Below are 57135 nucleotides of genomic sequence, written 5' to 3' on the forward strand. Positions count from 1 at the left end.
AGGACGCCCGCCAGGATCACGAAACGCCCGCCAAGCCCCCTCACACAACCCCGGCAAGACCAAGAAAACGGACACCAAAGGTTAAAACTTAAGCTGAGACCTCGCCGGGAGCGAGGCACCGGAAGGCCGCGCGGCAGACAAGGCTGGCCGCTCGTCAGCGTTGGTGCCGGTTAGAACCGGCACAAACACGCATGAGCCAGAACTCGAAGCCGCCCGGACCGGCCGAGTCGCGCCCGTCGGCGTGCGCCGGAAGCTGAGGAGTCTGGGCCACAGTTCGTCCGTGCCCGGCGGCAGGCTGCACCTGGCCGAGGCGATCGTGGGCCGGAACCGGACGGCGCCTCCGAAGCGGGCCGGGGCGGAAGCGAGGCTGGCCCGGCTGACCCGGCGTGGCTGAGCTGGCGTGGCTGAGCTGGCGTGGCTGAGCTGGCGTGGCTGAGCTGGCCTGGCTGACCCGGCGTGGCTGAGCTGGCGTGGCTGACCCGGCCCGGCTGACCCGGCGTGGCTGAGCTGGCGTGGCTGACCCGGCCCGGCTGACCCGGCCCGGCTGACCCGGCCCGGCCGTCCCGGTTCAGCCGGACAGCGGAACGGGTCGGGACCGGACGCCGGAACGAGTCGGGGCCGGAGAGTCCGGCGAGCCCAGGCAGTCGGCCGCGGTCCGGGCCAGAGCCGGTGCCCGCGTCGGATCCCGCCGGCGAGGTCCAGCCCCGCGCTCGACTCTTCACCGCTTCCGCACGGCGAGGTCGGCAACTCGCGAGCGACCCGAGCGCTTGACTCCGCGGTGAGCTGAACCGTGATGCGGGCCCGACGACCCGGCCATACCCGTTCGCCATGGACCGTCCGCAAGACCGATTCAGCCGCGCCGCGGATCCTTCCCGCATCCGGCAACCCGCCGCCGGAACCAAGCAAGCGTTTGTCAGTTGCATCCAACGGGTGAATCCAGCCGCCCGCACTCGAAAGCCGCTCGCTCGCCGGAACTCCGCGATCGCGAGCGACACCCGCACCACACTGGGCCCGCGAGCCGGACCAGGCGGAAATCCGTCTGCCACCACGGCTTTCCCCGAACGCTCCCCGTCCGAAGACGGCGAACCCGCGCCCTGTACCGGAAATGTCCCGCCCGCCGCGCCCAGGGTCCCTCCCCGCCGCGCGAACCCCACCAGTTACGGTGGCGCGCGTGTCCTCGTTCCGTCCGGTGAGCGCGTCTTCGGGGAACCGGCGGATCAGCTGGGACCTCGTGCGCGGTGGGTGCGTCGTGCTGGTGCTGCTGTACCACGCGACCTTCATGAGCGTCGTCGTGCATCCTGAACTGGGGCCGCGGCGGTTCGTGTTCCCGCATCAGATCGGGGCGAGCCTGCTGCTCGTGATTTCCGCGTACTTCGCCGCCGTGACGATCGGGCGCGGGTCGCTCGGCCGGTACTGGTGGGGGCGGATCGCGCGGTTGCTGCCGGCGTTTCTCGCCGCCGTCGTGGTGATCTACTTCGCGCTGCGGTACCTGTCGCCGCCCGGCTGGTTCAGCCCGCGGTTCGGCGACCTCGTCGGCAACCTCCTCATGCTCTGGAACTGGAAACCCGCCGACTACCCCTTCCTCGACGGTTCCCACTGGACGATTCCCCTCCAGCTCATGGCGTTCACCGTCGCCGCGCTGCTCTACCGCGGCAGCTGGGGGCACGGCCGCAAGTTCCGCGTCCTGATGTGGACCGTCCTGCTCGTCCCGCTCGCGCAGTGGCCGCTACGCGTCGCCGGGCCGCCCGAATGGTACCGCGTCATCGTCGACGGCTTCGGATTCCACCGCTGGCACCTGTTCGTCGCCGGCATCGCGGTCTGGCTCTGGACGAACAAACGCGTGCGCACGATCGAATTCGTGCTGCTGGAAGTCCTCTGCGTCACCGCGCACGCCCTGCACGGCGCAGCCGTCACCCCGGCCGGGATCGACGTCGAATGGGGCTCGACGCTCGGTATCGCGACCGGGATCGCGGTGCTCTCGCTGGCCGCGGCCGGTCCGGACTGGAACCGGTTCCTCCCGTCGTTCGCCCAGCGCGCGATCACCTGGTTCGCCGGCGTGTCCTACGGGGTCTTCCTGATCCACCAGGCCATCGGCTACCTCGTGCTGCACTGGCTGTCCGGCCTCGGCGTCGACCCGCTGCTGCAGACCGCGGGCATGATCGCCACCGGCATCGTCCTCGGCTGGGCCCTCACCCGCCTGGTCGAACGCCCCGCCCACCGCTTCCTCATGCGCGGCTACGACGCCTGGACCGCCCGCGGCCGCCCCGACGACGAACCGGCCCCGGTCTCGGCGGGCAAGCCCGGCTGATCCGGACGCTCTCAAGGAAGCCCGGTATCGCGCCGCTGTGGGCGCCAGCACACCTCGAGGTCCGGTGCCGGATAGCCGCGCGCGGCCATAGCGTGGCAGTCCGGCTTGCGGAGACGAGCGGCGAGCCAAGTGCGATGGGTCGATTGGTCGCGGGCGGTGTCGCGGCGGCCAGCGTCTCCGCGTGTCAGCTCCCACTGATTCGGGACGGCGGGAATCGCCCGACAGCGCCTCCGCCGCGGGCTGGCCGGGCACCGCCAAGGACACCTCGACGATCGCCGGTTCGCCGAAGACCGTCAAGATCGACAGATCCGCAGGCTACGTGCGGCGGCGCGCCCGGCTCGATCGCCGTCGAGCGCGAGATCCGCTACCAGGGGCGAAGCCGAAGGGGACCTGGCACCAGCTGGCCGGATCGACGCTGGAACTCAACGGGACGTGCGGAAACCAGTGCATAGTCTCCTACACGGTCACCGTGCCGGAGCGGACGGAGGACGTGACCGGGAAGATGGGGTAGGCGAGTTCGAGGCCGACAAGATCAGTTCGCTGGACCTGACGATGTCCGCGGGCGGGTTGCCGTCCAAGACTGCGCCGGGCCGGTCAAAGCCGTGACGTCCGTCGGCGAAGTCGACGTCACCATGAGCGCGCCGGCCGACGCCACCGTCAAGACCCAAGTGGGCGCCGTTTCCCTCAACGTTCCCGGCGCGGATTACTCGGTGTCGGCGCACACCTCGATCGGCGACCGGAGCGGCACGCGGCCGGACCGGCCGAGCGGCGCCCACCGCATCGACGTCCGTTCCCAGGCCGGGGAAATCCGGCGCGGCTCCCCTTGATCCGCTAGGACCGCCGGACGCCGCGCGTGTTCCGCTTCGCTCCACTGTGGACACTCCGGCGGGCCCGGGTGTGCGCAGGGCATTCGTGCCCGCTCGGCAGGAAGGCCCGGCAAACGCGGATCGGACTGGCCCGGTTGCGTTGCCTGCGAAGGGGTGAGCCCGGCCGCCTGCCCGCGCGATCTTTCCCGGATGCCAGCGGCCCGCTCAGGTGCACCCCGCACAAGAGGCCACTCGCTGTCGAGCCGTCGTTGGCGGGAGGTCGCTTGCCGCTGCCGAGTCGTCGCTTACGAGAGGTCGTTCGTGGTCGCCGAGTCGTCGTTCGCGGGAGGTCGCTTGCCGCTGTCGAGCCGCCGTTCACGGGAGGTCGCTTGCTGCCGCCGAGCCGCCGCTCGTGACAAGGCCGTTCATCACCCGCCGAGCCGTGCCTCACAACGCGAACGCGACACCTCGCACCACCAACGCCGCGAAGAACACCACCGTGAACGCCAGGTCGAACCCGACCCCGCCGGCCCGGATCGGCGGCAGCACCCGCCGCACCGGGGCGATCACCGGCTCGGTGGCCCGGTGGCTGATCCGGCGCGCCTGGCCGAGCCACGCGGGCCCGGTCGCGACCAGGCGCGTCCAGTCCAGGACCATCCGCACCACCAGCACCACGATGAACACGGTCAGGACGTACCCGACCAGGGTCCCGATCAGGCTCATCGCACACCTCGCGTCTCCGGCAACGTTCTCCCCCTCCAACGTCCGGAAGTCCCGCGAAGTGTCCGGTTCACCGGAATTCTCTTCCCGATTGCCAGGATTCGCCCGATCGGGTATCGAGGAGGCTCCGGAGAAGGGAGCGGCGGGTGCGCAGTGCGGCGTGGTTCGGGGCGTCCGGCCGGGCGGGGATGATCCACCGGTCGTGGATGCGGTCCCAGGGCTTCGGCCCGGAGATGTTCGACGGCCGACCGGTGATCGGGATCGCGGTCAGCGCTTCCGAGCTGGCCCCGTGCAACGTCCACCTCGACCGGGTCGCCGAGGCGGTCAAGCGCGGGGTCTGGCAGGCGGGCGGCTTCCCGCTCGCGTTTCCCACGATGGCGACCGGCGAGACGCTCATGCGCCCCACCGCGATGCTCTACCGCAACCTGATGGCGATGGAGGTCGAGGAGCTGATCCGCGCCAACCCGCTCGACGGCGTCGTCCTCCTTTCCGGCTGCGACAAGACGACCCCGGCGATGCTGATGGGCGCGGCGAGCGTCGACCTTCCCGCGGTGATGGTCACCGGCGGCCCGATGCTCAACGGCAAGTTCCGCGGCGGCGACGTCGGTTCGGGCACGCACGTCTGGAAGTTCGAGGAAGAGCGCAAAGCCGGCCGGATGAGCGAGGAGGAGTGCTTCTTCGCCGAAGGCTGCATGGCCCGCTCGAACGGCCACTGCATGACGATGGGCACCGCCTCGACGATGGCCTGTCTCGCCGAAGCGCTCGGCATGCAGCTGCCCGGTTCGGCGACCTGGCCCGCGGTCGACGCGCGACGCTTCGAGACCGCGCAGGCAGCCGGTCAGCGGATTGTCGCGATGGTGAAGGAAGACCTGCGCCCGTCTGAGATCCTGACCCGCGCGGCGTTCGAGAACGCGATCCGCGTCAACGCGGCGATCGGCGGGTCCACCAACGCGATCGTGCACCTTCTCGCGCTGGCCGGGCGCGTCGGCGTCCCGCTCGCCATGGGCGACTTCGACGAGTTGGGCCGAGCCGTCCCCACGCTGGTGAACCTGATGCCCTCAGGCCGGTTCCTGATGGAGGATTTCTGCTACGCCGGAGGAATTCCCGTGGTGCTGACGAGGCTCGCCGAAGCCGGGCTCCTGCACGCCGGGGTCCGCACGGTCGCCGGCAGCGCAAGGGAACCCGCGGAGTGCTGGAACGACGAGGTGATCACGACCGTCGACGCGCCGTTCCAGCCGCCCGGCACCGGAACCGCTGTGCTCACCGGGAATCTCGCCCCGGAAGGCGCGGTGCTGAAGCAGTCGGCCGCGTCGCCGGAGCTGCTCGCGCACACCGGCCCGGCGCTGGCCTTCGACACCGCGGAGGACTACCACCGCGTCGCCGACGATCCGGACCTGCCCGTCGCCCCCGACACGATCCTCGTGATCCGCGGCGCGGGCCCGAAGGGCTACCCGGGCATGCCGGAGGTGGCGAACGTCCCGGTGCCGAAGAAGCTGATCGAGCAGGGGATCACCGACGTGGTGCGGATCTGCGACGGCCGGATGTCCGGCACCGGCTACGGCACGGTCGTGCTGCACGTGAGCCCGGAATCGGCGGTCGGCGGCCCGCTCGCGCTCGTCCGCACCGGCGACCGGATCACGCTCGACACCCCTGCGCGCCGGCTGACCCTGCACGTGCCCGACGACGAACTCGCCGCCCGCCGTGCGGAGTGGACGCCGCCGGAAAGCCCGTACCGCAGCGGCTACACCTGGCTCTATCGCGAGCATGTCACCCAGGCCCACCTCGGCGCGGACTTCGATTTCCTGCACGGCACCCGGGGTTCCGCCGTGCCGAGGGATTCGCACTGACGCGCCGCCTCGTGAAGACCGCCGCGGCCCGGCAGGTCGCCGGCGGCGCGCTCCCGCCCGGAACCACGCGGCTCCCGGCTGGCTCTGTCCGACGACGACGCGCGGGTCTGCGAAGCGGAACGTCCGGAGCTGTTCTTCAAGAGCGTCGGGCACCGCGTGCGGGCCGGGGGAGCCGATCGGCGTGCGCGAAGATTCCGTTTGGAACGTTCCGGAACGCGAATTGGCCTTGGTGTGCAACGCGAACGCGGAAATCGTCGGCTGCCCGATCGTCAACGACGTGAGTTCGCGCAGTATCGAAGGCGAGAACCCGCTGTACCTGCCGCAGGCGAAGCTGTACCGCAGCTCGTGCACGGCTGTACCGCAGGTTCGCGTGGCTCTATCGCGGCGACGTTTTCGCGCGCGGCGCCGTCCTGGCCACCGGTACATCCGCCGTTCCCCGCCCGGACGTCACTCTTGAGGAAGACGACGAGGTCACCATCGTGATCGAGGCATCGGCACCCTCGGGAAACCGGTCCGGCGCGGCTGTTCCGCCTGACCTCCTCTTGACGCGGTCACGCGCGTTCGGCTATTCAATCCCAGTTCACATATCTGTGGAGTATTCATATACTTGAACGGAGTTGCGGTGCTGCCTCCTTCCCGCTCTTCCCGTCCGCGTCGTCTCGCGGCGGTACTCGCGACGGTCGCGGGGCTGCTCGCGTCCACTGCCGGAGCGGCGACCGCCGCGCCCGCGCCGAGGTCGTGTTCGTTCGCCTGCGTGCCGGACACTGTGGTGCTTGACGGCCTGCACCTGGCAGGCAACAAGATCGGCCTGATGGCCGGGAACCCGGCACTGCGCACGTCGCTGTCCAACCTGCTGAAGCAGGCGGACGACGCGCTGACCAAGGGCCCGTGGACGGTCGTCGACAAGGAACGCGTCCCGCCGAGCGGCGACAAGCACGACTACCTCAGCCTCGCCCCGTACTACTGGCCCAGTCAGCCGAAAACGCCGGAAAACCCGCAGGGCTGCCCGTACGTCGACCGCGACGGCCAGGTCAACCCCGAGATGAAGAACGTGCCGGACAAGGCCGACCGGCTCGTCGCGTTCACCTCGATCTACCAGCTTTCGCTCGCCTGGTACTACACCGGCAAGGCCGAGTACGCCCAGCGCGCCGCGCTCGACCTGCGCACCTGGTTCCTCGACGCGGCAACGAAAATGAACCCGAACCTGAACTTCGCGCAGGGCATCCCGTGCAAGACCGACGGGCGGGGGATCGGGATCATCGAGTTCTCCTACACCTTCACCCAGGTCCTCGACGCCGCGCGGATCCTCGAAGCGGGCGCGCCCGGCTGGACGAAGGCCGAGGGCAAGGCGTTCCGCGGCTGGTCGGCGGACTTCCTGACCTGGTTGCGCACCAGCAAAAACGGCACCGACGAGGCGAAGGCGACCAACAACCACGGCACTTTCTACGACCTGCTCACCGCGGCGACCGCGAGCTATGTCGGCCAGCGCGACCTGGCGCGCACGATCGTCCGCGACTCCGGCAAGACCAGGATCGACCACCAGATCGCCGCGGACGGCGGCCAGCCCGAGGAATCCACTCGCACGCGGACGTACCACTACCACACGTTCAACCTGGTCGCCCTGACTCGCCTCGCGCAGCTGGGCAAGCACCTGGGCGTCGACCTGTGGTCGTACCGGAACCCGCAGGGCGGCAGCATTTTCGCCGCCGTCGACCATCTGCTCCCTGCGGCCACTGGTGCTGCGCCGTGGCCGTTGCCGGACATCCATTTCATCCAGTACGCCGCCCTCGACAGCGTGCACGCCGCCGCCGACGCGGGGGACTGGAAGGCCTGGGCCGCGGCCGGCCGCATCCCGGCCCCGCCCGGCGGCGACCTGTTCCCGGTACGCCCGGCGGCCGAGCAGCTGGACGACGTTTCCACCACCTGAGCCCGTTTTCACCCGGACGCGGCACCCGCCGCGTCCGGGTGTCCGGCACCGGCCGTGAAACGATTCAGAAAGACCGATGCGCCGGAACGGGAAAGGGAAACGCCGTGATCAAGACCAGCCGGAGCAACGGCTCCGGGGCCCGGCGGGTGACGTTCGTCCTGCCGCTCGACACCCCGCCCGGCCCGGTGAGCGTGGTCGGCGACTTCAACGACTGGCAGCCCGGACGCCACGAACTCCGCAAACGCTCGAACGGCACGCGCTCGGCCGCGGTGGAAGTCCCGCCGGGCGCCCGGCTGCGCTTCCGCTACCTGGCCGACGGCGGCCGCTGGCTGGACGACCCGGACGCCACCGCCCGCGACGGGCGGGACTGCCTGTACATCGCGGACTGACCCCGCCCCGCCCGGCGAGACGCGGGCGGCGGCGGAGGCGGCTGGGTTCGTGTGGGCGGCGGAGGCGGAGGCGGCCTGGCTCGTGTGGGCGGAGGCGGCTTGGCTTGTGCGGGCGGTGGCGGAGGCGGAGGCGGCTGGGTTCGTGCGGGTGGTGGTGGAGCCGGCTGGGTTCGTGCGGGTGGTGGTGGAGCCGGCTGGGTTCGTGCGGGTGGTGGTGGAGCCGGCTGGGTTCGTGCGGGCGGTGGCGGAAGCGGCTGGGTTCGTGCGGGCGGCAGCGGCGGAAGCGGCTCGGCTCCCGCGAACGGGGCGAGGAATCGCACCCGATGGCGAACACTTGCCCGGAGCGACGCCTGGCCGGCGAGCGGCTGGTGCGGCCGAGGACAGGCGAGCCGCAGGGTGGATCGGTCGGCCCTCGTGAGTGTTCATCCCGCTTCTAACCGGAATGAACGCTCACGACCCCCGACCAGCGCTCCGGCGAGGCGGGTCCTGCGGCACCGGTGGCGGAAGTGCGGCGATCCTGGCTGGCGTCTCGTGCGCGGTCATGCCGGTTAGAACCGGCACCAGCGCGCACGAGTCCTGAGCCGCACCCCGCCCTAGTTTTGGAGCATGCGCTCCACTGCTATCCCATCCGTGCCCCGTCCCCGGATCCACGACCCCGAGCTGATCCTCGACACAGCCGAGCGCCTCATCGCCGACTCCGGCCCCGAGGCGCTCACCGTCCGGCGGCTCGCGCGGGAGGCGGGCGTCCCGAACAGCACGATCTACCACGCCTTCGCCAACCTCCCCGCCCTGATCGGCCAAACCTGGCTGCGCGCCGCCACCTTCTTCCTCGACGAACAAGAGCGGCTGGTCGACGAAGCCGCCGACCCGGTCGAAGCGGTGGTCGCCGCCGCCGACACCCCGGCGGTGGTAGCCGACGCCCGCCCCGACGCGGCGCGGATGATGATCGCCGTCCCGGCGAAGCGCGTACTGGGTCCGCAGCTCCCCGACGACGTAGCAGAAGCCTTGCACGCCTTGGACAAACGCCTCGTCCGCCTCCTGGTCCGCCTCGCCCGTCAGCTCTGGAACCGCGGCGACGGGCAGGCCGTCGAGGTCGTCACCGCCTGCGTCGTGGACCTCCCGACCGCCCTGCTCCGCCGCGAACTGGCCACCGGACCCGCCAGCGCGGAAAGCCGGGAACGGCTGGCGGCGGCGGTCCGCGCGATCCTCGCCCTGGAACCCCCGGAAAAGTCCAGAAAGGACTGAAATGCCCACCCTCGCCACCACCGGCGCCGTCCACGTACTCGACTTCGGCGCCGACGAAAACCGTTTCGCCCCAACGTGGCTGGAGGAAGTCCACGCACACCTCGACACGGTCACCGCGGGCAAGGAACCCGCCGCGCTCGTCACGATCGGCGGCGGCAAGTACTACTCCAACGGCCTCGACCTCGACTGGCTCACCAGTCACCCCGGCGACGCGAGCGAATACGTCAGCAGCGTCCACGACCTCCTCGCCCGCGTGCTGGCGCTCCCGGTCCCGACCGTCGCCGCGGTCAACGGGCACGCTTTCGGCGGCGGCGCGATGCTCGCGATGGCCCACGATTTCCGCGTCATGCGCGAGGACCGCGGCTATTTCTGCTTCCCCGAGGCCGACCTCGACCTCCCGTTCACCCCGGGCATGGCCGCGCTCGTCCAGGCGAAGCTCGCCCCGGCCGCCGCGATCGCGTCGATGACCACCGGGAGCCGGTTCGGCGGTCCGCAAGCGAAAGCGCTCGGCCTGGTCGACGCGACCGCCGCGCTGGAAGACCTGCGGACGGCGGCGATCGACCGCGTCGCGCCGCTGGCGGGGAAGGACCGCGGCACGCTCGGCGCGATCAAGTCCACTATGTTCGGTCCGGCGCTGACCGCGTTGCGGGAGGCAGGGAACTGATCAGGTAAGCTCGCGTACGCGCGGCGGTGGGGCTCGCCGCTCCGGGAATCGCCCGGACAACCGCGGCCGAGGCCGCCAACAGTCCCTGCTCGAACGGTGACGCGGATCCGTGGAGTGGGAGAAGACTGTGCCTGAAGAACCTCTCGACCCGGACGTCGACCTCCGGGATCCCGTGCAGCAGCGCGAACTCGTCCGGCACCGCGTGTCGGTGCTCGGGGTGATCGCGCTCGGCGGCGGGCTCGGCGCACTGGCCCGCTACGGTCTCGCGCAGGCCTTTCCCACCGAGAACGGCGGCTTCCCGTGGGCGACGTTCTGGACGAATGTCGCCGGCTGCTTCCTCATCGGCGTGCTGATGGTGCTGGTCACCGAGGCGTGGTCGGCGCACCGGCTGGTGCGGCCGTTCCTCGGGGTCGGCGTCCTCGGCGGCTTCACCACTTTCTCCACCTACGCGGTCGAAGCGCGCAACCTGCTCCAGCCGGACACCGTGCCGCTCGCCTTCGGCTACCTCGGCGGAACGCTCGCCGCCGCGCTGCTCGCCGTCCTGCTGGGACACGCGATCACCCGCAAGCTGGTCCCGGTGGAGGCGGCCGTCTGATGACCGTTCTCCTCGTCTTCCTCGGCGCCGCGGTCGGTGCACCGATGCGGTACCTCACTGACCGGGCCGTCCAGTCCCGGCACCAGAGCCTGTTCCCGTGGGGCACCTTCACCGTCAATCTGATCGGCTGTGTCCTGCTCGGCGGGCTCGCCGGTGCGGGGACGGCGCTGCCCGCGGCGGTCTATTCGCTGCTCGGCACCGGATTCTGCGGCGCGCTGACGACCTACAGCACGTTCAGCTACGAAACCATCCGGCTGGTCGAGCGCCAGTCGTACTTCGCCGCGGCGGCGAACGTGGTCGTCAGCGTCGCGGCGGGCGTCGGCGCGGCGGCGTTCGCGTACGAGGCTGCCCACGCCTTGGTCGGGTAAGGGTGCGATTCGCACAGCCCGGCTCTTCTGGCTGTGCGGATCGCACGGTGACCTCGCCGGAGCCGCTGTTTACCGTGCGGGGAACCGTTCCCCTCCCGGATGAGGAGCCGCCATGGCCTCGGCCGCCGGTGTCGACGACTACGCGCTGACCAGGGTGCCCGGCTCCGCCCGTTACTCGTGGTGGTCGGTCGCTGTGCAGCGGTTCGGCCAGGTTTCCGCGTTGTCGCAGTTCCTGCTCGGCGCGACGATCGGGTTCGGGATGAGCTTCGGGAACGCCGTGCTGGCGTTCACGCTCGGCTCGGTCATCCTCGAACTGATCACCGTGCTCGTCGGCGTGATCGGCGTCCGCGAGGGCCTCACCACCTCGATGATCGCGCGCTGGACCGGCTTCGGCCGCGGCGGCTCCGCGCTGATCGGGCTGGCCATCGGGATCAGCCTGATCGGGTGGTTCGGCATCCAGTCCGCGGTGTCCGCCCAAGGCCTCGCCGCGCTGGTCGGCGGCCTGCCGGAATGGGGCTGGGCGCTCGTGTTCGGCCTGGTGGTGACCGCGATCGTGGTGCGCGGCTTCCACTCGATGGCGTGGACGGCCTACCTGATGGTGCCCGCGTTCCTGATCCTGGTCGGCTGGTCGGTGGTGTCCGAACTGACCCGGCACGACCTCGGCGCGCTCGTGGCCTCCGCGCCGCCGGGCCCGCCGTTGTCCCTGCTGCAGGGCACGACGCTGGTCGCGGGCGGATTCATCGTCGGCGCGGTGATCACGCCGGACATGACCCGGTTCAACCGCACCACCGGCGACGTCGTCAAGCAGACGCTCGTCGGCGTCACCCTCGGCGAGTACGTGATCGGCCTGGCCGGCGTGCTGCTCGCGCACGCGGTCGGCACGGCGCAGATCACCACGATCGTCACGTCGTCGGTCGGCTGGGTCGGGCTGCTGATCGTCATCGCGGGCACGATGAAGATCAATGACTGGAACCTGTACTCGTCCGGGCTCGGCGTCGTGAACTTCATCGGCACCGTGTCCGGGAAGCGGGCGCACCGCGGCCTGGTCACCGCCGTGCTCGGCGTGGTGGGCAGCGTGCTCGCCGCGGCCGGGATCCTCTCGAAGTTCACCGATTTCCTGACCGTGCTCGGGGTCGCGTTCCCGCCCGTGGCCGGGATCATGGTCGCGGAGTACTTCGTGGTCAAGCAGTGGCGCGGCGACCTGGCGGAGGCCAGGGCGCGGGGCGCGGTGCCCGCCGACGCCCCGCTGTGGGTGCCCGCGACGATCGTCGCCTGGCTCGCCGCCGCGCTGTTCGGCGAGTTCGTGGACTGGGGCCTGCCCAGCATCAACTCGCTCGTCGTCGCTTTCGTCCTGTACGTGGCCGCCGGGAAGCTCGGGCTGGTCCGCGGGGTCGGCAAGAGCCGCACCGCGGACGCCGAACCGGCTCCGGCCCCCTGATTCCCTCCCCGAAAGGAGCTTTCGTGCGCATCGGCATCGACGTCGGCGGCACCAACACCGACGCGGCCCTGCTGGACGGCCGCGAGGTGCTCGCCTCGATCAAGACCAGCACCACCGAGGACGTCACCTCGGGCATCGTCGCCGCGATCGACGGGCTGCAGCGGCAGCGGGCGTTCGACCCGGCCGCGGTGCGGGCGGTCATGATCGGCACCACGCACTTCATCAACGCGCTGGTCGAGGCGCACCGGCTGGCCCCGACCGCGGCGGTGCGGCTCAGCCTGCCCGCGGGCGCGTCGCTGCCGCCGATGGTGGACTGGCCGCAGCGGCTGGTCGACGCGGTGTCCGGGCGCAGCTACCTGGTGCACGGCGGCCACGAGTTCGACGGGCGGCACATCGCCGAGCTGGACGAGAGCGAACTGCGCAAGGCCGCTGACGACATGGGCGCGGCCGGCGTGCGCAGCGTCGCGATCACGTCGGTGTTCTCGCCGGTGAACGCGGAATTCGAGGCACGGGCGGCGGAGATCATCGCCGCGCAGCTGCCGGACGTCGCGCTCTCGCTGTCCCACGAAATCGGCCGGATCGGCTTGCTGGAGCGGGAAAACGCGACTGTCGTCAACGCCGCGCTGCGCGAGCTGGCGGCGCACATTGTGGACGGTCTGGCCGCCTCGGTGACCGGTGCGGGCATCACTGCGCCGCTGTATCTGAGCCAGAACGACGGCACGCTGATGGACGTCGGCTTCGCCCGCCGCTACCCGGTGGCGACCTTCGCGTCCGGCCCGACCAACTCGATGCGCGGCGCGGCGGTGCTGTCCGGTTTGGACACGTGCGCGGTGGTCGACGTCGGCGGCACCACGAGCGACGTCGGCGTGCTGCGCCAGGGCTTCCCGCGAGAGGCGACCACGGACGTGAGCGTGGCCGGGATCCGCACCAACTTCCGGATGCCGGACGTCCTTTCGATCGGCATCGGCGGCGGCAGCCGGGTCCGCGGCGACGCGTCCGGCGTGACCGTCGGACCGGATTCCGTCGGCTACGAGCTGACCTCGAAGGCGCTCGTGTTCGGCGGGGACACCTTGACCGCCACGGACCTCGCGGTCGCCGCCGAGCGGGCCGAGATCGGCGACCCAGCGCTGGTCGCGCACCTCGGCCGGGACTTCGTGCGAGCGGCGCTGGACCGGGTCGCGGCGGACGTCTCCGACGTCGTGGACCGGATGCGCACGTCGTCCGAGCCGCTTCCGGTGGTCGCCGTCGGCGGCGGTTCGGTGCTGCTGCCGGACGAACTCGCCGGGTCCGGCGAGGTGCGCCGGCCGGAGCACTACGCGGTGGCCAACGCGATCGGCGCGGCGATCGCGCAGATCGGCGGCGAGGTCGACCGGGTGTACGTGATCGAGCCCGGCCGTCGCGAGGCCGTGGTGGACGAGGCGAAGCAGGAAGCGGTCGACCGCGCGGTGGCCGCGGGCGCGAGCCCGGCGTCGGTCGGCATCGTCGACTTCGACGAGGTGCCGATCCCGTACCTGCCCGGCAACGCCACCCGGATCCGGGTCAAGGCGGTCGGCGACCTGCAGCTGGGGGCGTGAACGATGGCTGAGATCACCGAGCACGATCTGGACGACATCGCGCGCGGCGCGGCCATCCTCGGCACCGGCGGCGGGGGAGACCCCTACATCGGCCGGTTGCTGGCGCATTCCGCGGTCCGCGAGCACGGTCCGGTGCCGTTGGCGCCGCTGTCGGAACTGGACGACGACGCGGTGGTGCTGCCGGTCGCGATGATGGGCGCGCCGACGGTGATGGTGGAGAAACTGCCGTCCGCCGAGCAGGTCGGGCTCGCGGCCCGGACGCTGGCCACCTACCTGGGCAAGGAACTCACCCACATCGCCTGCGCCGAAGCGGGCGGCGTGAACTCGCTGATCCCGGTCGTCGCGGCGGCGCAGCTGGGTCTGCCCTTGGTGGACGCGGACGGCATGGGCCGCGCGTTCCCGGAACTGCAGATGGTTTTGCCGACCCTGTACGGAATCCGCGCGACGCCGATGTCCATCGCGGACGAGAAGGGCAACCGCGGCGTACTGGACACAGTGGACAATCACTGGGCGGAGCGGCTGGCCCGGTCGGCGACCATCGACATGGGTTGCTCGGCGATGATCAGCAACTACGCGATGTCCGGCGCGCAGGCCCGCGAGTCGATGGTGCCCGGCACGCTGACCCTGTGCGCGGAACTCGGCGCCCTCGTGCGGCAGGCTCGCGAGGAGCACGAGAACCCGGTGGATCGCGTGGTGGAGCGGCTGCGCGGGCGGACGCTGTTCAGCGGCAAGGTCGTCGACGTCGCCCGTCGCACCGTCACCGGGTTCGCCCGCGGCGAGGCCCGGCTGTCCGGAATGGACGGTGACACCGGCACGGAAATGCTGCTGCGGTTCCAGAACGAGCACCTGGTGGCCGAGGCGGACGGCGATGCGTGCGCTTCGGTGCCGGACCTGATCTGCACGCTCGATCGCGAATCCGGCGAGGCCGTCACCACCGAGGGCCTGCGCTACGGCCAGCGGCTCACGGTGATCGCGGCCCCGGCGGACCCGCGCTGGCACACCCCGGAGGGCATCGCGCTGGCCGGGCCGCGGTACTTCGGTTACGACCTGGACCCGATCGGGGTCGCTGGATGAGCGACGCTTGCGAGCGAATCATGGACGCCGATGGCCGCCCCGCCGCGAATGTCGTCGGCGTAGCTCGTTTTTCGGCGGTGCGGACATGAGCTGGACCCTGACCGAGGACCACCTCGAAGACCTCGCCCGCGGCGCGGCCGTCCTCGGCACCGGCGGCGGTGGCGACCCGTACGTAGGGCGGCTGCTGGTGCGGGAGGCGATCCGCGAGCACGGACCGGTCACCGTGCTCGATCCGGACGACCTGGACGACGACGCGCTCGTCGTCCCGACCGCGCAGATGGGCGCGCCGACCGTCGTGCACGAGAAGCTCCCGAACGGCTCCGAACCCGAGCTTGCCTTGCGGGCGCTGGAAAAACACCTCGGCGCGAAGGCCGACGCGACGATGCCGATCGAATGCGGCGGGATCAACTCGATGATCCCGCTGGTCGTCGGCGCGCGGCTGCGCCTTCCGGTGGTCGACGCCGACGGCATGGGGCGGGCGTTCCCGGAGCTGCAGATGGAGACGTTCGGCGTGTACGGCGTCCCCGGTTCGCCGATGGGCATCGCCGGGGAACGCGGCGAAACCACGCTGATCGACACCGGCGCCGACAACCGGCGGATGGAATGGCTCGCGCGCGGGGTCACCATCCGGCTCGGCGGCGTCGCGCACATCGCCGAGTACTCGATGCGCGGCGCGGACGTAAAACGCACCGCCGTGCCGCGGACGCTCTCGCTCGCGTTGAGCGTCGGCCGGGCGATTCGCCTTGCCCGCGAAGAGAATGCCGACCCCGTGGCCGCGCTGGCGACCGCGCTCGGCGACACGTTGTACTCGCATCTGCGCGTGTTGTTCCGCGGCAAAGTGTCCGATGTGGAACGCCGGACCGAGGAAGGGTTCGCCAGGGGACGCGCCGCGGCGGTGTCCTTCGACGGCGAGCACAAGCTGGAAATCCTTTTCCAGAACGAAAACCTGGTCGCGCTCGTCGACGGCGACGTGCGTTGCCTGGTGCCCGACCTGATCTGCGTGCTGGAGGCGGATTCCGCCGAGCCGATCACCACCGAGACGCTGCGCTACGGCCAGCGGGTCATTGTGGTGGGCATCTCGACGCCGCCGCTCATGCGCACCCCGGAAGCACTGGCCACGTTCGGCCCGGCGGCGTTCGGGCTGGCGCACGATTTCGTCCCCGTGGAGGTGGTTTCGTGAGTTCGCTCGACGGCCGGGCGGTCGTGGTGCTCGGCGGCGGTTCCGGGATCGGGCTGGAGGTCGCCCGGCGCGCGACGGCGGCGGGCGCGCTCGTCCACCTCGGCGGCCGGACCGGCGACAAACTCCGGGCCGCCGCGGCGGAGCTGGGCCCGACCGCGACCTGGCAGGCCGTGGACACCACCGGCCAGGCGTCGCTGGCCGAGTTCTTCGGCGCGCTGGACCGGGTCGACCACCTGTTCACGCCCGCCGCGTCCTACACCGTCGGCCCGATGCGGGACCTGAGCGACGAGGAGGCGGAAAGCCCGTTCGTCACGAAGTTCTGGGGCCAGTACCACGCGGTGAAACACGCCGCGCCGAAGCTGTCGGACGACGCTTCGGTGGTGCTGATGTCCGGCGTCGCGAGCGTGCGCCCGCCCGCCGCGGCTCCGGCCTACATCGCGTGCAACGCGGCGATCGAGGGGCTCGGCCGCGGACTCGCGGTGGAGCTGGCCCCGGTACGGGTGAACGTCGTGTCGCCGGGCACGATCGACGGGAACCTGTGGGCCGGGCGTCCGGCGGGCGCGCGGGAGGCGAGTTTCGCGCAGTACCGCGCGGACACCCTGCTGCACCGCGTCGGCCGGGAGTCCGAAGTGGCCGATGCCGTGCTGTACCTGTTCACCAGCACTTACACCACTGGTTCGACGCTGTATCCGGACGGCGGTTACAGCTTCCGCTGATACGCTGACCAGCCATGCGCATCACCGCCGCGGACGTGCCGGCACTCGAACGCGGCGTCGCGCTGCTCGGGTCCGGCGGGGGCGGGGACACCGTCACCGCGGCGGTGCTGCTGCGGCGGCTGACCGAATCCGGCCGCGAACCCGTCGTGCACCCGATCGCGGACGTGGCGCCGGACACCCTCGTGGTTCCGGCCGGGATCGTCGGCGCGACCGCCGCCTTCGCCGAGAAACTGCCGAGCGGCGACGAATTCGTCTCGGCGATCGCGGCGATCGAACGCTGGACCGGGCAGCGCGCGCAGGCGTTGATGACCATCGAGATCGGCGGTCTCAACGGCCTGCTTCCGCTGGTGATCGCCCAGGAACTGGGTCTGCCCTGCGTGGACGCGGACCTGTCCGGACGCGGCCTGCCGCGGCTCGACCAGCTCTCGGTCGCCGCGACCGGCCGAGGCGTCGCTCCGGCCGCGATGGCCGAGCCCGGCGGCCGGGTGGTGGTGCTCGCCGCCGCGCCGGCCGCGGTGGTCGAGAGCGGGATCCGCGCGTTCCTGGCCAGCTCCGGCGGCTGGGCGGCGATCGCGCTGGCCCCGATCCCGGCCGGCGAACTGGCCGAACACACCGTGCCCGGCACGACGAGCGCGGCGCTCGCCCTCGGCGCCCGCGTGCTCGCGGCGGGGGAGAGCCCGGACCTCGCCGCGCTGGAAACGGCCCTCGACGGCCAGGTTCTCGCCCGCGGCCGGGTGCTGGAGGTGTCCCGGCACATCGGCCCGGGCCAGCACGGGCACCCAGGCTTCGGCCGCGGCTCGGCGACGCTGACCGATCACCGCGACGGCGCGCTGCTGCGGCTGGAAATGGAGAACGAGTACCTGCTGGCGCTGCGGGACGGGCGGCCGGTGGCCTCCACTCCGGACGTTCTGTCGGTGCTCGACCGCCGCACCGGCGTCCCGCTGCAATGCGACGCGATCCGCGCCGGGGTGGAGGTGGACGTCGTGTGCCTGGCCGCGTCGCCGTTCTGGACCGACCCGCGACACCGTCCGCTGCTGGAACCGCGTGCCTACGGAATCGACTGCGATCCGGTGGCGGCCCAGTGATTCTCCGTCAGCTGCTCGCACTGCCTTCGTGGGCGGGCCCGGTCCGGGTGTGCGCCGGCGAGTCCGGTTTGGACCGTCCGCTCAAGACAGTCAGGGCCGCGCTCGACGCGTCCGGCGCGCCCGCTTCCGGCGAACTGGTGGCGGTCGTCCGCCCGCTGGGTTCCGATTGGCAGATCGACGCTCTCCTGCGCCGGTGCGCCGACGCCCGGGCCGCCGGAGTCCTGCTGCCCGGAGCCGAACCGCTTGCCGCGTCGCGACTTCTGGCCGAACGGCTGTCGGTGCCGTTGCTGGTCGCGTCCGCCGATCCGCTCGATCTGCTCGTGGCCGCCCGCCTCGCGCTGGCCGCTCCGGACATCGACCGCGCCGACGCGGTGCTCGCCGCGCACCGGGCGCTGGGGGAGCGGCTGCGACCGCCGGAAGAAATCGTGACCGTGCTGCGGCGGCTGCTGGACGCTCCGGTCGCCGTCCTCGACGACCGCGGCGAGGTGCTCGCCGGGGAACTCGCCGAGGCCGCCCGCGTGCGGGTGCACGAGCCAGTCCCGCAACGCGTCGCCCTCGCGGACGGTGTTCTGCTGGCGCATCCTGCGGTGCTGCCGCAGCCGTCGGTCTGGCTGGCCGCTGAGCTGACCGGCGCGAAGGCACCACGCGCGGACGTCGTCGCCGCGACGCTGGCCGTCGCCGCCGGTGCCGTGCAGCGCTGGCTGCTGGCCCACCGCCTGGAACTGGAACGCGATGCCCGCTCCCGGTCCGCACTGCTGGGCGACCTGCTGCGCCAAGACACCGAACCCGGTGCCGACCTGCGCCGACGCGCGGCAGACGCGGGCTGGCGACTCGGCGGCTGGCACGTCGGCCTGCGGATCGGCGTGCCCGCAGACGTCGACACGGTTTCGCGCACGCAGGAGGTCGTGCGCGCGCTCCGGGCCGAGTCGATCGATGCGGTAACCGTCGAACACGGTGAGGGCTGGACCGGCTGGGTCACCTTCGACCAAGAACCGACCGCGGAACGGGTGCGGGCGCTGTCCGCGCGGCTGCGCGCCGTGCACCACAGCCTGCGCCGCACCCTCGACGCGCACCTGGGCGTCGGCCGCCCGCACGCCGACGGTCTCACCGCGACAGTCGCCGAAGCCACCGACGCCGCCCGCCTCGCCGCGACCCGTCCGGAGACCGGGCATTTCCTGCACGTAGACCAGCTCGGCATGGCGCAGCTGCTGCTGGAGTGGACCCGCACGGACACCTTCGAGCCTGCCGCGCGTGCGTTGCTCGCTCCGCTGGTCCCGGTGCCCGGCGACCTGATCCGCACCCTCGCGGCTTACCTCGACGTCGAGTCTTCCCTCGCCGAAACCGCGACGATGCTGGGGATCCACCGGAATACGGTCGCCGCGCGGGTCAGCCGGATCGAGCAGCTGCTGCACGTCGACCTGTCGCGTCCGGACGAACGGCTCGCCCTGCACCTGGCCGCCCGCGCGGTGATCCTGGCCCGGTCCGGTGAGTAGTACTGGCAGGGCCAGTCACAGCCTTGGGGATCGGCTGCGCGGAAGGCAGACTCGGGGCATGGGCAAGAACGACCTTGGCGATTTCCTGCGGGCCCGCCGCGGCGGGCTGAAGCCGGACGAGATCGGTCTTCCGGACGGATTCGACGGCGGACGGCGGGTTTCCGGCCTGCGCCGCAGCGAGGTGGCGCAGCTGGCCGGGGTGAGCACCGAGTACTACACCCGGCTGGAACAAGGCCGTGCCCGGCAGCCGTCCGAGCAGGTGCTGCACGCCCTGTGCGACGCGCTGCGGTTCGACGACATCGAGCGGCGGCATCTGTTCGCGCTCGCGGGAGCCACGGCCGAACGCCTGGACCAGGCCGAGCCTTCGTCCCGGCTGCGTCCGGCGCTGCGGCAGGTGCTGGACTCGATGGAGCTGGCGTCGGCTTTCGTCAGCGACCGGAACCTGACCGTCGTCGGCGGGAACGCGTTGTGGGCCTTGCTGTTTCCCGGCGTGGCCGAGCTGCCGCGGCGGGAACGCAGCATGGCGCGCTGGACGCTGCTGGATCCGCGGGCCCGCCTGGTGTGGCGGGACTGGGCACGCGTCGCCCGCGACTACGTGCACGGGTTGCGGCTGGCCGCGGCCGCGCAGCCGCGGAATCAGCACATCGCCAGCCTGATCGGCGAGCTGATGATGCGGTCGCCCGAGTTCCCGGCGTGGTGGTCGGAACACCGCGTCCGGGAACGCAGCACCGGTCTCAAACGGCTGCGCCATCCGGTCGCCGGCGATCTGGAACTGCAGTACGAGATCTTCGCCTCGGTCGCCGACCCCGGCCAGTCGATGGTCGTCTACAGCGCGCCGGCCGGTTCGCCTTCGCAGGAACGGCTGCGGCTGCTGGCCAGCTGGGGCCGCGAACCGGCCGCTCCTGCCGAATCCTGACCTTCGCCCACCATCAGACCCTGCTGTACCCGCGGGGTCCATACCGTCATGCCCGCTTCACGAAAGGATATCTCGCAGTGCGCAAAACCTTCCTGATCACCGGCGTCAGCACCGGCCTCGGACGGGCCGTCGCCCGGCGCGCCCTCGCCGCCGGGCACCAGGTCGCGGGCACCGTGCGCACCGAAGCGCACGCGGCCGATTTCCGGGCACTGGACCCCGAACGCGCCCGCGCCTTCGTCCTCGACCTGACCGACGCGGACCGGATCGAACCCACGGTGCGCGCCGCCGAAGCGGAACTGGGCCCGGTCGACGTGCTCGTGGCCAACGCCGGATACGGGCTCGAAGGCACCTTCGAGGAATCGTCGATGGCGGATCTGCGCCGCCAGTTCGAGGTCAACGTCTTCGGCACGGTCGCGACGATCAAGGCGGTCCTGCCCGGCATGCGCGAACGGCGCGACGGCCAGATCTTCGTCATCACCTCGATGGGCGGGCACACCACCTTCCCCGGCCTGGCGTTCTACGAGGGCAGCAAACACGCGCTGGAAGGCATCACCGGCACTCTCGCCCAGGAGGTCGCGCAGTTCGGCGTGCGGGTCACCGCGGTGGCCCCCGGCGCGTTCAAGACCGACTGGGCGGGCCGGTCGCTGGTCCGCGCCCCGCGCGGCATCGCCGACTACGACGCCCTGTTCGACCCGATCCGGACCCGCCGCCAGGCCCTCGCCGGGCAGGGGATCGGCGATCCCGATCGCGCGGGCGACGCGATTCTGCGGCTGCTGGACGCGGAAAACCCGCCGGTGCACCTGCTGCTGGGCTCGGACGCGCTGCGCCTGGTCGCGGCCGGACGTCAGCGCGTGCAGGAGGAATTCGACGCCTGGCAGGACCTGACCCTCTCGACCGACTCTGCCGAAGGCGGCGTGACGGTCGCCTGACCTCATCGGTGCGGGGACCCGGACCGGGTCCCCGCACGGCAGGTCAAACGCGTCCGCGCACGAGGTCGATCAACCGTCCGAGCACGTGATCGCCCGACGCGCGGAGGCCGTTGTGCTCGTACTCGTTGGTGATCCACGGCCGCAGCGCCGGGATCAGCCGCGCGGTCTCCTCGGAGAACACCCGCTCGACGTACATGTCGTCGGCGTAGATCGCGGCCGCCGCCGGGACCGTGCACTCGCGCAGCACGTCGGCGTCGTACAGCCGCGGCCACTCGTGCGCGGCGAGCAACTCGGCGGTCTCCTTCATCGGCCGGAGGCTGTGGAAGTCGTCGAAGAGCCAGGGGAACACGTGCTCGCCGGTGAACAGCGTCCGGTCGGTGCGGAACTCGTCCGGCAGCACGCGCTCGGCGGACCAGCGGGTGGCGAACCCGTCGGCGTAGGACGACTCGTGGATGACCGAATACAGCGGATTGCGCGCGGTGAACGGCAGCGAGCTCGCGACGTCGTGGGCGAAGGCGGGGGACTTCGGGTCGCGTTCGAGCAGGTAATGCAGCGTCTCCTCGCCGCCGCTGGCGCCGAAGAGGTAACCGAGCTGCTGGAACAACCGCGCGGTGAGCGGACTGCCGTCGGGCAGGACCACGGCCCCGTCGTCGAGCAACGGCAGCAGCGCCTCGACGCGCTCGCGATCGCCGGGGTAGCGGAGGTAGTACTGGCGGTTGCGCTCGACGAGGTTCGCGAACGTCGCGGTGTAGACGTCGTCCGGATGCCGCGCGATCGGCGGCAGTCCGCCGGTGAAGAAGGCCTCGGCCAGCCCCTCGGGGTACTGGGAAAGGTAAGCGAGCGTGCAGAACCCGCCGAACGACTGCCCCAGCACGCTCCACTTTTCGACACCCAGCTGCTGCCGGATGAACTCAGCGTCGCGCACGATCGCGTCGGCGCGGAAATGGGTGAGATAGCCGGCCTGCTCGGCCGGCGTGCCCGGCAGCGCGCCGACCGGCGTGGAGCGCCCGGTGCCGCGCTGGTCGAGCATCAGAACCCGGTACTCCCGCAACGCCCGCGGCAACCAGCTCGGCACGCCCCGCGACGGCCGCGGCGCTTCGTGCCCCGGACCGCCTTGGAGATACACGAGAAACGGCCGTTCCAGCCCGTCCGGATCAGCGACCTCCCGCGCGAAGACGGTGATCTTCGCGCCGCCGGGACGGGAATGGTCGAGGGGGACGGAGAACTCGTGCTCGGTGAGCACCAGGCCGGAAATGCGCACGGTGGTTGCCATAGGGGCGATTCAATCAGAACCGACGTCCGGGAAGCCACGGAAATCGGCGGGTTTGGTCTACTGTGGACGGTCACGCCCGGGGTGCCGGAACCGGGGCGCTGACCCGCAGCTGGCTTGGCCGGGTCCCTCGGCAGGCGGTCACCTCCCGCTGGAGCTTCTCACCCCGACCGGCTTCGCGTCGCTGTGTGCCTGGTCCGAGCCCCGGCAGGGAAACGGCGTTACTCCTTGCCCATCGACCGGCGGATCTCGGCCAGCTTGTCTTTAGCCGCTTCTTTGCGGTCGGCGATCTTCTTGTCCAGCGACTGCAGATCCTCCGGGCCGCCGATCCCGGCGAGCTCCTGCGCGCCGACCGAGGTGGTGTAGCGCTTCTCGATCCGGTCCCGCACGAAGTCGAACGACGGGGCGCCGTTGTCGCTGTAGTCGGGTTCGGGGAGATCGGCGGGCGGCGGCGTGCCGGGACTCTCCACGATCTCCGCGTCGAGCGGCTGCTGTTCGCCGGGCTTGTCCGCGCTCATCGTCTCGCCTCTTCTCGGTCGTCGGCTCCGTCTCCGACCCTAGCCGACCTCGCGCGGGCGGGTGGATGTTTCGCCGCCGCCGATGTGCGGTAGCCCACCGGGGAGAGAAAGGAGCCCACGATGCTTCGCCCCCGCTCGACCGCGCCGCCCGCCCCGCCTGAGCCCGTTCCGCCGGGCCCGGTGGAGCCCGACCCGGTGACGCCGGGACCGGACCGTCCGCTTCCCGACCCCGAGCCCCTCCCGCCCGAGTCGGAACCCGGCCCCGAGCTGGCGGCGGCCCGTCCCCGCCCGCTCGCGCGGCTCTCCGTCCCCGCGACGGTCGGTGCAGGACTCTTTGCGGGAATCTGACTCCCGCAAAGAGTCCTGCACCGACCGTCGCGGGGACGGACCGGGTCCCGACGATCCGGGCAAGTCCGAAGCCCTTCGCAGCTGAGTTCTCCGGCGGCCTGGCCCGCACGCGCCGCCGCTGTTTTCGATGCGCGAGCCTCCGGCCGCGAAGGCCGCTGGCCGCGTCTCGGCTGAATCCCGGAGCCGAGCCGCCCGCTCAGCTGACCGCCGGCCGTTCCGCGCGAACCTCAGCGAAGCACCCGGAACTCCCGGCTCAGCCGCGAAACCCGCCGGCCGCCAGTGCCGCGTCCACCTTCGCCCGGTGCGCCTCCGCCCACTCGTCGAGCGTCTGCGCCTCCTCCTTCGCCAGTTTCGCCCGCGCGTCCACCAGCACCCGCGGAGCGTCCGCCCCCGGCACCACGACCACGCCTTCCTCGTCCGCGACGACGATGTCCCCGGCGTGCACCGTCACCCCGCCGCACCGAGCGGGCTCGCCGAGCGGCGTCACCGCGGCTTTCGTCCCGGGAATCGGGAGCACGCCCCGCGCGAAAACCGGAAAACGCGCCTCACGGACCTCCGAGAGGTCGCGGATCACGCCGTCCAGGACGAAGCCCGCGACGCCCCGGCGCTGAGCGGTCGCGCAGACGTTGCCGCCGGCCAGTGCGTAGTCGACGTCGCCGGATTCCGCGACGATCACCGCTCCGGCGGGCGCGCGATGGATGGCCGCGTGCAGCATGAGGTTGTCGCCCGGCGGGCAGCGCACCGGGTACGCGGGCCCGGCGATCCGCGGCACGGGACCCCACAGGGGCCGCACGCCGTAGTCGAGCACCTGGCCGCGGCCGAGCAGGTCGGCCAGCGTCGTGGTCGGGATGTCGGCGAAACCGTCGTCCATGGACGGCGATGCTCTCACGCGCGGCCCGGCCGGATACCGTTCCGTGGCACCGATCACGGAGGAGAAGATGGCTTTCCGGCACACCGTCGCCCAGTCGCCGGTCGGCGACCTCACCCTGGTCGCCGACGGCAGCGCGCTGGTCGCCGTCTACTTCGACGGGCACAGCCGGACCCCGCGTTTCCCGGACTTCGGCCCGCGCGCCGACGACGGTTTCGCCGACGCGGCTGAGCAGCTCGACGAGTACTTCACCGGCCAGCGCCGGACCTTCGAACTCGAAGTGGACCTGCGCGGCTCCGAGTTCGAACGCCGCGTGTGGCAGCTGCTGACCCGCATCCCCTACGGCGAGACGCGCACCTACCGCGACCTGGCCCTCGAACTGGGCGAACCCGGCGCGGCCCAGGCGGTCGGCAACGCGAACGGCTGGAACCCGCTGAGCATCGTCGTGCCCTGCCACCGGGTGGTCGGCAGCAGCGGCGGCCTCACCGGATACGCGGGCGGCGTCGACCGGAAACGATTCCTGCTGCAGCTGGAAGAACCGCCCGCCGACGACGCCGGACGCCTTTTCTGACGGATCACCCGAGCGAGGCGCGACCGTGCTTCCAATACCCCTGGAACGCGATCGCTTGCTTCGGCACCCCGCGCTCCCGCGTGAGGAACCGCCGCGCGCCGGTGGCCAGCCCGCTTTCTCCGGCGACCCAGGTGTAGCCCGGCGGATCGGAAAGATCGAGCTGGCCGAGGACGTCGAGCGCGAGCCGCCCGGGCAGCCGGTCGTCCTCGCGGACCAGCCACTGGACCTGGGTGCCGAGCGGCACGTCGACCGCCTGGATGTCGTCGCGCGCCCCGACTTCCAGCAAGACGGTGGCCCGCAGACCAGGCGAGGACTCCAGGATCGCCAGCGCCGCCGGGATCGCGCTCTCGTCGGCGAGAAGAAGCTGCGTGACGCCCGCTGGCGGCAGGTAAGCGATCCCCTCGTCGAGGATCCCGACCTCGTCGCCCGGCCGCGCGTTCTCGGCGAACTTCGAGGCCGGACCGCCGTCGCCGTGCACCGCGAACTCGATGTCGACCTCGCCGGGCCGCGTCGCCCGGATCGTGTAGTTCCGCACCCATGGCCGGGACGCGGCGCTCATGAGCATGTGCTGCGCGAGCCAGCGGGTGCTCGAAGCGGTGGGGAGACGCAGCCCGCGCTGACCCTCGCGCGGGAAGAACAACCGGCACCACTGGTCGAACCCGAGCGGCGTGAAGTCCACGAGATCCTCCCCGCCGGCGGTGAGGGTCACGAAATGCGTGGACGTCCGCTCGGCGCGCAGCACGGACGCCCGGAGCAGCCGCCTGCTGTCGGGCGTGCGGCGCTGGGGGAGGGTCGGCATGATGGATCCCGATGTCATTTAGGTAAGGCTTACCTTAAGAACGTTAGCCGGTGCTGCGCTGGGACGGCAAGGGCCGAAACCACCCTGGTCGCAGCTGTGCATACGCCTTGCCTAGGCGGGCGCGTCCGTTCGAGCGGGCCTTGCCGAGCGCCGCGTTCCTGGGGCGATCACTCTCTGTGTCACTCATGTGGGTGACAGTTGATCGCTCAATAATCCGGCTCGACGTGACACTCTGTGGAGTACTGCGCCTCGGCCCCGGGTGCCGGGGCCGAGGTTTCTCCGTGTGGCGACTGTGCGAATGAACGTGCATCTTCCCGTGTCAGAGCCGGTTCTTAGCAGTTCGCGGACGCGTCAAGAGGTCTGGACAAGTCACGGCCGGAGTGCCCGTCTGGGGTCGAATCGGTGACCGCGAAGAGTAGCGAAAACCGTCACTCGAACCGTTAGGCGACGCTGAGGGACCGTTCACCGCGACACTGCCAGTAGAGCTGGCTGGTGACGCACCGTCTTCGCCAGGATGAGCGCATCCGGGGCCCGCGCCGCACGACAGGCGGGACCCGGACAGCCGTCGGAACCGGTCCGCCGGCCGGAAGGGAAAGGGATGACGACCTCATGACGGTGGTTCCCTGCCTCGCCGACCAGCCGCGCCGAACCGGGCAGCCGCGCCGGACCGGCGAGCCGCCCGCGCCGGAGGAAAGCGCGGTGCTGGTCCTGGAGCCTCAGCCGGAGCCCGCTGGGGAAACGGAGCTGCCCCGCGACCCGCTGGAGAGGCTGGCGCGGCCTGCCGACGCGGCGGCCGAGGATGCCAGCAACGCGGCGAAGGCCAGCGCAGCCGCGGGCGATGCGGCCGAGCCAGGCAACGCGGCGAAACCCGAGATGGTTGCAGGCAGTTCGGCTGAGCCCGCCCAGTCCGGCGACGCGGCGGCCAGCGGCTCGGCGAACGCCCACCTGCCTGCGAGCAGTTCAGCCGAGCCCGCCCGGCGAGGTGGTGTGGCGGCGGGCGACGGGGCGAATCCTGGCGCGGCCGCGAACATCCCGGTGCGGCCGGCCGGGCCGGTCCGCCCCGATCGCGAGCATCCCGCCCGGCGAGGTGGTGTGGTGGCCGGCGACGGGGCCGAACCCGCCCCGGTCGCGAACCCTCCGGTGCGACCGGCCGGACCGCTCCGCCCCGATCCCGAACATCCCGCCCGAGTCCGCGTCGTCGTCGACTGGGATGTCTGCTCCCGCCCGCCCCGCCGGGTAGCGACCCGGGACGAGATGGTCGCCTCCGCGCACCGCGTTCTGGCTCGGCGCAAGCCCGGACGGCACCGCAAGCCCGACACTCGCGATCCCTGGCTGTCGCGCGCCGCGGATTTCGTCGTCGCCTGGGCGTCCACGCTCCGGATGGCGTTGCTTCTCCTCGCCGGGACCGCGTTCCTCACCGGCCTTGTGCTGATGAACAGCCCGATCACGGGCGTCGCGGTGACCTCCGCGACTCTCGCCGCGGGCGTCGCGGCGTGGGCGGCCCGGCCGCGAAAGTCGCCGACGCATCGTTGCTGACCGATGTCGATCCCGCGCCAGGCCGTTCGACGAGAATGTGCCGGCTGGACGAAACCAGCCCCGACCCGAGGAGCGGTCAATGCGTTTCCTGATGATGCACCGGCTCGACGAAAGCGCCCCCGAGGCCTGGAACCCCAGCCCCGAGTTCATGGAGAAAATGGGCGCGTTCATCCAGGACTGGACCGAACGCGGCATCCTGATCACCGCCGAGGGCGTGCACCCGTCGGACAAGGGCGCGATCGTCCGCAAACCCCGCGGCGCGACGCCGGCCGCGACGGACGGGCCGTTCACCGAGGCCAAGGAGGTCATCGGCGGGTTCGCCCTGGTCAACGCCGCGGACCGGGCGCAGGCGGTCGAGTACGCGAGCCAGTACGCGGACCTGTTCGACGAGATCGAGGTCGAGGTCCGGCAGGTCGTGGAGTTCGACGACCTCCCGGACCTGACCGCGAACTAGCCCAGCGCGCCGGGCATCCGGCCGCATTCGCGAGCCAGGTCCTTGTCATTGGTTGACCCGCACCGCGTCTCGGGCGGATCTTCGTTCCGGGGAACGGGGGTCCGGGGAGGCAGCGGTGCGGGTCATGCTCACGGCGACCTTGACAACGATGTCGGCGCTGCTGCCGGTCCAAGCGAAAGCGCCCCAGCCGGCGGCGAACATCGTGATGTGCGACAAATACTGCGACGACCGAGCCGCCGACCAGGCGTCCAGCGACCGGATCGCGGTCACGACAGCGCTCGACGACCGGATCCTCCAGCTCCACTTCGCCGACGGCGACCCGATGGGCTGGGCCGTCGTCGACCACTCGCGCCCCGGCGACCAGGTGCGGCTCGACCGGTCCTTCGACGGCGGCGCGACCTGGGACGGCGGCGCGCGGCTCGGGCTCACCACCGCGCCGTCCGGGGTCGGTGGCTGGCGCACCCGGATGGACAACAACGACGACTGGAACAACCGCGGCGTCGGCGCCCTGCGCGCGTGCGGCAGCGCGGTCGACACCGGCCGGATCGCTTGCACGCCTTGGGCACGCACCCGCTGGAACGCGGCGAACCGCGCGCAAGCGGTGGCGACCGCGATGATGGCGCTCTACGACAACGGCACCGGCTACTTCCGCGACGGCGGCGGCTGGGGCACCGCGGTTTCGCTGGCCGCGGTGATCCGCAACGCCTCGGTCAGCCGGATGGCCAGCTACGACTACGCGATGGCCGCGACGTACGACAAGAACGTCAACGCCGGCCGCGGCCAGTTCCGCGACGAGTTCTCCGACGACACCGGCTGGTGGGCGATGGCGTGGCTCGACGCCTGCGACCGCACCGGCCAGCAGCGCTACCTCGCCACCGCGAAGGCCGGCGCCGACCACATGCAGACCTTCTGGACCGGCGACTGCGGCGGCGGCATCCAGTGGAAAGAAGGCCTGACGTACCAGGCGGCCATCTCCAACAGCCGGTACATCCAGGTCAACGCCGCCCTCGCGGACCGCACCGGCGACGCGACCTGCCGGACCCGGGCGCGGCAGGGCTGGGAGTGGTTCCGCGGCAAGGGGCTCGTCGGGTCCGACGGCCTGGTGGCGGACGGCATCGACGGCACCAGCTGCGCCGCGGTCGGCCAGCGCTACACCTGCAACCAGGGCGTGTTCGTCTCCGGCATCACTGCGCTGGCCAAGGTGACCGGCGACCAGAACCTGATCAGCACGGCCCGTTCGGTGGCCGACTCGACGACACGCACCGGTTCGTTCTTCACCGGCTCAGACGGCATCGTCCACGACCCGGGCGAGGGCGGCAGGTGCACCGACGACGGGTCGTACTTCAAGGCCGGACTCGTCCGCGGTCTGTCCGAACTGGACGCCGCGACACCCGACGCGCCCTACCGGGATTTCCCGACCAGGCAAGCGGATTCCGCGTACGCCCGCTCCCGCAACGACTTCGACCAGTACTCGCGCTCATGTCCTCCAGCGCGAACAAGGGCGCGGGCTGCCAGGCTGCGGGCTCGCCCTGATGAACGCGACGCACTAGCCCGGTTGGTGACCGGCAGCACACCCGTCTCCGCGAGGCCTGTCCGGGTACGGTTGACGGTGCCACGGAATCCTGCGTGGTTCATGCGGACGGGGAAGGGCGATCGTGGAGCTGAAGGTCGGGTACAAGGCGTCGGCGGAACAGTTCGGGCCTCGCGAGCTGGTGGAGTTCGCGGTGCGGGCCGAGGAGCTGGGGCTGGACTCGGTGTGGGTGTCAGACCATTTCCTGCCGTGGCGGCACGAGGGCGGGCACGCGCCGTGGGCGCTGGCGTGGATGCCCGCGGTGGCGGAGCGGACCAGCCGGGTGCTGATCGGGACCAGCGTCTTGACGCCGACGTTCCGGTACAACCCGGCGGTGATCGCGCAGGCGTTCGCGACGATGGCGCTGCTGTCGGGCGACCGGGTGATCCTGGGCGCGGGCACCGGCGAGGCGTTGAACGAGATCGCGGTGTCGGGCCGGGAGTGGCCGGAGTTCAAGGAGCGGTTCGCGCGGCTGCGCGAGTCGGTGCGGCTGATGCGCGAGCTGTGGAGCAAGGACAACGTCGACTTCGAGGGCGACTACTACCAGCTGGTCAACGCGAAGATCTACGATCGGCCGGAGCGTCCGGTGCCGGTGTACATCGCGGCGGGCGGCCCGGTCGTGGCGAAGTACGCGGGCCGGGCGGGCGACGGGATGATCTGCACGTCGGGCAAGGGCATGGAGCTCTACACCGAGAAGCTGATGCCGGCGATGGCCGAGGGCGCGGCCGCGGGGGAGCGGGACGCGTCGAAGGTGGACCGGATGATCGAGATCAAGATGTCGTACGACCGGGACCCGGAGAAGGCGCTGGCGAACACGCGGTTCTGGGCGCCGCTGTCGTTGAGCGCGGAGCAGAAGCACACGGTGTCCTCGGCGGAGGAGATGGAGCGGCTGGCCGACGAGCTGCCGATCGAGCAGGTCGCGAAGCGGTGGATCGTGGCGTCGGACCCGGACGAGGCGCTCGCGCAGATCAAGCCGTATCTCGACGCGGGCCTGAACCATCTGGTCTTCCACGGCCCCGGCCACGACCAGGAGCGTTACCTCGGCCAGTTCGCCGAGGACGTGCTGCCGCGGCTGCGCGCGCTGTCCTGACCGCGATGCTCGGGGAACCCCCGTCCGGCTTCGGCCGGGCGGGGGTTTTCAGTCTTCGCTGGGGAAAAGGATCGGGCTGAGCAGGTATCGCGTGCGTCCTGGAGCGGGAGCGTTGGCGAGCGCGGGCGCGATGGCTTGGCGCATGCCGTCGATCATCGCGAGCAGTTCGTCGCGGTCCAGCCAGACGGCGTGCTGCCGGTAGCCGACGAGATCCTCGACCGGATCCGCCTCATCCCGGCTCAGGTAGGCGTCGAACTCGGCGACCAGTGCGGCGGTCGCGGCGGCGAATCCGCGCCGGTGGTCGTCCGGAGTCAGCCGGGCGATCGCGGTCTGATCGATCGACGCGCGTTCCTTGCGCAGCCGGTAGGTCCGTTCGACCGCGCCGCGCACGCGCTGTTCGCCGGCCACTTCGAGGACGCCGCCGCCGGCGAGGAGGTCGACGTGCCGGTAGACCGTCGCCTTCGAAACGTCCGGGAGCAGCGCGCCCAGTTGCGCGGTGGTGAGCATCCGGTCGCCGCGCAGCGCGTGCACGATCCGCAGCCGTACCGGATGTCCCAGCAGAGTCAACACGTCCACTCCTGAATAGTCTCATACAGTGCTATCATTCGCATGTATTGAGAACAATGCGAGCTGTCGCCGGGCAGGTGAGGGACGGCCGGTTTCGCGAGGTGGAGACGCGGTTCTCGCCGGGGTCGCGGGCGGCGGTGCCCGGCGTGGTGCTGGAAACGGCGTGGAATGCGCAGCTCGGCGAGCACGGTCCGGTGACTGCGCTCGGCGAACCGGTCGCCGAGCCGGCGGGCCCGGAGCTGACGCGGGTTCAGGTGCCGGTCGTCTGCGCGCGGGGCGGATTCCTCGTGATGCTGTCGGTCGACTCGACGGGAGAACCGTCGCGGGGCTTCGGTTCGCGTCCGCTGTGGGATGGACCGAACCGTCCTATGCGGACGAATCGGCGCTCGTTGAGCAGGATGTCGTTCTTTCCGCGGAACCCCATTCGGCACCGGGGACGCTGACCGTGCCGCGAGGGGAGGGGCCGTGGCCGGGCGTGGTCGTGCTCAGCGGAGGCGGAATCTTCGACCGCGACGAGACGGCCGGGCCGAACAAGCCGCTCAAGGATCTCGCGCGGGACCTGGCTTCTCGCGGCGTCGCGGCGCTGCGCTTCGGCAAGGTGACCTACGCCCGTCCCGAGCTGGCGGCCGCGCCTGGCTTCACGATGTCGGCGGAGTACGTGCCGCATGCCGTCGCGGCCGTTCGTCTTCTGCGGGCCCAGGGCAGCGTCGATGCTTCGCGGGTGTTCGTGGCCGGGCACAGCATGGGCGGGAGGGCCGCGCCGCTCGTGGCGGCTGCCGAGCCCTCGGTCGCGGGGCTGGTTCTGCTGGCGGCCGACGCCGAGCCGACGCACCGCGCCGCGGTCCGGGTGGTCCGGCGTCTCGCTGCCTTGGACGCCGGGATCGAGGCGCTCGCCGAGCCGATCGCCCGCCAGGCCGGTGCGGTCGCGGATCCGGCGGTGTCGCCGTCGGCGCCGGGGGAGGGATTGCTGTTCGGCTATCCCGGGTCGTACTGGCTGGAGTTGCGCGAGTACGACCGCGGCGGCGCTGGAGGCTCCGACGTTGGTGCTGCAGGGCGGCCGGGACTATCAGGTCACCGTCGAGGACGATCTCGCCCGGTGGCGGGCCGGGCTGCCGGATGCCGCGGTCTGGAGCTATCCGGCGGACGACCACCTGTTCTTTCCCGGCGCCGGTCCCTCCACTCCGGACAGTTACCGGGAACCGCAGCACGTCGACGCGACGGTGGTGGCCGATCTCGCGGACTGGCTGGCGCGGCAGTGACCGAGGTCCGCTCCAGGCGTGCGGACCTCGATCGCTGTCATTGCCGCCTGAACCGCCTTCGGCGGGCCGCCACCAGGAAGCCCGTGCCTCCGGCGAGAAGCGCCCCGCCGAGGATCAGCAGCATCGGCAGGAGCGGAATCCCGGTCGAGGCCAGCGAATCCGTGTCCGTCGCGCCCGCGGGCGGAGAGGCCACCGGGGGAGCCGGGTTCGGGTTCGGCACCGGAGGCGCGGACGACGGGGGCGGGCCAGGCGGCAACGGAAGGTGGACCCCGGCGTCGATGGTGTGGTCGACCCCGCCCGCCTCGGCGGGAGCGGTCACCGGCGCGTAGCCGTTGCAGAGCCGTCCGGACTTCGGCGGCACGACGTTCGAATCGTGTGCCCGGTCCGGTCCGGCGGTCGGGAGCGTGAACCGCAGGTCGGTGGCCGGCGGCGTGCCCGGCACGGTGTCCGTCGCCGCGGTGCAGACGTCGAATTGCACGGTGTACTTCTCGCCCGGCTTCAGCTGGTACTCCGCGCCGACGCCGCCGAAGTAGTACTCGCCCGCCTTGCCGGTCTCGGTGCTGGCGACCTTCTTGCCGCCGGCGTCGAGCAGCGTGACCGTCGCCTTCGCGAGCGGGACCTCGTCCGTGCGGTTCGGGTCCTGGACGCCGTTGTGGTCGCCGTCGAACCACACGAGGTTGCCGATCTGGATCGGCGCGTTCGCCGCCTGGTAGGCGATGTCGCCGAGCCCGCCCGCCTTGCCGAAGCTGTTCGCCGGGCCGACGAACGCGTACCCGTGCTTCGGATTGTCCTGTCCCGGCCCGATGCCGGTGCCGACGTCGTAGTAGCCGACGCCGTCGGAGCTGACGTGCTGTGCCGGGTCGAGTTCGGTGCTGATCACCCATTGCTGCTGCGGGAGGTAGGCGACCGAACCCTGTGCGGCCTCCTGGTGCACGCCGGTGCCGGATCGGCTCGGATCGTAGAAGTCGCCGGGGAAGTACTCGACGACGCCGGGCGATTCGTGGCCGTTCGTCTCGGGCCTGCCGTGGTTGGGGCAGGAGCCGGTGCCTTCCCAGTCGTACCCGCCGCCGGGCGCCGCGCAGGCCATGGTGATGTCGCCGCCGGACATGCCGGTCGCGACTCCGTCGTGCCCCGGCCGCGGGTCGATGCCGGAGCCGAAGACGTCCATGAACCGGTCGCGGAAGCCGAGGACCATCGAGCCGTCGCGGGTGAAGGCCAGGCTCGCCAGTTCCGGCTGCGGGTTGATCCCGGGGCCCTTCCTGATGAACTTGTCCCACGAGGAGAACGAGGTGTCCCAGGGGTTCCAGTGGTCCATGCTGTCGTCCGGGTCCGGGACTGTGATGACGTAGCCGCGCCGGTAGTCGAGGCCGTGCGTGAGCACAGGGGTGAATTTCGCGCCGTCGTAGGTGTAGACCACGGCCTTCAGATCCTCGCGCCGCTTCGTGCTTTCCGCCGAGCAGACGCCGCCGACATACAGTTTCGCGTCGTGCGCGGCGACCGCGAACGGCCGCCAGTCGCCGGGCACGGCACAACCGGGATCCGGGACGGGGACGGTCCTGCCCGGCTTCGCGGTGGCTCCGGTCGCGTCGAAACTGAGCAGGTTCCGGGTCGCGAGGCTCACCGCGTACAGCGTTTTGCCGTCCTCGGCGAGCGCGATCCCGCCGAGGCTTTCCTTCCCGGGGACGTCCACGAAATGCTCGTCCTTGCGCATGTCCACCGCGCCGTGCGCGGTGACCTCGGCGTCCGGCACGTTCGCGAACAGCTTGGGCGCGCCGCCGCCGAGCGGCGTGGTGTAAATCGCGCCGCCGCCTTCGGGGCCGTAGGCGGTGAAGCGTTTCGCGAACGCCGCCTGGAAAACGCGGTCGCGGTATTTGTCGTACGCCAGTCCCCACGTGGTGCCGACTTGGGCCTGGGTGTTCAGCGCGGCCGGGCAGGCGGAGTCGGCCGGGCAGGTGCCGCGCAGGCCGCGGTCGAAAGCGACCAGCGCGCGGCTGTTCGGATCGGGCGCGCTGCCGTCGCTGTTCACCGCCGGGTTTTGCACCGGAACGTAATAGCGGGCGTCGGGCGGGGTGTGGTCGGCCGGGTTCCAGACGCCGGTGATGACCGAAACGTCTTTGCCCTCCCGCAGATCCACGAACGTCGTGAAACTGTCGAAGTGGTTTTTCTCCGTCGACGCGGGCGCGGCCCGCAGATACGCGCGATACGGCTCCGGAACGGACACGTCGACGCGGTACCGGCCGCCGGCGAGCGGGGCGGCCGGGTCCGCCACGACCTTGCCTGCCGCGTCGGTGCGGCCGCGCACCTGATGTCCGGCCGGGTCGGTGACCAGCACGGACATCCCCGGCTGCGGGGTGTCCATGGCGGCGTTGACGATGCCGGTGCCGAAGAAATCGCGGAGCACCTGGACGGTCAATGTGCCGTCCCCGGCGGCAGCGGCGGAGCCGGAGGTCACCGTCATCGCACTGCCGCCCAGCACTAAGGCGGCGGCCGTGCGGGCCAGCCTGAATCTGCCGCTCGTTCTTCTGCCGCCTCGGGTCATGACTGCGGGATCTCCGTTCTCTGCGCGGAATATTCGCGCGGCGTGCCGCAAAGCTGTAACAGTGAAGCAGAAAACGGTCTGTCCGGGTACGGTGCCGGGACAAACGGACCGGGTGAATCGAAAATCCTGCTACGGTCACTCGCTGTGCTTGGAAAACGGATCGTGCGCCGGTGGACGGTCCTCGCCGCGGCAGTGGCAGTCGCGCTCGGCGCAGGAATATTCTGGTATGCCGCCGCGGGCGCCGCGGATTCCGGCCCGCGCGCGGTCACCGCGGACGAGGCGAGCCGGCTCGCGATCGCGCGATTCCGCAATTACCGGAAACAGGCTCGTGCGGTGACGGTCAGCGTCCCCGGCGCGGCGGGCGAACTCGTGCTCACCGGTGCGGTCGATTACCGCGCCGAGGCCGGCTACGGGGTACTGAAAGGCCAGGGGCGCACCGGCTCCGGCAATGGCCTGCTCCGGTGGACCGCCAGCCGGATCGAACTCCGGCCGCTGTCGGCCGTCCCGGATTCCCCGCCGGGGAAACCGCCCGCGGACGGCTGGTTCGGCCGCCCGCTCGATCCGGCCGCGGGCGCGCTCGACCGCGCATTGGCCATTCTTCTCGGACTCGGCAGCGACCGGCCGGACAACGCGCAATTGCTGCCGCAGAACGGTGCCGAATGGGTAGCGGCCGATCAGGTGAACGGGCATCCGGTCGACGTCTTCACCGGCCCGGATTCGCGGGACCGTCCCGGCAGCGCGGGACAAGTCCGGTACTGGCTCGACGCGGACGGCGTCATGTACCGGGTGCGGGCCGTGATCCCGGGTGAAACGAATCCGGTCGTTGTTTCTTTCGACACCCACGAATTCACTGCGGTGCCGTCTGCTCGGTGATGTTTCCTTAGAGTCAGGGACCGGAATGAGGTTTCTCGGTGGCGGAGAGCGTCGGCTGACGAGACGGGCCGCAGGACCTCGGCATCGCGCGTCGGGCCTTCGGCGGTGGCGAAATCCCTGCGGGCGCGGTGGCGAAATCCTTCCCGGTCGATGAGCGCGGGTGCGGAGAAAGTCACGCGTGCCGCGCATCGCGGTGGCGAGGTCTCGCACAACAGCAACTGGGAAGCCTCATGCGGTTCGAGCCTGGGCTCGCCCGGAAGCCGCGCTGCCGCTGGCGAGTTTCGCTGTCCTTAAGCAGCGGCCACGGACGCGCGGTCTGCCAGCAGCGACGCCGCCGGAGCCTGGATCTTCGCGACGTCCGGGAACTCCGGCCCGGCCGGGACGACCGTAGGCCCGGCCGTCCGCGCGTCCGGAAACTGCGGCTGCGACGGCGGCTCCGCGACCTCGGTAAACGGAATTCCCGCGGGCGGTCTCGCTCTCGTCCACATTCCCGAGGGCGAGGCGGCGGCCGCGGGACAAGCGGCAGTAGTCGGCAGTCCCTCCGGAATCGTGTGCGGCATCCCGGAATCAAGGCAGTTTCCGCTGCCCTTGGTCGCGCCGGGGAACGTCCAGCCGACGTCGATGCCGTTCGCCGCGAAGACGTCGCCGACGATCCGGTTGCCCGTCGGCGGCACGCCCTGGGTCGCGGTGAGGACGAGCCCGGCGTTCGCGTTACCGGCGATCCGGTTGCGCAGCACCTGGTTGCCGCTGCCGCCGTCGATGCCGATCCCGATGCCCCAGCCGCCGTCGGCCTGCTCCGGCGTGGCCGCCTGCGCGTTGGCCGCGACGAGATTGCCCGCGAGCACGGAATCCCGCTGCGGCAGCAGCTTCTCCTGGTGATCGGAGTTGGCGGTGGCCCCGACCCGGTTGCCGCTGAACCGGTTCCCGACGACGTACATCTCGCCGCTGGCGTTCGTGCCCTCGAACCCGACCGCGTTGAGCTCCGCGACGTTGCCCCGCACGACCGTCCGGCACGGTTTGCATTGGCCGACATAGATTCCGGAATCAGCGCCGCCGGACGTGTACGACTGCTCGATCACTCCGTTCTGTGCGGAGAACGCATAGATTCCGTAGAGACCGTTGCGGGTGGCGGTGACGTGCGAGACCAGGAACGAACTGAGGAAGCGGATCGGCTCGTCGCCGGTGTCGTAGCCGCCGCCGTGCCCCGGCAGCCCGTCGGCGGCTTTGACCGAACCGGTCACGAGCACGCCGTTCTGCGTGTGATTCCGGACAGTCAGGTTCTCGACGGCGACACCCGGCGCGGACACGACGACGCCGTTGTCCCGCTTCACCTGCCCGTCGACGACCACTTTCTCCCGCACTTCGCCGCGCAGCGTGACCCGCGGCGTCGTGATCTTCACCGTTTCGTGGTACTCGCCCGGCGCGACGAGCACGAGATCTCCCGGCTGCGCCAGGGAAACAGCGGCGGAAATGGTCGGCGCGTCGACGGGAACGCGGATGGTCACGTCCGTTCCGTCCGGACGGTGCCCCTCGGCGGAGGAAGAACCACAACCGCTGACCAGTGCGGCGGACAGCCCGAGGATCGCCGCCATGGCGGGAAAACGCATGCGCCCAGTCTGGCATGAGCGCCGGATTCCGTTCGCGGGGCCAGGACACCGTGACGAAGGCGAGGTAACCGCCCAAGCACCGCGCCTCTGCCGGGGGAAACAACCGTGGTGGAGTGATTGTCCGGCCGGGTCGGCGGTCGCGCGCTCGGCTGGGTGCTGCGCGGCCGGACGCACGGGGGGTGCCGCCTGCCAGAGGCGAGTTCACCGGGCGCTGGGGCGGCGATGGGGCGGCAGCGTGCCCGCGTGCCCGGCGCCGTGGAGGTGCGTGGTTCCCCTCACGTGCGGCTCAGTCGCGCCCGGGGGGTCGCTGTGGCGAGGCCTGCGAGGCGGAGCATCGGCTGCGCTGAGGGGACCGGCGTTTCGTCGATGCTGCCCTCGCCAGCGGGGCCGTTCTTTGTGGACAGTCGGTCTCCAGGCGAAATCGCCGGAGCGGCTTCGGGCACCACCGCCGATCGAACACTCGTTTCGCCGAGCCGAATTCGCCTGCGGTGCCGGAATCTGTCACGCTGCCCGTCGTGAATTCCGCTGAGCGCCGCCCTTCCCGTCGCGCTGTTCTCGGGGCGGCCGTGACCGCCGGACTCGCCGCCGGTTGCCACGCGGCTCCCGCGCCCGACGCCGAAAACCGGCCCGGCCCGATCCTGTCCACCGGTGTGCATCAAGCCGGGATCATGACGCCGCAGCAACCGCAATCGCATCTATTGGTCGTCGTCGCGGATGTTTCCGTTGCGCCAGGCCCGCTTCTCGCCGGATTGGGCCGTCGCATTCTGGCCGTGACCGCGGGGAAGGACGCGCGTCTGCTGGGCTTGCCCGCGGGCGACCTGACCGTGACGGCCGGCGTCGGGCCGAGGCTGGTCCAGACCGCGGATCCGCACCTGCCCGGTGCGAAAGACCTCCCTCCGGCCGCCCGTGAGGCGATCGCTCCGGCTTGCCGCGGCGGGGATCTGCTGCTTCAGATCTGCGCCGGCGACCCGCTGCTCCCGCCGATCGTCGCGGCCGCCCTCCTGGCGACGCGGGGCGTGCGCGAACGCTGGCGGCAGTCCGGCGCGCGCGGACCGCATATCGCGGTCTCGGACGGGCAGACCGCGCCACGGAACGTTTTGGGGTTTGTCGACGGGATCGTCGGCCCGCGGGCTCCGGTCGAGCAGCAGCGCGATCTGTGGCTTGCCGGTCCGGCTCCGGTGGCGGGCGGCACGATCGCGGTCGTCCGGCGGATGGTTCTGGACGTGGCGCGGTTCGCCGCGTTGCCGGTAGCCGAGCAGGAGGCTGTCTTCGGCCGCCGAAGGGACACCGGGGTTCCGCTGTCGGGCGGGGTCATCGGCGACGGGCCGGAGCTGGGCGCGAAAACCCCGGACGGCCGCTACCTCGTCCCGGCCGGCGCCCATGTCCGGCGGGCTCACGCGAACGTCGTGGGCGCGGGACTCATGCTGCGCCGCAGTTACAGCATGGACGCGCCGGCTCCCGGCCTGCTCTTCGTGAGCTTCCAGAACGATCTGCACACGTTCACCGCCACGCTGGCGAGCATGGAGACCGCGGACGCGCTGCTGCCGTTCACGACCACCACCGCGAGCGGGACCTTCCTGGTCCTTCCCGGCTTCGACGAGCAGCGGCCGCTGGGCTCGACTTTGTTTCCGTCATGAGCGCGGGACGCGGAAAAGCCCTGCCTCTCCGAAGAGAAGCAGGGCTTCCGGCAACGCTGGTGCGCGATACTGGGATTGAACCAGTGACCTCTTCCGTGTCAGGGAAGCGCTCTCCCGCTGAGCTAATCGCGCGAGGTGGAGACGGGATTCGAACCCGTGTACACGGCTTTGCAGGCCGTTGCCTCGCCTCTCGGCCACTCCACCGCATGGGGCTTGAGCCCTCCGAGCGGACGACGGGATTCGAACCCGCGACCCTCACCTTGGCAAGGTGATGCGCTACCAGCTGCGCTACGTCCGCACTACCGTGGCTTCGCGGCGGCACCGGCACTCTCGCGATTCCGGCTCGCACCCCGTCGCCGTGGTGTGAAGAAACCATATCCGACCCCGGCGACCGGCGCGGCACCGGGGGGTTGTTGGCCCGCTCGCGGGCCGGTGATCAGGCCAGATCATTCGGGATCAGGTGGGTGAGCGCGTCGTCGACGTCGACCCACAGGTGCTCGTTGCCCGGCAGCACGACGTCGTACGTGCGGTCCAGGAAATCGGCCAGCTCCTGCGCGGAGGCCTCGAACATGGCGTGCCCGGACGGCGAGTTCAGCTCGATCAGGACCGACTCCGGGTCCTCCACCGAAGGCCGGATGCGGACGTCCCCGTCGCCCGCGTCGGCGAGGAGGCCGTCGGCGAGCAGGTCGCGCGCGTAGACCCATTCGACCCAGCCCGCCCGCCCGGTGCGGAAGGCGGCGACGACGGCGTAGGGGTCGCGGGTGTCGTAGCGCAGCTCCACCTTCACCGGAACCGCCGGGGTCCGCGGCGCCAGCAGGTCGAAGACCGCCGTCGAGCGGAGCGTCACGTGATCGTTGCGCATCGTCCTACCCTTCGTCTCCCTTCCCGGCCCGGACGACCGAGGACAACGGTGAGACGCACCAGGGGCCCGGATCCGTCGCGAGTGCGCTTGAGATCACCCGTTCGAGACCGTCTGCCCCGAGGTCCGTCCGGTCCGTCGCCGTCCGTGCCGCGCAGCCTTCAGCGGGCGCCCGGTGGGGAGCCGCCAGTACATCTTGCGCGGTTCGGCCGCTGTGCGATAGCACCGTCGCACGGATGTCGCGGAGGGCCGCACGCGCCCCCGTCCGGGCAGGGCCTTGGTTAGCTCGGGGTTGTTCGGACGGTATTCGCTGGCAGACGCGCTGTAGTCGAATCAAACCACCCGTTTGCAGGCCCCCGAAAGTCGTGGGGTAGGCTGGTTCCGCACCGCGAGCGGGCGATTAGCTCAGCGGGAGAGCGCTTCGTTCACACCGAAGAGGTCACTGGTTCGATCCCAGTATCGCCCACAGCACCACTGCGACGGCCTGCCGGCGAACTTCGCGGCAGGCCGTTTCTCGTAGCGGGGGAGTACGCGGCCGGAGGCGACGGCGGTGCGCGAACGAGCCGGCAAGCGGACTCCGATCGACTCCGGGCCTCCGGGCCCGGTCGGATCGGGCAACGGACGAGCTTCTTCGCGAAAGCGAATTCCGTGCCCGGGTTAACGGCGCACGCGAGGTCGACGCCGGGGCCGAGGCATCAGCGACACGACGAGGATGCCCTCGGCCCCGGCGTCGACCCGGCCGGCTCCTGGCCCGTCCGTGGGCAGCTCAAGGACCAGCGCGCCGCGAAATTCCGGCCGGGGCACCGGAAATCCGCGCCGTCCCGGCCCGCGCGACCAGGCGGCGCACCGGGTCGTCCGGCCTCCCTCCCGGTCAGCCCGCGCCGTCGGCCTGCACCGCGACCGGCACGGTCACCGGATCGCCGCAGCGCACCTGGCCGGGACGGAGCACCGCGGCATACGTCCCGAACATGGCTGCGGTCTCGCGGATGATCGAGCGCAGCACCTCGCGGTCCTTGGGAAGGCCGCGCTGCGGCTGCGACACCATGACGCACCGTTGGCAGAGGCCGGTCACTTCGAGGACGGCCTGGCCGATCCGCAGCTCGTCGCCCACCGCGCCCTCGCCGGACCGGGCGGCCGGGACGGCGGCGGGGTCAGCGGCGGGGTCAGCGGCGGGGCCCGGCGCGAGCACGATGTTCGGCCGGAACCGGCGCAGGTCCCAGTCGCCGCCGGGGTGCCAGCTCTTCGCCGCCCGCAGCGAGTCCCGGCTCAGCAGGTGCACCGGGGAATCGTCGACGAAGCCCCAGGCAGGCAGGTCGAAGGTGGCCAGCTCGGCGGACCCGTCCGGATCGCCCTGGTACTCCTCGACCGCGACCGCGCGACCGACGGGGCGTTCCAGCCGCACCGGCTGGCCCAGCCAGCGGCTGAGGACCGCCTCCGCGTCCGGGTCGTCGGTGCGGACGGCCGGCCCGCCCGGCAACGCGATCTCCGCCTCCCCGCCGAGCCAGCGCGCCGTGGCGTCGAGCAGCTGCGGAACGCGTTTGGCGGTCAGCACCCGGCCGGTGGCGACGGCGACGACGGCGAACGCGCGGTCGCCCGCCACCCCGTGGCCGAGCACGAGTTCGGGGACCTGCTCCCCGCCCATCGACTTCACCGGATAACGCCACAACTCCGCTACCGCCGGCGCGTTCACAGGTCCAGCACCAGGTTCGCGGCGGGCCGCGAGATGCAGAGCAGGACGCTGCCCTCGCCGGGGTCCACCTCCGGTCGCACGTGATAGCTCACGGTGCCGCGCTTCAGCACGCTGCTGCAGGTGCCGCACACCCCGCCCCGGCACAGCGACGCGGTGTCGATGTCGTTCTTCTCGGCGAAGGCCAGCAGCGAATCGCACCCGTCGTCCCAGACCGCCTCCAGGCCGGAGAGCTCGAACCGCACCCGCAGCTCGGTGATGAGCGGCAGCGCGTCGATGCTGTCCAAGGCCCGCACGGTCGGGCGCACCATGGGAATCGACTTCCGCTCGGGGTCCAGCATCGCCAGCCGCTCGGCGGGCAGCGGCGCGGGGTCCATCTGCACGAATCCGTGCCGGGCGAACCAGCCTTTGGTCGTCTTGGTGAACACGACCGCGGTGGGGAAGCCTTCCGACTCCAGCACGATCAGCATGCTGGCCAGCAGGAAGCCGCCGATGCCGAGGCTCTGCCAGCGTCCGTCGACCACGACGTTGAAGATCTCGGCCCGCCCGGCGAAGCGGCGGATCCCGGCGCACGCCACCACTTTCCGGTCGATCTCGACGACGTAGAACTCCTCGGCGTCGGTGTCGAACAGCTCCAGGTCGCGCGCGATCAGGCCGCCGGTGGCCACGAACGGTTTCGACAGCTCGTACATCGCGAAGGCGTCGCCGCGCTCGGCGTTGCGGAACGCGGCGTCGATGATCTCGTCCCCGCCCTGGCTCACGATGACCTCGAACCGCGCTCGTTTCCTCTCGTCTGACACGGTGTCCCCTCAGAGGTAGGACGTGAGTTCGCCCGCACGGCGCACGTCGGCGCTGCAGCAGTGGAATCCGCCGCCGAAGGTGCGGCCGTGGCGGTAGGGCACCGGAATCGCGGTGAAGCCCGCGGACTCCAGCAGCTTCGCGAGCCCCTTTTGCGCCTGCGGCACGATGACCGTGTCCTGGTCGACGGACAGGATGTTCATGCCGATCCAGGTGGAGGCGCGCGGCCACCCGAAGCCGAAACCGTCGTCCTGCGGGTCGTCGAACCACAGGGTTTTCCAGCCGCGCAACGGTTCCGGGATCCGGTCGGAGTCCAGCCGCCCGGCGTTCGCCAGCAGCACGCCGGGCTTGAGCACGTGCAGCGTCGTGCCGACGTGGTCGGAGCTGATCGCGATCTCGTGCACGCGGTAGCCGGGCCCCAGCGCCCGGGCCAGCCAGGCCGCGCCGAGGCGGTTGCCGGTGTTGCTCACGTTGAAGAACAGGTCGCTGCCGCACCGGATGATGTTGGCCGCGTCGAACAGCGGCTCCAGTTCGGCGAGCACCGGGGTGCCCGCCTCGTCGTACTGGTAGGTCTCGTCGAGCAGCTGCGGCCTGGGCGCGGCGAGCCAGCGCGCCCCGCCGTCGAAGTACTCGCGCAGCAGCTTGCGGTAGGGGAAGGTCTCGGCGTACCTGGCCCGCATCGCCATCGGCGCCTCGATCACGGTGTCGCCGACGACCAGCAGGCAGTCCCGCGGCATCAGGGCGTGATTGGCGGTGCTCTTCCATTCCAGGACGCCGATCGGCCTGCTGTGGTCGGCCCGCTCCGGCCGGCGCACGCGCACTCCCAGGTCCTCCAGGGTGCCGGCCAGCACCTGCAAGTCCTCCTCGGTTTCCTCGACGACCCTGGCCAGGGTGCCGGCGGAGACCGCCTCGGATTCGGCGCCGAGCGGCGGTTCGAAGAAGTGCTTCAGGGAATTGTCGATCGGCGGGAAGCTGAATCCCTCGGCGCTGCCGACGACGATCTCCTCAAGCTTGTCGAAGTCGTTGAACGAACGGACTGCGCTCATTGCGTGTTCCTCTCTTGTGCGGCACGGCTGAGGGCCAGCCCGAAGGGCTGATCGACCGACATCAGTTCGACGTAGTTCACGTTCACGTGCGCCGGCGTCTCGCACGCCCAGAGGACGGTGTCCGCGACGTCGTCGGGGGTCAGCGGGCTGATGCCCTCGTACAGGGCGTCCGCCTTGGCCTGGTCGCCCCCGAAGCGCACGAGGGCGAACTCCGAGCGCACCATCCCCGGCGCGACGCAGGTGACCCGGATGCCCGAGCCCTGGACGTCCGCCCGGAGGTTCGCCGACAGGTGGTGGACGAAGGCCTTGGAAGCCGCGTAGACGTTGCCGCCGTAGAACGCGTACTCGGCGGCCAGCGACCCGATGTTGACCACGTGTCCCGCCCCGGCTTCGCGCATGCCGGGCAGCGCGGCGCGCGTGCAGGCGAGCAGACCCGCGATGTTCGTGTCGAGCATCGTCTGCCAGGCGTCGGGATCCCCGTCGTCGAGCGGTCCGAGGCCGAGGGACAGCCCGGCGTTGTTGACCAGCACGTCGATCCCGTCCAGCGCGGCGAAGGCCTGTTCGACCGCGGGCCGGTCGCGTACGTCCACGGCCAGCGCGCGCACCCGGTCGGAGCCGAAATCGCCGGCCAGGCCGGCGAAGCGGTCGGTCCGGCGGGCGAGCAGCGCCACCCGGCGGCCCTTTTTCAGGAACCGCTCGGCGACGGCCCGGCCGATGCCGGCCGAGGCTCCCGTGATCACGATCCAGCCGTCGGTCATCGCGCGTCCTTTCGTTCGGGGCCGCCGGTGCGCGGCCGGAAGGGGCAGGTCCAGTCCGCCGAGATCGCGCGGCCGGAGTACTGCCCGGCTTCGGACCGCTCGCCGAAGTCCGAGAGATTGGGGTTGATCGATCCCTGGAGCGCCATTTCCCGCGTCCGCACCTCGTTCCGGATGCGTCCGTAGATCCCGCGCTCGCGCAGCCGCTCGAACTGCACGTGCGAGTTGAAGACGAGCGTGGGATGGCTGAACTGACGGGTGATGCGCGACGAATTCGCGTGCAATCCGACGACGAAGAAGGCTTGTTCGGCGATGCTGAACGCGAAGCGGTCGGACGCCGGGTCGGGATCGGCGAAATCCGCCCAGGCGAAACGGCCGGCGTCCCGGTCGTGCAGCCCTTGCAGCTGGTGCCACACCAGCGTTTCGAATCCGGTCTCGTCGAGGCCGAAAGGTCCTTCGAAGGTGGCGATGAACGTCGCGAGCAACTCGTGGATGTCGTCGCGGCGCAGCGCGAAATCAGTGACCGCCCCGGACAGTTCGCCGGTTGTCTCCGGCGTGCCCATCGGCCCGAAATGGCGGTGCACCACGCTTTCGCGCAGCCACGCCGTTTTCGCCGCCACGCAGGAGAACGTGTCGCCAAGGAGTTTCACTCCGAGCGCCGCGCCGATCTCCTCGGGATTGCTTCCCCCGGTTGTCATGGTGTTGTCACTCCCCGGTCCGTCTGATGCGGTCGCGCAGGGCACTGGCCGACGGATTTCCCGTGCTCGCGCTGGCAGGACTTCGGATGCTGGGTATCGGAGGCGGAACGGTCATCCGGCCGGTCAGCCGCCCCCGTACACGAGATCGGCGACCGGGACCTCGGCGAGCGCGGCGCGGTCGACCTTTCCCGGCCGGTTGAGCGGCAGTTCGTCCAGCCACACGTAGAACCGCGGGACCATGTGGCCGGGCAGCCGTTCGCGCAGCCGCCGCGCCAGCTCCTCGTCGGCGGACGGCGTGCCCGCCAGGAAGGCGACGACGGCCGTGCCGCCCGGAGCGTCCTCGCGCACCAGCATCACGGCGTCGGCGACGCCGGGGCACTGGAGCAGGGCGTGCTCCACCTCGCCGGTCTCCACCCGGAAACCGTTGATCTTCACCTGGTCGTCGATCCGGCCGTGGAAAACGAGATCCCCGTCCGGCTGCCGGACGACCCGGTCCCCGGTCGCGTACATCCGCTCGCCGGGGGCGGGGGAGTACGGGTCGGGCAGGAACGCCCGCGCCGTCCGGGCGGGCAGGCCGAGGTATCCCCGGGCGAGCGCCGGGCCGGCGAGGAACAGCTGGCCGACCTCGCCGGCCGGGACCTGGCGCAGTTCCTCGTCGAGCACGTAGGTGCGCACGTTCCGGATCGCCTTGCCGATCGGCGCCCGTTGCGGCGTCGAGGAAAGGCACCGGTACCAGGTGACGGCGACCGAGGCTTCGGTAGGGCCGTAACAGTTCTGCACGACCATCGAGCCCGCGGCGTCCGCGAGGCCGCGGCCGTCCAGCTGCGAACTCCCGGCCGCGACGAGCCGCACCCCGGCTTTGGCCAGGCGCGGGAGGAGGGATTCGCCGTACGGTCCGACCATGGCCGCCGGGATGTCCAGCACCGTGGCGCCGAGCGTGCGGGCTTCGTGCACGATCCGGGTCGCCGGCAGCTCGCCCTGTCTCGGGACCGCGACGGCGGCTCCGCAGCACAGGGCCATCAGGCAGTCCTGCATCGTGATGTCGACAGTGGCCGGGGACGTCCACAGGACGGCGTCGTCCGGGCGGATCAGGTCCAGGTCGTCGCGGCTGGCCAGAATGAGGTTGACGATGCCTTCGTGCGGGACGCCCACCACTTTCGGGCGGCCGGTCGAGCCGGACGTCGTGATCGCGTACGCCAGGTCCTGCGGCGCCGGGGCGGGCAGGCCCTCGCCCGTCTCGGGTTCGTCCTGGAGCGTGGGGTCGTCGAGCAGCTGCACGCCCGGGAGCCGGTCGTCGGGGGAGAGGGCCAGCGTCAGCTCGCACCCGACGTCCCGGAGCACCTCCCGGTTGCGGGCGGGCGGATCGTCGGGGTCCAGCGGCAGGCATCCCGCGCCGGACCGCATCGTCGCCACGATGCCGATCAAGGCGGCGGCGCCACGCGGGATCGGCATCCCGACGATTGTGTCCGGGCCCGCTCCGAGGCGGCTGAGCCGATGCGCCAGCCGGGCCGTTTCGCGGCCGAACTCGGCGTAGGTCCACGAACGTGCGGCGGTCCGCACGGCCGTGGCGTCCGGGCGGGTCCGGACCTGGTGCTCGAACAGTTCGCACACCGTCCGGGGACCGGGCAGGTCCGCTCGGGTCTGACGGGAATCGTCCATGGCGCGCTAACTCCTCGGTGCGGTTTCCGCCGCCGCGGCCCGGCGAAGGCTCAGCGGCCGCAGGTCGGTCCAGATCTCGTCGATGAGGGCGAGACAGTCCTCTGCGGACCCGGTCCGGCCCTCGGCCCGCCAGCCGGCCGGAAGATCCCGCCCGGACGGCCAGATCGAGTACTGCTCCTCGTCGTTGACCACGACGCGGAACTCGCGCTGCGTGTCGTCGAACATGCGGTGCCTGCTCTCCTTGTCCGTCAGTGGTCTGTCAGTCCTTGCCGAGCACCCATGCGACGGCTTCGGGAAGCGCTGCTTCCCAAGCGGCATAGGTGTGGCCTCCGTCGCCGTATTCGTCGCGGACGGCGTGGCCCTGTCCGCTCAGCTCTGCGGCGACCTTCTTGGTCGCCTCCAGCAGGCTGAGCCCGTCGTCGAGCTCGATGCCGGCTTCCTCCTGGCCGGCGGCGAGGAAGAGCCGGGCCGGACGGGAGGCGCCGCCGTCCGGGCGGGGAGTGAGTTCGTAATCGGTGAAGGGGCCCGAAATGCCGACGGCGCCGTCGAAACAGTCCGGCCGGCGCAGGGCGGCCCGGACGGCGGCGATGGCGCCGAGACTCGCGCCGAGCGCGGTGACCCGTTCTCCCCGCCACCGATCGCCGAGCCAGTCGCGCAGGCGCGGCACCAGATCGTCGGCGAGCACGTCGACGTACGCGTCGTCGAGCAGTTCCGCCCGGCGGCCCGACCAGTCGGCGGAGCTCAGGAAAATCGCCGCGGTCGGCGGGATGCGCCCGGCGAGGGCGAGCCGGTCGAGGATCGCCGGGAACCGCATGACGTCCACGAATTCCGAGCCGTCGAGCACCACCAGGGCTCGGGTCACCGGGGCGGCCGGATCCGCCGCGGACACGAACAGGTCCACCCGGCGGCTCCCGCCGAGGGCTTGGTGGTGCCAGGTCTGCCGTTCCAGCCGATGTTCTCGCGAAGCGGCGCCGAGATCGGGCGCGCTCTCGCCCGACAACGCCCGCGCGTACGACGCGGGCGTGCGGTGGTCGAGCATGAGCCGGAGCGAGACCTCGCGCCCGAGCAGCTGCCGGATCGCCGCGGTCGCTCTGGGCACGAGCAAGGAATGGCCGCCGTGCTCGAAAAAGTCGCCCGCGGCGGGCACCGGGTGGCCGAGCACTGCCGACCAAGCCTCCGCGATCCGGGCTTCAAGACCGGTCTCGGGTGGCGCTGCCTCGGCGGGGCCGGACGGTCCCAGCGGGATCGCGGCGAGTGCGGCCCGGTCGGTCTTGTTGTTGGCGGTCAACGGAATTCGGGGGACCTCGACGATGTGGTCGGGAACCATGTACGCGGGCAAGGACTCGCGGAGCTGTCGGCGCAGTGCGTCCCGGTCGACCTCGCCGGAGGCCACGACGTAGGCCGCCAGGCACGGACCGGTCTCCCGTTCCGCGCGCAGCACGATCGCCGAGGAGACGCCGGGACTGCGCAGCAGCGCGTGCTCGATCTCGCTCGTCTCGATCCGGAAACCGCGGATCTTCACCTGGCGGTCCGTGCGCCCGAGGAAGTCGATCTCGCCGTCGGCCAGGTACCGGCCCGCGTCCCCGGTGCGGTACATGCGCGATCCCGGCGGCCCGTGCGGATCGGGGACGAACTTCTCGGCGGTCAGCCCCGGACGGCCGAGGTAGCCGCGCGCGAGCCCGTCGCCTGCCAGGCAGATCTCGCCCGGCATCCCGACCGGGCAGTGGCCGAGGTTCCGGTCGAGGACGTAGGCCCGGGTGTGCGGGACGGCGTGGCCGACGGGCACCCGGCCGGTCCCGGGGCGACCCTCGAACACGGTGGCCAGCACGGTGCTTTCGGTCGGCCCGTACGAGGCGGTCACCCGGCAGCCGGGAAGCAGGTCGAGGGCCGCGGCGAAGCTCTTCGGGTTGACGACGTCCCCGCCGACGACGAGCTGGCGCACTCCGGCCAGCGTCTGGATTCCGCGCTCCACCAGGAGATCGAGCTGCGGGGAGACCAGTTTCAGGGTCGTGACGCCGTGGTCGCGCACGAGCGCTTCGAGGTCCTCCTGCAGCGTTCCGGTGTCCGCCACCACGACGCACCCGCCGTTCGCCAGCGCGGTCCACTCGAGCACGGCGACGTCGAAGGTCAGCGGACCGGCTTGGAGGAACGTCGTGCCGGGGCCGGTCTCGAGGTAGCGCGGGGCTCCCGCGACCAGCCTGCTCAGCCCTCGGTGGGGGATCGCGACCGATTTGGGCGTCCCGGTGGAACCCGACGTGGAAATCAGGTAAGCCAGGTTGGCCGGCCGCGCGGCCAGGGGGAGATCCCCGGTCTCGGCGCCGGTCAGATCGGGTGTGCCGCGGCCGAATTCGAGCACTGGCCCGGTGTCCGCCGGAAGCGCGGTGTGCAACGACGGGCTGACCACCGTGAGGACCGCGCCGGAGTCCTCCAGCAGGAAACGCAGCCGCTCGGCGGGAAAACCCGGGTCCAGCGGCAGATAAGCGCCGCCGCACTTGGCGATCGCGAGCAGAACCACGTAGCGCTCGACGCTGTGCTCAAGGCACACGCCGACGATCCGCTCCGGCCCGGCGCCGAGGGTGCTCAGGTGCCGGGCCAGCTGGTTCGCCCGCTCGTTCAGCTCCCGGTAGGAGAGCGTTCCGTCGGCTCCGGTCACCGCGGGGGCCTCGCCCCGGGAAGCGGCCTGTGCCTGGAAAAGCTCGACGACGGTGGCTTCCGGGGCGGGGCTCGGGTCGTTGCGGCTGTGCAGGAGCTGGAGTTCCCGCGCCGAAACCAGGGCGAAGTCGCGCAGCGGGCGCTCGGGTTCGGCCACCGCCTGCTCGATCAGCCGGACGTACCGGGCGGTCATCGCCTCGATCGGGGCCCGGTCGAACAAGTCCTGGCGGTACAGGAAGGTGACCTCGATGCCGCCGTCGGCAGGCAGCGTGGTGACCGAGAGGTCGAACCGGGCGGTCGTGGGCAATTCGGGACGCCACAGGGAAAGCGCGCCGTCCGACTCCGTCAGGTCCACCCGGTCGCCCGCGTGGTTCAGCACCGCGTCGAACACCGGGTTGCGCTGGGACCGCGCCCCGTCTCCCGCCGCGCCCGCGATCTGCTCGAAGGGCGCGTCCTGGTGCGCGTCCGCGGCCATCCACGCGTCGCGGGCGCGGACGATGAGGTCGCGGAAGGTCAGGTCCGGCCCGTCCAGCCGGATCCGGACCGGCACCGTGTTGATGAAGAATCCGACCAGATCCTGCAGATCGGGATGCGGACGGTCGGAGACGATCGCGCCGAGGACGACGTCGTCCGAACCGGTGTAGGCGCTCATCGTCGCCGCGAGCGCGGCCAGCACCACGATGAACGGGGTGGCGCGGGCTCGCCAGGCCAGGTCCGCCAGCGCGGAGGCGGTCTCCTCGGACAGGCGGGCGACGACGGTGTCGCCCGCCCCGTCCGCGGCCGCCGGACGCGGCCGGTCCAGCGGAAGCTCCGGCCGTTCGTGGCCGGCCAAGGCGTCCCGCCACCAGCCGAGCAGCTGCGCGAGCCGCTCCTCGGTGCGGAATTTCCGTTGCCAGGCGGCGTAATCGCCGTACTGGACCGGCAGTTCCGGCAGCCGCGCGGGCCGGTCCTCCACCGCGGCCGCGTACAGCTCGGCCAGGTCGCGCGACAGCACGTCCATCGACGCGCGGTCGGTGACGATGTGGTGCATGACCATGCACAGCCGCGGGCCGTCGTCGAATTCGGCGGCGATCACCCGGAACAGCGGCGGCCGCGCGAGGTCGAACGGCCGGGCGGCGGCGTCGTCGAGAGCCGCGCGCCAGTCCCGGCCCGCCCAGTCGACCGGGACGGCGACCTCGTCGAGGACCTCCAGGACGACCGTTCCGTCCGGACGCGGGGCGAACCTCGTCCGGAGCAGCTCGTGCCTGCGGACGAGCCCGGCGAGGGCCGAGCCGAGCGCCGCGGGCTCCAGGCACTGGGGGAACTTCCAGCCCTCCAGGATGTGGTACTGCCCGTTCGCGGAATCCAGCTGGTGGACCCACCAGAGCCGCTCCTGTCCCGCGGCGGGCGGGCGCCCGCCCGCCGCGGGCTCGCGGACCAGCGGGAACGGATTCGCCGGCCGCCGCTCTCGTCGAGGCATGATGACGCTGGGCTCCTCTCGAGGTTTCGATGAATGCGCCGCGAACCGGCGCTGCGAGGCGGCGGTCAGGTCCGCGCGCGCGTCTCTTCGCCGGGGACGCCCAGCTGGACCGACTCGACCGCGGCGACGATGCCGTCCACCGAAGCGAAGGTTTCGGCGTTGAGCCGGTCGGCGGGCAGTTCGACGTCCAAGGCGTCCTCGATCTCCAGCATCAAGCCCATGCAGGTGAGCGAGGTCATGCCCAGGTTCCAGAGGTCTTCGCCGGGGCGCAGTTCGCGATGGCCGAGGTTGAGGTGTTTCGCGGCCAGCGTCGCGACGAGGTCCCGGGCGGACTCCCGCGGCGCGCTCATCGCGCTGCTCCGGCCGTGCTGCCGACCGAAGCCAAGTCGGCGGCGCTGCCGCGCAGGCGGTTCAGGTAGCGGGCGATCCGCCGCCCGCCGACGAGGCTGCCCTCGGCGTACCAGAGCACGTCGGGGCCGAACGCGTAGTCGGTGCCGAAGTGCTCGAAGGCCTCCCGGCCCCGGGTCCGGTAGTAGGCCGCCAGCTGCGTGGTCGTCATCTGCGGCGCGGCCTCCGCACCGGTCTCGAACCAGGCGGCGAGGCTGTGCACCACGTATTCCTCGATGGCTTCCTCGACCGTCCTGACCTGGATCGGGCGGCGCACCGGGTTGAACATCGAGTCGATGAGCCCCGGCTGGCCCTGCAGCTCGTTCGCGACGTGGTCCGCCAGCAGCGGCGCGCAGTGGAAACCGTCGCGGTAGGTGCCGGTCATCAGGTAGAGGCCGGGCAGCGGAAGCCAGCCGATCATCGGGAAGCCGTCGAAGGTCACCGGGCGGTTCCCGCTGAGCCAGCCCACGACCTCGTGCCGCGCGATCTGCTCGTCCAGCTGCTGCATCGCGTACTGGGCGAGGTAGCGCGCGTCGCCGACCCAGGTGACGCTGGAAATGTCGTCGACGAGACGGTTGGTCGCGCCGAGGTATTCGCGGCCGTTTCCGGCGGGCACGACGTGCAGGCCGCACGCGAAGCCGCGGTTCGGGGTCCGCACCACGCTGCGGAACGGCTCGCCGCCGGTGCGCTTCGCGAGCATCGCGAAGCCGAGGCCCGCGATCATGGGGATGAGTTCGAGGTCCTCGGCCGCGGTGCGCACCAGGCCCTCGCTGCTCGCCCCGGTCGCGACGACCACGGTCCCCGCCTCGATGACGTGGCCGTCGGCGAGCTCGACCCCGGTCACCGCTTCGCCGTCCTTGACCAGCCTGCGCACGATCGCGTCGACGCGGGTCGCGCCGATCTCGTCGAGGCGCGCCTCAAGGGCGGCGAGCACGCCGCGGGCGTCCACGGCTCCCTCGCCCGGCACGTGGATGGAGCGCAGCGACCGGGCGTCGGTCCGCGGCTTGAAGCCCGGGATCTGCTTCGGGTCGATCTCCGACCACGGCTTGCCGTACTCGTCGAGCGCCTTGATCATCGCGTCGAAGTTGATCGTGTCCAGCTCCGCGCCGATGGCGTTGAGGACCACGTGCGATTCGGTGGCGGTCTGCAGCGGGGACCCCGTCGTGGAGTAGGGCTCGAGCCTGCTGAGCACGTCCGGCCAGCGCTCGTGCGCTCGCAGGCCGATTTCGAACCTCGTCCGCGAGGCGTGGGTCCGCAGCGAGTCCGCGGTCACCTCGCCGAAGCAGCCGAGCATGGCGCCTGCGGCCTTGCTCGCCCCGGCGTCGCGGTCGTCCGGGCCGACCACGACGACGGAGCCGGCTTTGCGCTCGATCAGCTCCTCGGCGAGGAACAGGCCGAGCGCTCCGTTGCCGACGATGACGACGTCGGCCTGTTTCGGCGTTTCCGGGTTGGCAGAGTTCGGGCGTTGCATCGTTCCTCCGTGTGTTCCAGTGGGATTCAGCTGGCGCGGTCGCGGGCCGGTGTCACGGCCCGGCTACCGCCGATGGATCCGGGGTCTGGCCGACCTCGCGCAGGGCCGCCGCGATGCCCGCGACGGTCGGGGTTTCGAAGAGCACCGCGATCGGCAGCTCGGGCGAGTTCTTCCGCAGGATGTTCAGCAGCCGCAACGCTTGCAGCGAATTGCCGCCGAGTTCGAAGAAGTCGTCGCCCGCCGCCGCCTCGGGCACGCCGAGGATCTCGGCGAAGGTGCCCGCGACGAGTTCCTCTTCCGGGTCGCGCGGAACCTCTCCGGCGGGCCGGGCGGACTGCGCGGGCAGGGCCAGCGCGGACTTGTCCACCTTGCCGGTCGGCCCGAGCGGCAGCCGGTCCTGCGCGACGACGTGCGCGGGGACCATGTACTCGGGCAGCACCTCGGCCAGCCGCGCCCGGACCTGCCGGCCGTCGACCGAGCCCGGCGTCACGAAGGCCGCGAGCGCGAGGTCGTCCCCGTCGCCCACCGTGGTCAGCACCGCCCGCTCGACCTCCGGGAGCGCTTCGACCGCCCGCTCGATCTCGCCGAGCTCGATGCGGAACCCGCGCACCTTGACCTGGTCGTCGGCCCGGCCGACGAACTCCAGCGCGCCGTCGTCGCGGCGGCGGACCACGTCGCCCGTCCGGTACATGCGGCCGCCGTCGAACGGGTTGCCGACGAAGCGCTCCCGGGTCAGCTCCGGCCGGTTGAGGTAGCCGAGCGCGAGTCCCGGACCGGCGATGTGGAGTTCGCCCGCCTCTCCTTCGCCTGCCGGGCGGCCCTGCGGGTCGAGGATGTAGAGCCGGGCGCTGGTTCGCGGAAAACCGATCGGGACCGAGGCGGACGGGTCGTCCGCCTCGCAGTCCCAGTACGTCGTGTCGATCGAATACTCGGTGGGGCCGTATTGGTTGTGCAGCCCGGCTTTCACGGTCGCGAAGAACCTGCGGGCCAGTGCCGGGGAAAGCACTTCGCCGCCGGAGAACACCTCGCGCAACGACGGGCAGCCGCCCAGTCCGGGCTTCTCGTCCAGCAGCGCCTGCAGCAGTGCTGGGACGACCGCGAGGCAGGTGACGTTCTCCGTGCGGACGAGATCGGTCAGGTACCGGGGATCCTGCCCGTACAGCGGGTCGGCGACGACGAGCCGCCCGCCCGTGGTGAGCGGGATGAAGATCTCCCACAACGAGACGTCGAAGCTCAGCGCGTGATGCAGGATCACCGCGTCCCCGGGCCCGGAGGGGTAGGCGGTGCGCTCCCAGAGGACCCGGTCGACGATGCCGCGGTGCGGGATCTCGACGCCCTTCGGCCGGCCAGTGGACCCGGAGGTGTAGATGACGTAGGCCGTCTGCTCCGGCGAGATCTCCGCTGCTTCTTCTCGCGCGCCGGGGGAGCCGAGGACGTCGTCGAGCTCCGCCATCGCGGTCCCGGCCACCGACGGCAGCTCGGCCCCGGTGTGCAGGACGACGAGGGGAAGGCAATCCTCGATCATGAAGCGCAGCCGGCTTTCCGGGAACTCCGGATCGAGCGGCACGTAGCCCGCGCCTGTCTTGAGGATGCCGAGGATGGCGGCGACGGCGGCGGCGGAGCGCTCGATCGCCATCCCGATCAGCCGGCCGCGGCCTGCCCCGCGCTCGCGCAGTCCGGCCGCGATCCGGGCCGCCTGCTCGTCCAGTTCGGCGTAGGTCCAGGTCGCGTCGGGCGCGGTCACGGCGATCGCCTCGGGCGTCGCCGCCGCCTGCCGTTCGACCAGGTGGTGCAGGCCGATCGCCTCCGGCTCGGGGGGACCGCCCGGGCGGCCGGTGCTGGTCATCGGGAACCTTCCCTTCGGGTTGAGCCCGCCTGTCGCAGCCGGGCGGCTGTTCCGTGGCGGACGGAGAATGCGCAGGCTTTGCGGTAGCGGCGCTGGGCGTCCTGGTCGGATCGCAGTCCGAAAGCGCCGTGCAGGTGCAGGCCGGCGGCGCTCGCCTCGACCGCGAGTTCCGCGCTCGCCGCGAGCAGCCGCGAGGCTTCCCCCGCCGGATCGGCTTCCGCCTGGCCGGACTCGATCCGGGCGGAGACGTGCTCGCCGAGGGCGTGCACGGCGGCGAGCCGGGCGGTGAGCGCGGCCAGCTGGAAGGCGACCGTCTGGTTGCTCCCGATCGGCCGGTCGAACTGCACCCGGTCCTGCACGCGCCGGACTGCCGCGTCGACGGCACCTTGCGCGAGACCGCAGAGATAGCCGGCGGTTCGGCTGCGAAGCCGCGCCGGCGTCAGCGCGCAGGCCGTGCAGCCAGCCTCGTCGCACACGACGAGTCCGGTCGCGGGGCCGTTGTCGACGGCGTACAGCTCCTCGTCGTCCAGCAGCGAGCGCAGGGGCCGGCGGGTGACATCGTCTTTGTTGTAGAGAACCAGTTGCGGGCCCACTGCGAGCAGCCACTCGGCCGGGCCCACGGCGACCGCCTGCCCGGGCGCTCCGGGGATCAGCACCGCGACAGGAGACGCTGCCCGTGCCCGCATCGCTTCGTCGATGTCATGGCTGGCAAGGGATTCAGCGGCGACAGCGTGCTCGATCGCCGCGTACGGGGCACCCGCGATTCCGCTTTCATAGGCGGACGAGTAGCCCGACGCCGCCTGCCGGGTCTCGACGCTCATGACGCCGCTCCGAGACCGAGGCTGGAAGCGATGATTCCCAGCATGATTTCCGAGCCGCCCGCGGAAAGGGTCAGCCCGGGCGCCTCGCGGAGCATCGCCACCGAGGCGTCGTCCGCCGGGCCGCCGGACTCCAATGCCAGGCGCGCCACCTTCACGCACAGTTCGCTGTTGAACCACTTGGCCATCGCCGCCTCCTCGGCGTTCAGGTCGCCTTGCTGCTGGCGCTCGACCATCCGCCACGCCAGGACGCGCCCGGCCGCGGCTTGGGTCTGCAGACTGGCCAGGCGATCGGAGAGAACGGGGTCGTCGAGGGCTTCGACCTGCCTGGCCACGATCTCCAGCCAGCTGGTGGCCTTGGCGATGTAGTCGACGCCGGTCCGCTCGATCGCCAGCGCGGCGGCCAGCACGAACCAGCCGCCGTCGACCGGCCCCAGCACGTCGGAGGAGGGGACGTGCACCCCGTCCAGCAGCACCTCGTAAAACGGGTCGGGGTAAAGCGATTCGACCAGGCTCACCGTGACGCCGGGATCGTCGAGGGCGACGAGGAACAGCGTGATGCCCGCCGCGGCCCGGCCCCGCTCGGAAGTCCTGGCGGCGACCACGGCGTAGCCCGCGCGGCGGACCTGCACCGCGTACCACTTGGCCCCGTACAGCCGCCAGCCGTCCTCGGCCCGCTCGGCCCGGGTCCGCAGCGACGCCAGGTCCGATCCCGCTTCGGCCTCGGTGTAGAGCACCACCATCGTGGCGAGGCCGGCGGCGAGCGAGGGCAGGAAGCGGGCTTTCTGCGCGGCGTCGGCCACGAAGAGCAGCAGTGCCCCGGCGTTCGTGATCGTGTTGATGAAGGGCATGTCCGGGATTCCGTGCGCGGACAGCTCTTCCTGCACGATCGCGGCGTGGGCCGAGGTCGCGTCCCGCCCGCCGTAGCGCCGCGGCCAGGCCGGGGCGAGCATCTGGTGCTCGCCGAGCAGCCGGTAGGTCCTGGCGGGGAAACGGTCCTCGACGGGCGTATCGGCGAGGGCGGCCAGTTCCGCCCCGACCTCGGGCCGGGCCAGCAGGCCGCGCAGCTCTTCCCGGAAGAGGTCCAGCTCGGGAGTCAGCGTCGGGTTCATCGGAGGCTCTCCCCCGCGGCGATCAGCGCCGGCTTCACGAATCGGGTCAAGGCGCCCACGTGCGGTGTCCTCATCAGCTCGTAGTGGCCGGCAGGCAGCCGGCGCAGGCGCAGGCGACCCGTCGTGTGGTCCTGCCAGCGCGGCGCGTCCTCGTTGTCCTTGCGGGCGACGAGGACGAGGTCGTTGGCGATCGGCTCCGGCGGCCGGTAGGCGACCTGCGCCCGGCAGTGCGTGCGGAACACCTCGAACCGGCTCGCGCGCTCCTCGGCGGTACTGCCGTCGGCGCCGGTCGTCTTGGCCAGCTCGGTCTCGAACTCGGCGGCGAGCGCCGCGTCGTCGACTGCCCCGAACCCGGGGAGCGGGGTGTCGATCAGGAGCAACGGGCCGGTCGCGCGCCCCGCGGCCGCGAGCCTTCTCGCCATCTCGAAGGCGACCAGCCCGCCGAACGACCACCCGCCCAGCAGCACCGGGCCCGGCGGCACCTCCGCCAGATAGCGGTCGGCCATGGTCTCGACGTCCTGGTCCAGCACGCCCCCGTCCAGCGCCGCCGGGAGGAAGGCCGCCGTCGCCAGCTCGGGCGACAGCCCCCCGGCCAGCCCGCGGTAGCAGGCCACCGACCCGCCCGCCGGATGGACCAGGTTGAGCACCGGAGTTCCCGCCGCCGCGCTGGTCAAGCCGACCCGGCAGCGGTCGCGGGGCGGGCTCTCCGCCGGTGCGCTGTCCACTTCGGACATCAGAAACCCCTTATGAGCGCAGGAAAAGGACCGGCGGCGGCGTCGGGAGCCGCGCCGAGGAAGCCGAACATCGGGCGAGGGCCCGGGGCAGGCCGGATCAGGACCGGGCCTGCCGGGAGCGACGGGACCGCGGACGCGATGCGCGCGCCGCGCACCGGTCCCGGCGGGAGCGGAACTTCAGCCGGCGCCGGTTGCCGGCGTCGCGCCGGACGACGGGGCGTTGGTCGTGATGTCGTTCCCCCTTCTGTCACGGGCGGGCCGGGCCCGCCGCACGGATCAGCCGGCCAGCCGGTCGGCTCGGCCGAGGTGGTCGTCGAGGCCGAGGAGTTCCCAGCGGAGCAAGGCGGCCGGGACGTTGCCCTCGAACCAAAGGC

The 57135-nt window shown here is 71.5% G+C and carries 51 protein-coding genes, 4 tRNA genes and 2 pseudogenes (1 of these 57 only partly in view); 29 read left to right on the forward strand and 28 right to left on the reverse strand.

All coding sequences use genetic code 11. From position 1 onward, the window contains the following. Window positions 1-1171 precede the first annotated feature (1171 nt). From BM362_RS27455 to BM362_RS27465, 3 genes are all read left to right on the forward strand, one after another. Entirely contained in the window at window positions 1172-2308 is a 1137-nt protein-coding gene (locus BM362_RS27455) for an acyltransferase family protein (RefSeq protein ID WP_232791881.1), read from the forward strand. 181 nt (window positions 2309-2489) lie between these two features. Then, window positions 2490-2819, forward strand: coding sequence for a hypothetical protein (locus tag BM362_RS27460; RefSeq protein WP_093575119.1), 330 nt, complete (start codon window positions 2490-2492; stop codon window positions 2817-2819). Between the two features lie 91 nt (window positions 2820-2910). After that, window positions 2911-3135: a hypothetical protein gene (locus BM362_RS27465; RefSeq protein WP_093575120.1), complete on the forward strand. Its 225-nt coding sequence runs from the start codon at window positions 2911-2913 to the stop codon at window positions 3133-3135. A gap of 426 nt (window positions 3136-3561) precedes the next feature. Here BM362_RS27465 and BM362_RS27470 read toward each other — a convergent pair whose 3' ends face one another. Then, the gene (locus BM362_RS27470) at window positions 3562-3837 is read right to left on the reverse strand and encodes a YggT family protein (protein ID WP_067589103.1); all 276 of its coding nucleotides are present in this window, start codon (window positions 3835-3837) and stop codon (window positions 3562-3564) included. A 137-nt stretch (window positions 3838-3974) separates the two neighbouring features. On the opposite strand from BM362_RS27470, the pseudogene BM362_RS27475 reads away from it, so the two are divergent. From BM362_RS27475 to BM362_RS27560, 16 genes and pseudogenes are all read left to right on the forward strand, one after another. Next, a pseudogene (locus BM362_RS27475) lies at window positions 3975-5681 on the forward strand (IlvD/Edd family dehydratase); the annotation flags it as partial. A 622-nt stretch (window positions 5682-6303) separates the two neighbouring features. Further along, on the forward strand, window positions 6304-7608 hold the full coding sequence (locus tag BM362_RS27485; protein ID WP_067589105.1) for an alginate lyase family protein: 1305 nt from the start codon (window positions 6304-6306) through the stop codon (window positions 7606-7608). A 104-nt stretch (window positions 7609-7712) separates the two neighbouring features. Continuing rightward, window positions 7713-7997 (forward strand): isoamylase early set domain-containing protein, encoded by a 285-nt coding sequence (locus tag BM362_RS27490; protein WP_067589163.1) that lies wholly within the window; start codon window positions 7713-7715, stop codon window positions 7995-7997. A 630-nt stretch (window positions 7998-8627) separates the two neighbouring features. Next, window positions 8628-9242, forward strand: coding sequence for a TetR/AcrR family transcriptional regulator (locus tag BM362_RS27500; RefSeq protein ID WP_093575123.1), 615 nt, complete (start codon window positions 8628-8630; stop codon window positions 9240-9242). Window position 9243: 1 nt separating this feature from the next. Then, window positions 9244-9906: an enoyl-CoA hydratase/isomerase family protein gene (locus BM362_RS27505; protein ID WP_093575124.1), complete on the forward strand. Its 663-nt coding sequence runs from the start codon at window positions 9244-9246 to the stop codon at window positions 9904-9906. Window positions 9907-10033: 127 nt separating this feature from the next. Continuing rightward, window positions 10034-10501: a fluoride efflux transporter CrcB gene (gene crcB, locus BM362_RS27510; RefSeq protein WP_093575328.1), complete on the forward strand. Its 468-nt coding sequence runs from the start codon at window positions 10034-10036 to the stop codon at window positions 10499-10501. Next, window positions 10501-10869 carry a fluoride efflux transporter CrcB gene (gene crcB, locus BM362_RS27515; RefSeq protein ID WP_067589110.1) on the forward strand — a complete coding sequence of 123 codons (369 nt, stop codon included), beginning with the start codon at window positions 10501-10503 and terminating at the stop codon, window positions 10867-10869. The genes crcB (BM362_RS27510) and crcB (BM362_RS27515) overlap by 1 nt, the downstream gene beginning before the upstream one ends. 112 nt (window positions 10870-10981) lie before the next feature. After that, window positions 10982-12307, forward strand: coding sequence for a purine-cytosine permease family protein (locus BM362_RS27520; RefSeq protein ID WP_093575125.1), 1326 nt, complete (start codon window positions 10982-10984; stop codon window positions 12305-12307). Window positions 12308-12330: 23 nt separating this feature from the next. Further along, window positions 12331-13881, forward strand: a complete 1551-nt coding sequence (locus BM362_RS27525) for a hydantoinase/oxoprolinase N-terminal domain-containing protein (RefSeq protein ID WP_093575126.1) — start codon at window positions 12331-12333, stop codon at window positions 13879-13881. Between the two features lie 3 nt (window positions 13882-13884). Next, complete coding sequence (locus BM362_RS27530; RefSeq protein WP_093575127.1) at window positions 13885-14955, forward strand: S-methyl thiohydantoin desulfurase family protein; 1071 nt, start codon at window positions 13885-13887, stop codon at window positions 14953-14955. 85 nt (window positions 14956-15040) lie between these two features. Next, a complete protein-coding gene (locus BM362_RS27535; protein WP_067589118.1) occupies window positions 15041-16135 on the forward strand; it encodes an S-methyl thiohydantoin desulfurase family protein in 1095 nt (364 codons plus the stop codon). Beyond that, window positions 16132-16851 (forward strand): SDR family oxidoreductase, encoded by a 720-nt coding sequence (locus BM362_RS27540; RefSeq protein ID WP_067589121.1) that lies wholly within the window; start codon window positions 16132-16134, stop codon window positions 16849-16851. The genes BM362_RS27535 and BM362_RS27540 overlap by 4 nt, the downstream gene beginning before the upstream one ends. Window positions 16852-16865: 14 nt before the next feature. Beyond that, a complete protein-coding gene (locus tag BM362_RS27545; RefSeq protein WP_093575128.1) occupies window positions 16866-17936 on the forward strand; it encodes a DUF917 domain-containing protein in 1071 nt (356 codons plus the stop codon). After that, a complete protein-coding gene (locus tag BM362_RS27550; protein ID WP_067589125.1) occupies window positions 17933-19429 on the forward strand; it encodes a helix-turn-helix domain-containing protein in 1497 nt (498 codons plus the stop codon). The genes BM362_RS27545 and BM362_RS27550 overlap by 4 nt, the downstream gene beginning before the upstream one ends. A 58-nt stretch (window positions 19430-19487) precedes the next feature. Further along, complete coding sequence (locus BM362_RS27555; RefSeq protein WP_067589127.1) at window positions 19488-20345, forward strand: helix-turn-helix transcriptional regulator; 858 nt, start codon at window positions 19488-19490, stop codon at window positions 20343-20345. 77 nt (window positions 20346-20422) lie between these two features. Beyond that, a complete protein-coding gene (locus BM362_RS27560) occupies window positions 20423-21274 on the forward strand; it encodes an oxidoreductase (protein ID WP_067589129.1) in 852 nt (283 codons plus the stop codon). Window positions 21275-21317: 43 nt separating this feature from the next. Here the strand turns inward: BM362_RS27560 and BM362_RS27565 are convergent, their stop codons facing one another. From BM362_RS27565 to BM362_RS27580, 3 genes are all read right to left on the reverse strand, one after another. Further along, window positions 21318-22547 (reverse strand): alpha/beta fold hydrolase, encoded by a 1230-nt coding sequence (locus BM362_RS27565; RefSeq protein ID WP_067589131.1) that lies wholly within the window; start codon window positions 22545-22547, stop codon window positions 21318-21320. Window positions 22548-22765: 218 nt separating this feature from the next. Then, a complete protein-coding gene (locus tag BM362_RS27570; RefSeq protein WP_067589133.1) occupies window positions 22766-23062 on the reverse strand; it encodes a hypothetical protein in 297 nt (98 codons plus the stop codon). 601 nt (window positions 23063-23663) lie between these two features. Next, a complete protein-coding gene (locus BM362_RS27580) occupies window positions 23664-24281 on the reverse strand; it encodes an RraA family protein (protein WP_067580087.1) in 618 nt (205 codons plus the stop codon). A 43-nt stretch (window positions 24282-24324) separates the two neighbouring features. Here BM362_RS27580 and BM362_RS27585 point away from each other — a divergent pair, with 43 nt between their 5' ends. Beyond that, window positions 24325-24849: a methylated-DNA--[protein]-cysteine S-methyltransferase gene (locus BM362_RS27585; protein WP_369805894.1), complete on the forward strand. Its 525-nt coding sequence runs from the start codon at window positions 24325-24327 to the stop codon at window positions 24847-24849. Window positions 24850-24853: 4 nt separating this feature from the next. Here BM362_RS27585 and BM362_RS27590 read toward each other — a convergent pair whose 3' ends face one another. Further along, complete coding sequence (locus tag BM362_RS27590) at window positions 24854-25648, reverse strand: siderophore-interacting protein (RefSeq protein ID WP_067580085.1); 795 nt, start codon at window positions 25646-25648, stop codon at window positions 24854-24856. A gap of 609 nt (window positions 25649-26257) precedes the next feature. Here BM362_RS27590 and BM362_RS27595 point away from each other — a divergent pair. Next, window positions 26258-27184 (forward strand): hypothetical protein, encoded by a 927-nt coding sequence (locus BM362_RS27595; RefSeq protein WP_093575130.1) that lies wholly within the window; start codon window positions 26258-26260, stop codon window positions 27182-27184. 79 nt (window positions 27185-27263) lie between these two features. After that, entirely contained in the window at window positions 27264-27638 is a 375-nt protein-coding gene (locus BM362_RS27600) for a YciI family protein (protein ID WP_093575131.1), read from the forward strand. 45 nt (window positions 27639-27683) lie between these two features. On the opposite strand, the gene BM362_RS49340 is transcribed toward BM362_RS27600, so the two are convergent. After that, the gene (locus tag BM362_RS49340) at window positions 27684-28208 is read right to left on the reverse strand and encodes a hypothetical protein (protein ID WP_244287304.1); all 525 of its coding nucleotides are present in this window, start codon (window positions 28206-28208) and stop codon (window positions 27684-27686) included. Window positions 28209-28254: 46 nt separating this feature from the next. Here BM362_RS49340 and BM362_RS50695 point away from each other — a divergent pair. Beyond that, window positions 28255-29025: pseudogene (locus tag BM362_RS50695) on the forward strand (glycoside hydrolase family 76 protein); the annotation flags it as partial. A gap of 268 nt (window positions 29026-29293) precedes the next feature. Beyond that, window positions 29294-30298 (forward strand): glucose-6-phosphate dehydrogenase (coenzyme-F420), encoded by a 1005-nt coding sequence (gene fgd, locus BM362_RS27610; RefSeq protein WP_067580074.1) that lies wholly within the window; start codon window positions 29294-29296, stop codon window positions 30296-30298. 48 nt (window positions 30299-30346) lie between these two features. Here the strand turns inward: fgd and BM362_RS27615 are convergent, their stop codons facing one another. After that, complete coding sequence (locus BM362_RS27615; RefSeq protein WP_067580072.1) at window positions 30347-30874, reverse strand: helix-turn-helix domain-containing protein; 528 nt, start codon at window positions 30872-30874, stop codon at window positions 30347-30349. 47 nt (window positions 30875-30921) lie between these two features. On the opposite strand from BM362_RS27615, the gene BM362_RS49350 reads away from it, so the two are divergent. Both BM362_RS49350 and BM362_RS49355 read left to right on the forward strand, forming a co-directional pair. Then, window positions 30922-31308: a hypothetical protein gene (locus BM362_RS49350; protein ID WP_244287306.1), complete on the forward strand. Its 387-nt coding sequence runs from the start codon at window positions 30922-30924 to the stop codon at window positions 31306-31308. A gap of 597 nt (window positions 31309-31905) precedes the next feature. Next, complete coding sequence (locus BM362_RS49355; protein ID WP_244287307.1) at window positions 31906-32124, forward strand: hypothetical protein; 219 nt, start codon at window positions 31906-31908, stop codon at window positions 32122-32124. Between the two features lie 37 nt (window positions 32125-32161). Here the strand turns inward: BM362_RS49355 and BM362_RS27625 are convergent, their stop codons facing one another. After that, the gene (locus tag BM362_RS27625) at window positions 32162-34582 is read right to left on the reverse strand and encodes an SdrD B-like domain-containing protein (RefSeq protein WP_093575329.1); all 2421 of its coding nucleotides are present in this window, start codon (window positions 34580-34582) and stop codon (window positions 32162-32164) included. A gap of 225 nt (window positions 34583-34807) precedes the next feature. On the opposite strand from BM362_RS27625, the gene BM362_RS27630 reads away from it, so the two are divergent. Then, entirely contained in the window at window positions 34808-35536 is a 729-nt protein-coding gene (locus BM362_RS27630) for a hypothetical protein (protein ID WP_244287308.1), read from the forward strand. A gap of 290 nt (window positions 35537-35826) precedes the next feature. Here the strand turns inward: BM362_RS27630 and BM362_RS27635 are convergent, their stop codons facing one another. Beyond that, on the reverse strand, window positions 35827-37143 hold the full coding sequence (locus BM362_RS27635) for a right-handed parallel beta-helix repeat-containing protein (protein WP_093575132.1): 1317 nt from the start codon (window positions 37141-37143) through the stop codon (window positions 35827-35829). 566 nt (window positions 37144-37709) lie between these two features. Here BM362_RS27635 and BM362_RS27640 point away from each other — a divergent pair. After that, a complete protein-coding gene (locus BM362_RS27640; RefSeq protein WP_244287309.1) occupies window positions 37710-38780 on the forward strand; it encodes a Dyp-type peroxidase in 1071 nt (356 codons plus the stop codon). A gap of 57 nt (window positions 38781-38837) precedes the next feature. Here BM362_RS27640 and BM362_RS27645 read toward each other — a convergent pair. The 4 genes from BM362_RS27645 to BM362_RS27660 all read right to left on the reverse strand — a co-directional run bounded on the left by BM362_RS27645 (window position 38838) and on the right by BM362_RS27660 (window position 39642). Further along, window positions 38838-38912: transfer RNA gene (locus BM362_RS27645), tRNA-Val, on the reverse strand. 1 nt (window position 38913) lies between these two features. Continuing rightward, window positions 38914-38984, reverse strand: a tRNA-Cys gene (locus BM362_RS27650). Window positions 38985-39005: 21 nt separating this feature from the next. Next, window positions 39006-39078, reverse strand: a tRNA-Gly gene (locus tag BM362_RS27655). Window positions 39079-39216: 138 nt separating this feature from the next. Beyond that, on the reverse strand, window positions 39217-39642 hold the full coding sequence (locus BM362_RS27660; RefSeq protein ID WP_005159130.1) for an SsgA family sporulation/cell division regulator: 426 nt from the start codon (window positions 39640-39642) through the stop codon (window positions 39217-39219). 391 nt (window positions 39643-40033) lie between these two features. Here BM362_RS27660 and BM362_RS27665 point away from each other — a divergent pair. Beyond that, window positions 40034-40105 (forward strand) — tRNA-Val (locus BM362_RS27665). 405 nt (window positions 40106-40510) lie between these two features. Here BM362_RS27665 and BM362_RS27670 read toward each other — a convergent pair. The 15 genes from BM362_RS27670 to BM362_RS27740 all read right to left on the reverse strand — a co-directional run. Then, complete coding sequence (locus tag BM362_RS27670; RefSeq protein WP_093575133.1) at window positions 40511-41329, reverse strand: MOSC domain-containing protein; 819 nt, start codon at window positions 41327-41329, stop codon at window positions 40511-40513. Continuing rightward, window positions 41326-42126: a GNAT family N-acetyltransferase gene (locus BM362_RS27675; RefSeq protein ID WP_143132496.1), complete on the reverse strand. Its 801-nt coding sequence runs from the start codon at window positions 42124-42126 to the stop codon at window positions 41326-41328. The genes BM362_RS27670 and BM362_RS27675 overlap by 4 nt, the downstream gene beginning before the upstream one ends. Before the next feature lie 9 nt (window positions 42127-42135). After that, entirely contained in the window at window positions 42136-43170 is a 1035-nt protein-coding gene (locus BM362_RS27680; RefSeq protein WP_067580063.1) for a hypothetical protein, read from the reverse strand. After that, window positions 43167-43928, reverse strand: coding sequence for an SDR family NAD(P)-dependent oxidoreductase (locus tag BM362_RS27685; RefSeq protein WP_067580061.1), 762 nt, complete (start codon window positions 43926-43928; stop codon window positions 43167-43169). Before BM362_RS27685 ends, BM362_RS27680 begins: the two co-directional genes overlap by 4 nt. Continuing rightward, on the reverse strand, window positions 43925-44623 hold the full coding sequence (gene gntA, locus BM362_RS27690; RefSeq protein WP_093575134.1) for a guanitoxin biosynthesis heme-dependent pre-guanitoxin N-hydroxylase GntA: 699 nt from the start codon (window positions 44621-44623) through the stop codon (window positions 43925-43927). The genes BM362_RS27685 and gntA overlap by 4 nt, the downstream gene beginning before the upstream one ends. 123 nt (window positions 44624-44746) lie before the next feature. Next, complete coding sequence (locus BM362_RS27695) at window positions 44747-46282, reverse strand: amino acid adenylation domain-containing protein (protein WP_067580059.1); 1536 nt, start codon at window positions 46280-46282, stop codon at window positions 44747-44749. Window positions 46283-46288: 6 nt separating this feature from the next. Further along, window positions 46289-46507, reverse strand: coding sequence for an MbtH family protein (locus BM362_RS27700; RefSeq protein ID WP_067580057.1), 219 nt, complete (start codon window positions 46505-46507; stop codon window positions 46289-46291). A gap of 34 nt (window positions 46508-46541) precedes the next feature. Further along, the gene (locus BM362_RS27705; protein WP_093575135.1) at window positions 46542-50393 is read right to left on the reverse strand and encodes a non-ribosomal peptide synthetase; all 3852 of its coding nucleotides are present in this window, start codon (window positions 50391-50393) and stop codon (window positions 46542-46544) included. Window positions 50394-50458: 65 nt separating this feature from the next. Further along, window positions 50459-50743, reverse strand: a complete 285-nt coding sequence (locus tag BM362_RS27710; RefSeq protein ID WP_067580053.1) for a phosphopantetheine-binding protein — start codon at window positions 50741-50743, stop codon at window positions 50459-50461. After that, window positions 50740-52251, reverse strand: coding sequence for an NAD(P)/FAD-dependent oxidoreductase (locus BM362_RS27715; RefSeq protein WP_093575136.1), 1512 nt, complete (start codon window positions 52249-52251; stop codon window positions 50740-50742). Before BM362_RS27715 ends, BM362_RS27710 begins: the two co-directional genes overlap by 4 nt. Before the next feature lie 52 nt (window positions 52252-52303). Next, window positions 52304-54097 carry a non-ribosomal peptide synthetase gene (locus BM362_RS27720; RefSeq protein ID WP_093575137.1) on the reverse strand — a complete coding sequence of 598 codons (1794 nt, stop codon included), beginning with the start codon at window positions 54095-54097 and terminating at the stop codon, window positions 52304-52306. After that, window positions 54094-54918 (reverse strand): acyl-CoA dehydrogenase family protein, encoded by an 825-nt coding sequence (locus BM362_RS27725; RefSeq protein ID WP_067580048.1) that lies wholly within the window; start codon window positions 54916-54918, stop codon window positions 54094-54096. The genes BM362_RS27720 and BM362_RS27725 overlap by 4 nt, the downstream gene beginning before the upstream one ends. Beyond that, the gene (locus BM362_RS27730) at window positions 54915-56027 is read right to left on the reverse strand and encodes an acyl-CoA dehydrogenase family protein (protein ID WP_093575138.1); all 1113 of its coding nucleotides are present in this window, start codon (window positions 56025-56027) and stop codon (window positions 54915-54917) included. Before BM362_RS27730 ends, BM362_RS27725 begins: the two co-directional genes overlap by 4 nt. Next, entirely contained in the window at window positions 56024-56761 is a 738-nt protein-coding gene (locus BM362_RS27735; RefSeq protein WP_093575139.1) for an alpha/beta fold hydrolase, read from the reverse strand. The genes BM362_RS27730 and BM362_RS27735 overlap by 4 nt, the downstream gene beginning before the upstream one ends. A 276-nt stretch (window positions 56762-57037) precedes the next feature. Further along, on the reverse strand, window positions 57038-57135 hold the final stretch of the coding sequence (locus BM362_RS27740) for a DUF885 family protein (RefSeq protein WP_093575140.1). Its footprint extends 1543 nt past the window's final position; 98 of the gene's 1641 nt are visible here — the last part of the coding sequence; its start codon lies off the right edge, out of view; it ends in the stop codon at window positions 57038-57040.

This window comes from Amycolatopsis rubida (genome assembly GCF_900115345.1).
GTDB lineage: Bacteria > Actinomycetota > Actinomycetes > Mycobacteriales > Pseudonocardiaceae > Amycolatopsis > Amycolatopsis rubida.

Bases quoted from the DNA above. Each gene is read 5' to 3' on its own strand.
- BM362_RS27470 (WP_067589103.1), bottom strand. From the start codon at position 3,837: ATGAGCCTGATCGGGACCCTGGTCGGGTACGTCCTGACCGTGTTCATC.
- BM362_RS27505 (WP_093575124.1), top strand. From the start codon at position 9,244: ATGCCCACCCTCGCCACCACCGGCGCCGTCCACGTACTCGACTTCGGC.
- crcB (WP_067589110.1), top strand. From the start codon at position 10,501: ATGACCGTTCTCCTCGTCTTCCTCGGCGCCGCGGTCGGTGCACCGATG.
- BM362_RS27520 (WP_093575125.1), top strand. From the start codon at position 10,982: ATGGCCTCGGCCGCCGGTGTCGACGACTACGCGCTGACCAGGGTGCCC.
- BM362_RS27530 (WP_093575127.1), top strand. From the start codon at position 13,885: ATGGCTGAGATCACCGAGCACGATCTGGACGACATCGCGCGCGGCGCG.
- BM362_RS27535 (WP_067589118.1), top strand. From the start codon at position 15,041: ATGAGCTGGACCCTGACCGAGGACCACCTCGAAGACCTCGCCCGCGGC.
- BM362_RS27545 (WP_093575128.1), top strand. From the start codon at position 16,866: ATGCGCATCACCGCCGCGGACGTGCCGGCACTCGAACGCGGCGTCGCG.
- BM362_RS27555 (WP_067589127.1), top strand. From the start codon at position 19,488: ATGGGCAAGAACGACCTTGGCGATTTCCTGCGGGCCCGCCGCGGCGGG.
- BM362_RS27565 (WP_067589131.1), bottom strand. From the start codon at position 22,547: ATGGCAACCACCGTGCGCATTTCCGGCCTGGTGCTCACCGAGCACGAG.
- BM362_RS27570 (WP_067589133.1), bottom strand. From the start codon at position 23,062: ATGAGCGCGGACAAGCCCGGCGAACAGCAGCCGCTCGACGCGGAGATC.
- BM362_RS27580 (WP_067580087.1), bottom strand. From the start codon at position 24,281: ATGGACGACGGTTTCGCCGACATCCCGACCACGACGCTGGCCGACCTG.
- BM362_RS27590 (WP_067580085.1), bottom strand. From the start codon at position 25,648: ATGCCGACCCTCCCCCAGCGCCGCACGCCCGACAGCAGGCGGCTGCTC.
- BM362_RS27595 (WP_093575130.1), top strand. From the start codon at position 26,258: ATGACGGTGGTTCCCTGCCTCGCCGACCAGCCGCGCCGAACCGGGCAG.
- BM362_RS27600 (WP_093575131.1), top strand. From the start codon at position 27,264: ATGCGTTTCCTGATGATGCACCGGCTCGACGAAAGCGCCCCCGAGGCC.
- BM362_RS49350 (WP_244287306.1), top strand. From the start codon at position 30,922: ATGCGAGCTGTCGCCGGGCAGGTGAGGGACGGCCGGTTTCGCGAGGTG.
- BM362_RS27625 (WP_093575329.1), bottom strand. From the start codon at position 34,582: ATGACGGTGACCTCCGGCTCCGCCGCTGCCGCCGGGGACGGCACATTG.
- BM362_RS27635 (WP_093575132.1), bottom strand. From the start codon at position 37,143: ATGCGTTTTCCCGCCATGGCGGCGATCCTCGGGCTGTCCGCCGCACTG.
- BM362_RS27660 (WP_005159130.1), bottom strand. From the start codon at position 39,642: ATGCGCAACGATCACGTGACGCTCCGCTCGACGGCGGTCTTCGACCTG.
- BM362_RS27680 (WP_067580063.1), bottom strand. From the start codon at position 43,170: ATGAGCGCAGTCCGTTCGTTCAACGACTTCGACAAGCTTGAGGAGATC.
- BM362_RS27685 (WP_067580061.1), bottom strand. From the start codon at position 43,928: ATGACCGACGGCTGGATCGTGATCACGGGAGCCTCGGCCGGCATCGGC.
- gntA (WP_093575134.1), bottom strand. From the start codon at position 44,623: ATGACAACCGGGGGAAGCAATCCCGAGGAGATCGGCGCGGCGCTCGGA.
- BM362_RS27695 (WP_067580059.1), bottom strand. From the start codon at position 46,282: ATGGACGATTCCCGTCAGACCCGAGCGGACCTGCCCGGTCCCCGGACG.
- BM362_RS27700 (WP_067580057.1), bottom strand. From the start codon at position 46,507: ATGTTCGACGACACGCAGCGCGAGTTCCGCGTCGTGGTCAACGACGAG.
- BM362_RS27705 (WP_093575135.1), bottom strand. From the start codon at position 50,393: ATGCCTCGACGAGAGCGGCGGCCGGCGAATCCGTTCCCGCTGGTCCGC.
- BM362_RS27710 (WP_067580053.1), bottom strand. From the start codon at position 50,743: ATGAGCGCGCCGCGGGAGTCCGCCCGGGACCTCGTCGCGACGCTGGCC.
- BM362_RS27715 (WP_093575136.1), bottom strand. From the start codon at position 52,251: ATGCAACGCCCGAACTCTGCCAACCCGGAAACGCCGAAACAGGCCGAC.
- BM362_RS27720 (WP_093575137.1), bottom strand. From the start codon at position 54,097: ATGACCAGCACCGGCCGCCCGGGCGGTCCCCCCGAGCCGGAGGCGATC.
- BM362_RS27725 (WP_067580048.1), bottom strand. From the start codon at position 54,918: ATGAGCGTCGAGACCCGGCAGGCGGCGTCGGGCTACTCGTCCGCCTAT.
- BM362_RS27730 (WP_093575138.1), bottom strand. From the start codon at position 56,027: ATGAACCCGACGCTGACTCCCGAGCTGGACCTCTTCCGGGAAGAGCTG.
- BM362_RS27735 (WP_093575139.1), bottom strand. From the start codon at position 56,761: ATGTCCGAAGTGGACAGCGCACCGGCGGAGAGCCCGCCCCGCGACCGC.